This window comes from Actinopolyspora lacussalsi subsp. righensis (assembly GCF_900116555.1).
Taxonomy (GTDB): domain Bacteria; phylum Actinomycetota; class Actinomycetes; order Mycobacteriales; family Pseudonocardiaceae; genus Actinopolyspora; species Actinopolyspora lacussalsi.
In genome coordinates, this window is the sequence record NZ_FPAT01000010.1 from 115,343 (window position 1) to 173,013 (window position 57,671).

The window sequence follows — 57,671 nt, forward strand, 5'->3', positions numbered from 1 at the left end:
CCTACGGGCAGCGCAGGTTGTGGTTCCTGAACGCGTTGGAAGGCGCGGGCTCGCCCTACAAGATCCCGGTAGGGATCCGGCTCAGCGGCTCGCTCGACGTCGAAGCGCTGCGTGGTGCCTTCCGGGACGTGGTCGAGCGGCACGAGGTGCTGCGAACGGTTTATTCCGACGTGGACGGCGAGCCCCACCAGCGCGCGTTGAGTGTTTCGGATGCGGTTCCGGACATCGAACGTGTCACCGCGACCGAGGAGGAACTGCGGCAGGTGATGCTGGACCGCGTCGCGATCGGGTTCGACCTGCGGGTCGATCCACCGATGCGTGTGACGTTGTTCGAACTCGGGCAGCGGGAACAGGTATTGCTGATCGTGCTGCACCACATCGCGGGTGACGGTTGGTCTATGGCGCCGCTGGCCGACGACCTGTCCCGGGCGTACACCGCGAGGCTGACGGGTGAACGAGCCGAGCGCGAACCGCTGGAGGTGCAGTACGCCGACTACAGCATGTGGCAGCGTGAGGTGCTGGGCAGTGAGAACGATCCGAACAGCACGATCGCCCGGCAGGTCGCGTTCTGGAAGTCCGAACTGGCCGATCTTCCCGAGGAACTACCGCTCCCCACGGACCGCCCACGCCCGCTCGCTCCCACCTACCGCGGCGGCACCGAGCTGTTCGAGATTTCGGCTGGGGTGCATGGGGGGTTGTTGGGGTTGGCCGCTGGGGAGCGGGCGAGTTTGTTCATGGTGTTTCAGGCCGCGTTGGCGGGGTTGTTGACGCGGTTGGGTGCTGGGGTGGATGTGCCGGTTGGTTCGCCGGTGGCGGGGCGGACCGATGAGGCGTTGGACGGGTTGGTCGGGTTTTTCGTGAATACGTTGGTGTTGCGGACGGATACGGGTGGGGATCCGAGTTTTCGGGAGTTGTTGGCTCGGGTGCGTCGGTCGGATTTGGCGGCGTATGCGCATCAGGATTTGCCGTTCGAGCGGTTGGTGGAGGAGATCAACCCACCCCGAGCGCTGGGACGCAACCCACTGTTCCAGGTCATGTTGGTGCTGCAGAACAACGCCGAGCCCGAGCTCGATCTCCCCGGCCTGCGGAGCCGCCCCGAGCCCGTCGGGGCCTATGCCTCGCAGTTCGACCTCTCCCTGGACCTCACCGAGCGACACGACGACGCTCCCGCGGGAGTGAGCGCGCGGTTGGACTACAGTGCGGAGCTGTTCGATCCGAGCACCGCACGATCGTTCGTCGAGCGTTTCCGACGGTTCGTCGAAGCCGTCGTGGCCGATCCGGACCGGCCGATCGGGGAAGTCGATCTGTTGGGAGCGGACGAGCGACATCGACTGTTGGTCGAGCGCAACCGCAGCGAACGCGCGACTGATACCTTCGATCTGGTCGCCAGGGTGCGGGAGCACGCGGTGCGTTCCCCCGCGGCGGTCGCACTCGCCGACGACGATTCCGAACTGGACTACCGAACCCTGGTTCGTCGGGCGAGTGCGCTCTCCCGGCGCCTCCTGGAGGCAGGAGCGGGGCGCGGCAGTCTGGTCGCCCTCTGTGCCGAGCGCCGGGTGGGTGTTCCGGTGGCCGTTCTCGGAGTGCTCGGGGCGGGAGCCGCGTTCCTGCCGGTGGATCCGAACGCACCGCGTGCTCGTAACGAGCGGATCCTCGCGCGCAGCGGTGCGAGGGTGGTGCTCGCCGACGAGCACCACCACGAACTCGCCACTCGGCTGGCCGACGTCGCCTCGGCCGAGGTGCTGCCGCTCGACGAGAGCCAGGACGGTCCCGAAGAGCTGCTCGAACCGAGGGGCGGCCCGGACGACCTCGCCTATGTGCTGTACACCTCGGGTTCGACCGGGGCTCCCAAGGGAGCACTGGTACACCGTCGCGGCATGGTCAACCACCTGTTCGCGAAGGTGGAGGACCTGGCCGTGACCGAGTCGGACAGCCTGGTGCAGAACGCGCCGCTGACCTTCGACATCTCGGTGTGGCAGATGCTCGCGCCGCTTCTCGTCGGTGGTCGTACCCGCGTCGTCGGGGACGGGACGGCCCGCGACCCGGAACGGTTGTTCCGGGTGGTCGCCGAGGAGCGGATCACGGTGCTCGAGGTGGTGCCCTCCTTGCTGCGTGCCGCGCTCGACACCTGGGACACCGTGGCGAGCACGTCGGGGTCGGAAAGTCGTGAAGCCGGTGGTTCTGCCCCGAGCGACCTCCGGTGGTTGATGGTCACGGGCGAGGCACTGCCCCCGGACCTGTGCACCCGGTGGTTCGAGTACGAACCCGCCGTACCCCTGGTCAACGCGTACGGACCGACCGAGTGCTCGGACGACGTCACGCACGCGGTGATCACACCCGAGTCCCGCACCGACGACGTGCGGATCCCCATCGGTCGTGTGGTGCGCAACACCAGGCTCTATGTCCTCGACGAAGCGCTGCGTCCGGTTCCGGACGGCATCCCGGGGGAACTCTGCGTCGGCGGTGCGGGAGTCGGCCACGGTTATCTCGGGGATCCGGTGAAAACAGCGCTGGCGTTCGTGCCCGACCCGTTGTCCGGGGAGGCGGGAGCCCGGCTGTACCGCACCGGAGACCGGGTGCGATACCGGGCGGACGGACAGCTGGAGTTCCTCGGCCGCGACGATCAGCAGGTCAAGATCCGCGGGCAGCGAATCGAGCTCGGTGAGGTCGAGGCGGCGTTGCGCGCCGCCGAGGAAGTGCGTGACGCGGTGGTCACGGTTCATCGGGACTCCGGCGGGCAAGCCAGGCTCGCGGGCTACGTCACCGGTACCTCCGACACGACGGCCGTACGCGCCGCCCTGGTGGGGAACCTGACCGAGGCGATGACCCCAGCGGTGCTCGTGCCGTTGGAGACGCTGCCGTTGAGTCCCAACGGCAAGGTTGATCGCAACCGGTTGCCCGAGCCCGAGTTCCCCACCTCCGCATCCGGACGCGAGCCCGCGACACCGCAGGAGGAGGTGCTGTGCCAGCTGTTCGCCGAGGTGCTCGGGGTGGAACGGGTCGATGTCGACGACGACTTCTTCGCGCTGGGCGGGCACTCCCTGCTGGCCACGCGACTGGTGAACCGGATCCGTTCCGTCACCGGCGCGGAAGTGCCGATGCGCGCCCTGTTCGAAACCCCGACCGTGACGGGTGTGGCCGAGCACCTCGGTAACCCCTCGCACGTACGGAGCGCCCCCCGACGGTTCGAACGTCCGGAACGTGTCCCGCTCTCGTTCGCGCAGCGCAGGCTGTGGTTTCTGAACCGTTTCTCGGAAACGGCCGGGGCCTACAACGTCCCGTTGGCGCTACGGCTGACCGGCGAACTCGACGTGGCCGCGCTGCGAGCCGCGATCGGTGACGTCGTGGACAGGCACGAGAGCCTGCGCACCGTCTTTCCGCAGCACGGTGAGGAGCCGCACCAGGTCGTGCTGGCCGACGCCCGGCCGGAGACACCGCTCGAAACGCTCGACAACGCCGAGCTGACCGGACGGTTGGACGAGCTGGTGCGGACCGAGTTCGACCTGACCACCGAGACACCGCTGCGGAGCCGGCTGTTCCGCACCGGTGAACGGGAGCACGTGCTGCTGCTGCTGATGCACCACATCGCCAGTGACGGTGGTTCCGCGGCTCCACTGGCCCGGGATCTGTCGACGGCCTACAGAGCGCGCGGCGTGGGACAGGAGCCGTCGCCTGCGCCGCTGGAGGTGCAGTACGCCGACTTCACCCTGTGGCAGCGCGAGGCCCTCGGGGACGAGCAGGACCCCGACAGTCCGTTGTCCCGCCAGCTTCGGTTCTGGGAACACGCCCTCAGCGGAATCCCCGAGGAACTCGACCTGCCCACCGACCGCGCCCGCCCCGCTGTGCCGAGCCACCGCGGCGCACGCGTGCCGATCGAGATTTCGGCTGGGGTGCATGGGGGGTTGTTGGGGTTGGCCGCTGGGGAGCGGGCGAGTTTGTTCATGGTGTTTCAGGCCGCGTTGGCGGGGTTGTTGACGCGGTTGGGTGCTGGGGTGGATGTGCCGGTTGGTTCGCCGGTGGCGGGGCGGACCGATGAGGCGTTGGACGGGTTGGTCGGGTTTTTCGTGAATACGTTGGTGTTGCGGACGGATACGGGTGGGGATCCGAGTTTTCGGGAGTTGTTGGCTCGGGTGCGTCGGTCGGATTTGGCGGCGTATGCGCATCAGGATTTGCCGTTCGAGCGGTTGGTGGAGGAGATCAACCCACCCCGAGCGCTTTCCCGGCACCCGTTGTTCCAGGTCATGCTCTCCTTCCGCAATCACGACACCGTGGATGCGGAGATGGACGGACTCGACGTGGAAACGCTTCCGCTCGATCCCGGCTCGGCCAAGTTCGACCTGTCGTTGAACCTGGCCGAGCGGCGCGAGTCGGATGGCGCGGCCGCGGGAATCATCGGTGACCTGCAGTACAGCACCGACCTCTACGACCGCGGCACGGTGCTACGCATGGTGGACGGGCTGCTTCACATGCTGGAGTCCTTCGTCACCGATCCCGACCGGCGCATCGGAGCGGTGGAACTGTTGCGCGGCGAGCGGCGTGAGCGGGTACTCGGTGAGTGGAACGACACCTCCACGGCGGGCGCCGACCGAACGCTGCCCGAGATGTTGACCGTCCAGGCGCACAGAACTCCGGACGCGCCCGCCGTCCGTACCGTGCGAGGTGAACTGTCCTACTCGGAACTGACGGAACGCGTGAGTCGGCTCGCACGGCGACTGGCCGCGTTCGGAGTCGGACCGGAACGGTTCGTCGCCGTGGCACTACCACGTTCGGCCGAGATGGTGGTGGCGCTGCTGGCGGTACTCGAAGCGGGCGGTGCCTACCTGCCCGTGGATCCGGACTACCCGGCCGACCGCATCGGTTTCATGCTCGCCGACGCCGCTCCCGAGCTGCTGCTCACCGACGGCGATGTGCTCGCGGAGCTGCGTCGATCCGGCGTCGAGACGGCGGATGAGCGTACGGTCCTGTTCGAGGACACCGCCGAGTTGCCCGAGGCGGAACCGAGCGCACCCGCGTTCGCGAACCCCGCCTACGTCATCTACACCTCGGGGTCCACCGGCCGCCCCAAGGGAGTCGTGGTCGAGCACCGCTCCCTGTCGGATTACCTGGTCTTCGGGGGCAACGACTACGAAGGGGTTCGCGGTGTCGTTCCGCTGCACTCGCCGGTGTCGTTCGACCTGAGTGTGACGGCCATGTTCGTGCCGCTCACCGTCGGTGGAACCGTGCACGTGACCGAACTCGACGACTCCGATCCGCGGACCGTGGAGCTGCTTCGCGACCATCCGCCCAACTTCCTGAAGGGAACCCCGAGCCACCTGCCGCTGCTGAACACCCTTCCCGAGGAGTTCTCCCCGGACGGGGAACTGCTGCTCGGAGGTGAGTTGCTGCTCGGCGAACGTGTCGACGAGTGGCGCGAGCGAAACCCCGGCGTAACGGTGTTCAACATGTACGGTCCCACCGAGACGACGGTCAACTGCACCGAGTACCGGGTGGAACCGGATCAGCCGATTCCCTCCGGGCCGCTGCCGATCGGCGAGCCGTTGGACAACACCCGTGTCTACGTCCTCGACGAGAACCTGCTGCCGGTGGAGATCGGCGTGGCCGGTGAGCTCTACATCGCGGGTACGGGTCTCGCGCGCGGGTATCTCCACCGTCCCGGTGCGACGGCGAGTAGGTTCGTGGCGAATCCGTTCGGACCCCCCGGCGAGCGCATGTACCGCAGCGGCGACATCGTGCGGTGGCGAGCCGACGGGCAGCTGGTTTTCGTGCGACGCGTCGATGATCAGGTCAAACTGCGCGGCTTCCGGGTGGAACCGGGCGAGATCGAGGCGTTGCTGACCGCCCGGCCGGATATCGCCTCGGCTGCCGCGGTCGTGCGTGAGGACCACCCGGGAGATCAACGTCTGGTCGCCTATGTCGTCCCACGCGACGGCGCCGACCTCGACACTTCCGATCTGCGGCGAACGTTGTCCGAGGTGCTGCCCACCTACATGGTCCCCACCGCTTTCGTCGAGCTCGACGAGCTGCCGACGACTCCGAACCGCAAACTCGACCGCGAGGCACTACCCCCACCCGAGTTCGAGGGGACGGTGGAGACGCGGGGACCTCGTAACCAGACCGAACGCGTCCTCCGCGAACTGTTCGCCGAAGTCCTGGACACAACCACGATCGGCGTGCACGACGGTTTCTTCGAACTGGGCGGTCATTCACTACTGACCACCAGGTTGATATCCAGGGTGCGCTCGGCGTTCGGGGTACGTACCGCGATGCGCACGCTGTTCGAGGCCCCCACCGTCGCAGCGTTGGCCGACAGGTTGGGCGAGGACGACGACTCCGACGGTTTCGACGTGCTGCTGCCATTGCGAGCGAGCGGAGAGCGGCCCGCGTTGTTCTGCGTGCATCCGGCCAGTGGTTTCGCCTGGTCGTACGCGGGCCTGATGAAGCACCTCGAACCGGACGTGCCGATCTACGGACTGCAGTCCCGCGGTCTCGACGGTGCGGAGACGCTCCCCGAAACGGTGACAGAGGTGGCACGCGACTACATCGAACGGATCCGCACCGTACAACCTCACGGCCCCTACCGACTCCTCGGCTGGTCCTTCGGCGGACTGATAGCTCAGGAGATGGCGGTCCTGCTGCGGAAGGAGGGCGAGGACGTCGAGCTGCTGGCCATGTTGGACAGCTTCCCGAAAACCCCCGAGGAGTCGGAGGAGGATCACGTCGAGGAGTCCGAACTCTATCTCGCGATGCTCGATCTCGCGGGATACGACCGGGCCGGGCTGAGTGAGCGGGATCTGGACGCCGAGTCCACGGCACGTCTGGTGCGGGAACAGGGCGGTGTCTTCGGCGATCTCACCGAGGACCGGCTCCGCGCGTTGCATCGGGTGTTTCTGAACAACACCAGGTTGGCGCGCCGACACGTGCCGAGCCACTACACCGGTGACGCGCTCCTGTTCGTGGCGACCGGCGACGAAGAACCCGGTCCGGGCAAGATGGCCTGGCACCCACATGTGGATGGCGAGATCACCGAGTGTCCCGTCGAGGCCCGGCACAACGACATGACCCGTGCGGAACCGCTGGCTCGTATCGGTCGCGTACTGGCCGAACGAATGGACACGCAACCATCGGAAGGAAAGGAAGACCAATGAGCACCAACCCCTTCGACAACGAGAACGGAAGCTTTCTGGTGCTGATCAACGAAGAGGGGCAGTACTCGCTCTGGCCGGAATTCATCGAGGTTCCCGCGGGCTGGACGAGCGTTCACAGCGGGGACCGGGACTCCTGCCTGGAGTACATCGAACGGAACTGGACCGACATGCGCCCCCGCAGCCTCGTCGAGGCGATGGCGGAATAAGAACCAGTGAGGGGAAGGTGCGAGCGGCCGAACAGTTTCGCGGCACCGGCTACCGGCCGGTCGGGTTGCCGAAAACTGCAATCCGATTCCTCACGGATTCTGTTCGCCCGCTCGCACGACTACGGTTCCTGTCGAACCGGGTGCTTTGCCCCCTCCGCACGGACGGTCCGACGTCTCGTGCCGGTGGTGATCGGATTACGGAAGTAGGTGCCATGTCCAGCAGAAGGCGAGCGGTAGTGACCGGCGCGTCTCGCGGGATCGGCAGAGCCGTCGCCGAGCGGATGGCCGGTGAGGGATTCGACATCGCGTTTTGCTACCGTTCGGAATCCGAGTCGGCGCGAGACGTGGCAGAATCGTTGAGCCGTTCCGGGGCACGGGTGCATCACGCGGCGTGTGACGTCACCGACGCGGATGCGGTAGGGGCGTTTCTGGGCGAGGCCGAGCAGGAAATCGGCCCGTTCGACACCTTGGTGAACTGTGCCGGAGTGGTTCGTGACAACCCGATGGTACGAATGGGAATCGATGAGTGGAACACCGTGTTGGACACCAATCTGAACGGCACGTTCCACTTCTGCAGATCCATGGTTTTCGGTCTGATGAAACGCAAGGGCGGCGCGATCGTGAATGTTTCCTCGGTCGCGGGCGTGAGCGCCAGTCCGACACAGACGAACTATTCCGCGGCCAAGGCGGGGATCAACGGCATGAGCAGATCCCTGGCAAAGGAAGTGGCCTCGTTCGGTATCCGGGTCAATGTGGTGGCTCCCGGTTTCATCGACACCGACATGACCGCCGAAGTCTCGGAGAAAGCCCGGGCCAGGACGCTCGAAGCGATCCCGCTGGGCCGGGTCGGAGAACCGTACGAGGTGGCCGACCTGGTGTCCTATCTGGTCTCCGATCGGGCGAGCTACATAACCGGACAGGTGTTGCGCGTCGACGGAGGCATCACGTTATGACCGGTTCCGGACTCGCGCGCCCGACGGGTTCCACCGGGGACGAGGGGATGCGCGTTCTGCTGTCCAGCGTTCCCTCTGACGCGCACACCTGGAATCTGGTTTTCCTGCAGCTGGCTCTGGAACAGGCCGGTATCCGGGTGCGGAACCTGGGAGCGTGCGTTCCCACCGCGTCACTGTTGGACGCCGCGTGCGACTGGCAGCCCGACGCGGTCGTGATCAGTACGGTCAACGGACACGGTTACCCCGACGGCAGGCATCTCATCGGCGAATTCCGCGCTCGCCCCCCGCTGAGGTCGATACCGATCGTTATCGGTGGAAAACTCGGCATCGCCGGTGCTTCGGACGGGCATCGCATCCGGGAGATGGTTCGACTCGGGTTCGACGCCGTGTTCCCCGATGACGCGGACTTCACCGAGCTCGAGAGCTTTCTCCGCGGCCTGCCTGCCACAACCGCGAGGGCGATGCGCTCGGAGGGGGGACCGGCGTGCTGACGTATCCGCCCTCCTCCTTCGCGGGATACGTCGACTCCGCTTACCGCTCCGGAAGTCTGATCGTGCAGCCCCGGATGGGGTTCGGCGACCCGGAGACGATGCGACGGGGACTGGTCGAGGTCAGGCGGTCGGGGGTGCGGGCCGTTGGAACGATCACACTGGACAGCTACACCAGAACCGGTGATTACGAGGCGTTGCGCCGTGCGCTGGACGACGGCGTGCCGTTGAACGGTTTCCCGCTCGTCACTTATCCCCACGAGGTGACCGCGAGCGTTCTCGAAGGGGTCTGGGACAGTGAGTTCCCGGTACAGGTGAGGCACGGTTGCCCACTTCCGGGAGACATTTTCGCGGCCATCTCCGATCTGGGGCTGGACGCGAGCGAGGGGGGACCGGTCTCCTACTGTCTGCCGTACAGCAGAGTACCGCTCGAAGAGTCCATCGCGGCGTGGTCCAGAGCCTGTGAACGGTTCGCCGTGACGTCGGAACGCGGTGTGCTGCCACACGTGGAGAGCTTCGGTGGCTGCATGCTGGGGCAGTTGTGCCCGCCGAGCCTGCTGCTGACCCTTACGGTTCTCGAGGGGATGTTCTTCCGTGCGCACGGACTTACCAGCGTTTCGCTGAGCTACGCTCAGCAGACCCATTTCGAACAGGATCTGGAGGCGCTGGCGGCGCTTCGCCGGTTGGGGGAGGAGTTCCTCCCCGACATCGACTGGCACACGGTCGTCTACGCCTACATGGGGGTCTATCCCTTCGAACGCCTCGCTGCCGAGGCGTTGCTCCGCGACGCGGCGGAGCTGGCCGTCCGTGGCGGTGCCGGGAGGTTGCTCGTGAAAACCCCCGCGGAGGCGCACCGGATTCCCACCATCGCCGAGAACGTCCGATCGCTCCGACTCGCCGCCGCGGCGGCCGCGAGGGTGGAGAACGCCGGAGCGGCCGGTGTTCGGCGGGAAACCGGGATCTACGAGGAAGCCAGAGCGCTCATCGAAGCGGTACTCGAACTCGGTGAGGATCCGGGAACGGCGTTGGGACGAGCCTTCGAGCGCGGGCTGCTCGACGTGCCGTACTGCCTGCACCCGGACAATCCGGGCCGCGCTCGCAGCTATGTGGACGAGACCGGTCGCTTGCGGTGGGCCTCGGTCGGTGCGATGCCGATCGGGCCGGTACCGGGTACCCGCGAGATCACCGGCTCGGACCTGCTGGCCTCGCTCTATTACGTTCAGCGAAAATACGACCGACACGCGCTGCGCGAGGTGCGCGTGGAACCCGAGGGAAACGAACCCGGGGGAGACCTGACGATCCGATGAACGAACTGCTCGAACGAGTCATGCCCGAGTACGATTACCGCGAACGTCATCGGAAGTGGGTTCCGGCCGGGAAGGTGGAAACCTTCGAAGCGCTGCTCGGGCTGCGCATGGGCGAACTGCGCGTCACCGGTCTGCTGTTGCGTGCCCGCGGTGGGCCGTCCGCCTGGCGACACGGTGTGGGCGAGGTCGGTGATCTCCTCGTCCTGAACTCGATGGGGCCGCGACGACTGATCGAGGATCCACCGCGGGAGATCCTGCACGCGGACGTGGCTCGTTACACCCGGGCGCGGCCCGTCCGACCCGAGCGAGCTCCGCGGGACGACGCGGAATTCCGCGCCTTCTCCGAACCGGGGTGGACCAAGGTAGTGATGAACTTCGAACTGCGTAGTCAGGATTCCGGAACCCTTGTCTCCACCGAGACCCGCGTTCACGCCACCGACCAGGCCACTCGGCGGAAGTTCGCGCTCTACTGGCTGATGATCCGGGCAGGCAGCGGCTTGATTCGTCGAGACATGCTCGCCGCGCTGTCCCGACGTCTCCGAACCCGGGGAGATCGGACGTGATCCGGTTCCGCTCGCGCCCCACCCGAACACACCCGGCTGTCCCCGGAAGGTGATGATGTCTCCGTCCGCCACCCGCGCACACCCGACCCGTGGGCAACTCCGGAGCGCCTGGGCGGCGTTCTGGTGCGGGTTACTGTTCGCGATCGTCAACCTCTACTGGACGTTGGGGGGCACGTTCGCCCTCGAGACAGTGGGAGGTCAGCTCGCGCGGGCCGTGGTCGAGCGGAACCCGGCTATGATGTTCGTGCTCGCCGTCACCGTGCTGGTCAAACTCGGTGGTGCGCTGTTCGCACTGGCACTGGTCCAGCCGTGGGGGAACGTGTTCCCACGCTGGTTGTTGCTGGTGTGCGGCTGGTCGGGAACGGCCGTGCTCGTGGGGTACGGGGGAGTGCTCGTCGGTGCCGCCGCCGCACTCGAGATCGGTGTCATTCCCGCTCCACCGGAAGTGGACTGGACTGCCCTGCGTGGACATCTCTACGTCTGGGACATGTGGTTCCTGGTCTGGGGAGTGTTGTTGGGGCTGGCGATGGTGGGCTTCACCCGTCGCCGCTGACCGTTCCGACCGTGGCCGTACGAGGAAGTACCGAGGGCCCGGGATCCCGGAATCGGTTTCCGGCCGCGGACCCCCGGTCGCACTACCGTGCGACGGCCGAAGGTGCCCCCATCCGTCCGGTCAGCAGGTGGTCGAGCCCGGCCGCGGCTCCGTCGACTCCGGAACTCCGCTTCATGCGCTCCATGAGCTCCAGCAGCTCCCGGGCGGCCGGCAGGATCCTGTTCCCGGAATCGGTGAGCCGCACCCCTTCCGGGGTTCGCTCGAAGAGCTTCGTCCGCAGCGATTTCTCCAAACACTTGATCTGGTAGCTGATCGCCGGTTGTGAGTATCCGAGCTGTTGTGCCGCACGGTCCATACGCCTGGCGTCGGCGATGGTCACGAAGGCGCGGATCTCTCTTTCGTGCATTGATACAGCTTTCCGTGGGGCGGGGTCGGTACACCGTTCTGGTAACTGGTCGATCGCCTGTTCGCCTACCTGGCTGTAGTAATCATCCTTTTCCGCGCGTTCAGCTGTGTGGTGCTCGCATTCAGTAATTCCGAATCCGTGGATCGGGGCAACCTTCACTCGACATGTGTAGTCGATCGCGACACGGTGTGCATCAGTAACCCGTTACGTAGACTGAAACCGGCGCGAAGCCCCGCGCTCGCCGTCGGAGGCGCGGTCGGGCACCAGAGGTGTTCGCGGGCTCTCCCACGGTCAGGCGTTTCGGCGTGGCCGTTTCGGGCTTCCGCTGTCGTGACGCGGGTTCCGGGACTTCGACGACGGCTTCTTCCCGGTTCGGACGATCCCGAGTATCCACGTGTCGGACATCGGTGCTCATTCGCGCACCGGGACGTTGAACAAGCCCGCTGGAAACCCCGGGGAAGACCTGCTTCGCACCCGGGCGCGCTCGCTCTCCGGCAGCGGTGCGTAAGAGGTTCCGCCGCGAGGCGCGAGCGCCCGCCGCGTCTTCCGGAAGTGGAGGAACGGCGTCACTCCGACAACGGCGTCATTCCGACAACGGCGGAGCGGGCTCGTACCGGAACGGGAACGGGGCCGAGTCGGTCTCGCTCGGCCCCGAAGACGTCACCAACCGCTGGGCAGCGGCCTGCCCTCGGCGAAACCGGCGGCCGACTGGATTCCCACCACGGCCCGGTCGTGGAACTCCGAGAGCGTGCGGGCGCCCGCGTAGGTGCAGGAGGAGCGCAGCCCCGAACTGATCTCGTCGAGCAGGTCCTCCACACCCGGCGCGTTGGGGTCCAGCCGCATCCGCGAACTGGAGATGCCCTCCTCGAACAGCGCCTTGCGCGCCTGGTCGAAGCCACTGTCCGAGCGGGTGCGCGCGGTGACGGCACGCTTGGAGGCCATCCCGAAGGACTCCTTGTAGGCGTTGCCGTGCTCGTCGCGTTGCATGTCGCCGGGTGACTCGTAAGTGCCCGCGAACCAGGAGCCGACCATCACCGAGGCCGCGCCGGCCGCCAGCGCGAGCGCCACGTCCCTGGGGTGCCGGACACCGCCGTCGGCCCAGATCCGCTTGCCCAGCTCGGCCGCCGCTTCGGCGCACTCGGCGACGGCGGAGAACTGCGGCCTACCCACGCCGGTCATCATCCTGGTGGTGCACATCGCACCCGGACCGACACCGACCTTGATCACGTCGGCCCCGGCCTCGGCCAGATCGCGCACCCCCTCGGCGGTGACCACGTTGCCCGCCACCACCGGCACCTCGCCGGAGACGGAGCGGATCGCACGCAGCGCGGCGATCATCTTCTCCTGGTGCCCGTGCGCGGTGTCGGCGATCAGCATGTCCACCCCGGCGTCCAGCAGCGCCGAGGTCTTGCCCGCCACGTCGCCGCTGACTCCCACGGCGGCGGCCACGCGCAGCCTGCCCTCGGAGTCCACCGCCGGGGTGTAGATCTCGGAACGCAGCGCACCCCGCCGCGTCATGATCCCGGCGAGCTCACCCGCGCCGTTCACGGCGAGCGCCACCTCGCTGCCCCGCTGGTGCAGCGACTCGAACACCTCGCGTGGCTTGGTCTCCAGCGGCAGCACCACCGGATCGCGATCGGCGACCTCGCCGAGCCGGGCGAACCGGTCCACTCCGGTGCAGCACCGCTCGTCGACCACCCCCAGCGGACGACCGTCGTCGTCGACGACCACCACCGCGCCGTGCGCCCGCTTCGGCAGCAGGTTCAGCGCGTCGGCGACCGCGTCGCCCTCGTGCAACACCAGCGGGGTGTCCCACACGGTGTGTCGCGACTTCACCCAGGAGACGATCTCGGCCACGGCTTCCGGGGCCACGTCCTGTGGCAACACCACGAGGCCGCCCCGCCGGGCGATCGTCTCGGCCATTCGTCGTCCCGCCACGGCCGTCATGTTGGCGACCACGATCGGCAGCGTCGTACCGGAGCCGTCGTCGGTCGACAGATCCACGTCGAACCGCGACTCCACCCCCGAGCGCACCGGGGCGAGGAAAACGTCGTCGTAGGTCAGGTCCGTGGTGGGCCGTTGTCCGTTCAAGAACCGCACAACCCGTCAGGCTACTCCTCGCCCGGCGGCGTCTCACCCGTACGTGGCCGGTCGGCGGCGGTGTTGTGCCGATCCACCACTCCGGGTCCCCACCGACCCGTGGTGTTCGTGCGAATCCACGAATCCGAAGCCATGTCCGCGTAGCCGAGCCGGCCGGTCAGGGCTCCTCGCCCTCCAGGGTCGGTTCGAACGAGCGGTACCGCGCGTAGTTCCGGAAGAACCTGCTGTAGAGCTCGGAGCCGTCGTCGAAGGTCGCGTCCTCGATCTGCTTGACCTCCACGACGTGCTTGAGCCGCCAGGTCACCAGCTGCTGGTGCTCGTTGTGGTAGCTGATCTCCTGCTGCTTGCCGTACTCGCGCGCCTTCTCGTGGGCTTCCTCCTCCGAGTGAGCCGTCAACAGCACGAACGACTCCTCGTACAGCGGTTGGAAGTCGGGCGAGTCCGAGGTCGACTCCGTCACCAGTACCGCCACGTAGGCCTCCGGCTCGGCCCCCGCGAAAGCGGAGGCCCTGCCTCCCGTGGTGGGCTCGCCGCCGATGTTGATCGAACGGTCCGCGCCTTCCACCAGCTCGTCGGGAAGCTCCACCGGCGGAGGCATCTCGGGAGACTGCTCGGGCTCCGGCTCGCTGCCGCGGTTGCTCATGACCCCACTTTCTCACTAGCGGTGCCGGGGAATCGGACACCCACCCGTTACGGGTTCTCGGCGGCCACGGTCTCCCGGTTGGACCGCTTGCGGCTCAACATGGCCCTGTCCGCCGTTTCGAGGGTGCCGGACAACCCGAACGGTTCCGTCAGGTCGGCCCACCCGATCGTGACCGAAACCGGAGTGCCCGCCACCAGCGCGTCCCAGTCCCCGTCCGCCACCGCGCTCGCTATCCGGGCCCCGATGCGGTGCGCGTCCGAGAGCTCGGTGCGCGGCAGTACCGCGACGAACTCGTCACCGCCGTAACGCGCGACGAAATCCCCCTGCCGGAGGGTCCTGGCCAGGATGGCCGCCACGCGTTGCAGCACCAGATCGCCCGACAGGTGGCCGTAGACCGTGTTGACCTCCTTGAAGCCGTCCAGGTCGATGACTCCCACCGCGGCATCGTTGCCCTCCTCGATCAACCGCGCCACGTAGCGGTCGAAGTGCCTGCGGTTGGGCAGCCCGGTGAGCGGATCGGTGAGCGCCTCCGAGGCGTACTGCTCCACGGTGCGACGCAGCGCCTCGTGGTCGAGTTGCGCCCTGGTCCCGTCCACCAGCCGATCACGCAGCTGTCCGGTGCCGGCGGTGGCCGTCCTGATGGCTTCCCGGTCGGCTTCCCTGGCGGCGCGGTGGTTCCCGCCGGCGGCGTGTGCCAGGGCGCGCAACCGGTGCGGTTCGGCGCTTCCCAGCGTGTAGGGACTGGTCGGGCGGTCGAGGCCGCGCAGTGCCGCCGCGGTGTCACCCTCGGCGATCGATTCGCAGGCCGCGGCGAGCATCCGCAGGTCAGCCACCTCCCAGCCGTGCTCCTCGGCGGTGAACAGCGCGGGATCCACCTCGGCCCGCTCGCCGAGTGCCCGCAGCCGCACCGCCGCGTACCCGTAGTAGTACTGCTCCGCGGGCCAGAGTCGGCGCGGGTCGGTGCGATCGGCCCAGGTCCGCAGCACCCGTCGCAGCATGTCGGCGCAGCTCTCGGTGTCACCCAGGTGATCCGCCGAAACCGCCCAGCGCACCGCCACTTCGGGCAGCGCGTGGTCACCGCTGGGCAACCCGAGAGCCTGCCCGGCGCGGTAACAGCGTTCGGCCAGTGGCGCGGCCTGGGCGTGGAATCCGAGGTAGGAGTAGGTCACCGCCAGGTCGTGGCGGGCGGTGACGGTGTCCTCGGTAGGTCCCCGCTCGGTGTCCAGTTCGCGCTCCGCCTGCACCAGGTGCCGCACGCAGCGTTCCAACGAGTCGGATGCGGCGATGATCCCCGCCAGCGCGTGCAGGTGGCCCCGCAGCGCGGGCGCCCGTCGTTCGGCCAGCAGGCCGAAGGCCCGGTCCAACACCGCGGGGCACTCCTGGACACGGCCCAGGTTGAACAGCCTGCCGAGCTTGAGCACCAGGGCCCGACAGATCACCAGCGGATCGGCCGCCGCAGCGGCTATCCCGTCGGCCAACTCGATCGCGCCCGCGTTGTCGCCGTCACGGGCCAGCGACCGGATGCTGTCGAAGTGCTCGGTGAAGTCCTCGGCAGGACCGACTTCCGTTTCCGGAATCTGCATAATCCCTGTCCCCGCAGCGTTCGACCAGCGGCAAGCCGTACCGGAGTGCCGCAATCGCGTCACGATAGTGCCACGGTCGTGTGAGTACCGTCACGAGCCGGTGCCGTGCGATTTCGGTGTGTCCACCCCGGTGGTGCGTTACCCGCCCGCCCTGACCCCGGTGCGTGAGGTAATCGCCCGATTCCGGGCGCCCGCGGTGAGAGCCCGCGAGCGGAACCATCGGTTGAGGTGGCGGGGAGACCCGTTACGAGAGGATCGGGTTACGAAGTCGCGGCGCGTACCGAGCGGGGACCGGCACGCGCCGCTGATCCGGCCCGGCGAATCCCACGGGGCGTGGCACGGCCGGGCCGGACGGGAGCGGTCGTTCAGCGCTCGGCCCGCGCCATGCTCAGCACGTCCAGGGCCTCGTCGAGCTGCTGCCGGGTGAGCTTGCCCGCCTCGATGTAGCCGCGTTCCAGCACCACCTCGCGGATGGTCTTGCGCTCCTTCAGCGCCTGCTTGGCCACGGCGGCGGCCTCCTCGTACCCGATGTAGCGGTTGAGCGGGGTGACGATGGAGGGCGAGCCCTCGGCGTATTCCCGGGTGCGTTCGGTGTCCGCGGCCACACCGGCGAAGACCTTGTCCGCCAGCAACCTCGACACCGCGGCGAGCAGCCTCGTCGACTCGAGCACGTTGCGCGCGATCACCGGCAGGTTCACGTTCAGCTGGAAGTTGCCCTGCGAGCCCGCGAAGGACACCGTGGCGTCGTTGCCGACCACCTGGGCCACCACCTGCATCGTGGCCTCCGGGATCACCGGGTTGACCTTGCCGGGCATGATCGACGAGCCCGGTTGCAGGTCCGGCAGCTCGAGTTCGGCCAGCCCGGTTCGGGGGCCGGAGCCGAGCCAGCGCAGATCATTGGCGATCTTGTTCAGGCTCACCGCGACGGTGCGCAGGTTGCCCGAGGTCTCCACCACCCCGTCCTGGGTGGCCTGCGCCTCGAAGTGGTTGCGTGCCTCGGTCAGCGGAAGACCGGTCACCCGGGCCAGTTCGGACGAGACAGCGGCGCCGAAGCCCTCGGGAGCGTTCAGGCCCGAGCCAACGGCAGTACCACCGATGGGCAGCTCACCGAGCCGGTCCAGCCCGGCACGCAGCCGCTCCACGCCGTACCGCACCTGCGCGGCCCACGCGCCCGCCTCCTGGCCCAGCGTGATCGGCACCGCGTCCATCAGGTGGGTACGACCCGACTTGACCACCTCGCTCCACTCCGCGGCACGGCCCTCGATCACCGCAGCGAGTCGCTCCAGCGCCGGGATCGCGTCGGTCAGCACCGCCTCGGTGGCGGCGACGTGGATCGTGGTCGGGAAGGTGTCGTTGGAGGACTGCGAGGCGTTGACGTGGTCGTTCGGGTGGACGTCGCGTCCGAGCGAACGGGTGGCCAGGGTGGCTATCACCTCGTTGGCGTTCATGTTCGAACTGGTTCCCGAACCGGTCTGGAACACGTCGATGGGGAAGTGGTCGTCGTGACGGCCCTCGGCCACCTCGTCGGCCGCGGCGGCGATCGCCTCGGCCATGTCCGCCTCCAGCACGCCCAGTTTGCCGTTGACCCGCGCGGTCGCGGCCTTGAGCAGCCCCAGCGCGCGGATCTGGGCCCGTTCCAGTCCCTGCCCGGAAACGGGGAAGTTGTCCACGGCACGCTGCGTCTGCGCCCGGTACAGGGCCTCGGCGGGCACCTGTACCTCACCCATGGTGTCGTGCTCGGTGCGGTATCGCTGTTCACTCATGCGAAAAGTGTGAACCGTGTCGACCGCGCGGGTCAGTATGGGTTCGGCCACTCGGTGATCGACGCGCGCTGATCGCCCAACAGCGCCCGACCTCGGGCTACGCTGGAAACCGGGTGTTGCCGTCACTGTGCGAGGTGGACATGAGTCGCGACACGCTGTCGGGTGAAGAGGTCTCCGCCGAGGTCGACGTGCTGATCATCGGAGCGGGGCCGACGGGACTCTACGCCGCCTACTACGCCGGGTTTCGCGGCCTGTCGGCCGCCCTGGTGGACTCGTTGCCCGAACCCGGCGGTCAGGTGACGGCCATGTACCCCGAGAAACGGATCCTCGACGTGGCGGGCTTTCCCGAGATCAGGGGACGAGACCTGATCAGCGGACTCGTCGAGCAGGCCGACCGCTACGAGCCCACCTACCTGCTGGGCAGGTACGCCACCGACCTCGCCGTCGACTCGCGGGGCCTGCTCGTCGGGCTGGGGGACGGCAGTGTCGTTCGGGCCGGAGCGATGCTGATCACGGCCGGAATCGGCGAGTTCACCCCCAGGCCGCTGCCCGCCGGTGACGGCTGGCTGGAACGGGGAGTCGTGCATTTCATCCCCGAGATCGCCGCGCACGAGGGCCGCGACGTCGTCGTGGTGGGCGGCGGGGACTCCGCGTTCGACTGGGTACTGGCACTGCACCCGGTCGCCAACAGCGTCACCCTGGTACACCGCCGCGCCAGGTTCCGCGCCCAGAACGGGCTCATCCGAGAAGTGGAGCGTCTCGACGTGCCGCTGATCACCGGCGCCGAGGTGGCCGAGATCCGCGGTGACGAGCACCGGGTCCGGGAGATCGAACTCGAACTGTCCGGAGGGGACACCAAGGTGCTGCGTGCCCAGACCGTGGTGGCCGCGCTGGGATTCACCGCCGAACTCGGGCCCATAGCCGAATGGGAACTCGAACTGGACAAACGTTCCATCAAAGTGGACACCACGATGCGGACGAACCGGGATCGGATCTACGCCGCGGGTGATGTGGCTTCCTACCCGGGCAAGGTCAAGCTCATAGCCACCGGGTTCGGTGAGGCCGCCACCGCCGTGAACAACATCGCGGTGGAACTCGATCCCTCGGTGCGGCTTTTCCCGGGACACTCCACCAACACCGGCTGAAGGCGGAACTGTGGCACGGCTCGGGGGCCGTAGCTGGTCGCTTGGCGGAACCTCCGGCGGCGCCTCGCTCCGGGGAGGCCCGACATCGGGTAGCGACCTACACAACGTCGGGCCTTCCTCGCGAGGCACTCGCCGGAGAACCCGCGGCGGTGCCGATTGCGAGGGTGGTCGGGGTTCGGCCTGCGAGGGTGGTCGGGGTTCGGCCTGCGAGGGTGGTCGGGGTTCGGCCTGCGAGGGTGGTCGGGGTTCGGCCTGCGAGGGTGGTCGGGGTTCGGCCTGCGAGGGTGGTCGGGGTTCGGCCTGCGAGGGTGGTCGGGGTTCGGCCTGCGAGGGTGGTCGGGGTTCGGCTCTGCGTCACAGCGGCGCGGCGATTTCGCGAGAAATCGACGCCGCACTGCCTCGTGCACCGCTCACCCGGCCACCCGCGACGACTCCGACACCGGGCCTCCGGAGCTGCCGCGGGTTCCCGGACTCAGCTGAGGATTCCCGGATTCGATCGGGTTCTCAGGGCAGCAGACCGTGGCGCGCCGTGGGCTCGCCGTTCGTGAAGTCGAGCTCCGAGTACTCGTTGAGCTTGCTCAGCTTGTGCGAGCCCTCGATCAGCCGGACCGTGCCCGACTTGGAACGCATCATCAACGACTGGGTGGTGCAGCGCTGCGCCCGGTAGTGCACCCCGCGCAGCAGCGCCCCGTCGGTGATGCCCGTGGCGCAGAAGAACACGTTGTCGCCGCCCACCAGGTCCGAGGTGGTCAGAATCCGTTCGGGGTCGTGCCCGGCGGCGCGCACCTGTTCCCGCTCGGTGTCGTCCTTCGGCCACAACCGGGCCTGCAACTCGCCGTCCATGCACTTCAGCGCGCACGCGGTGATGATGCCCTCGGGGGTGCCGCCGATTCCCATGAGCATGTCCACCCCGCTGTCCGGACGTGCGGCGGCGATCGCTCCCGCCACGTCGCCGTCCGAGATGAACTGGATCCTGGCGCCCGCCGCACGCACCTCGGAGACCAGCTGCTCGTGCCGAGGACGGTCCAGGATGCACACGGTGACATCGGAGACCTCGATCTGCTTGGCCTTGGCCACCCGACGGATGTTCTCGGCCACGGGGGCACCGATGTCGACCACGTCCGCCGCCTCGGGGCCGACGGCCAGCTTCTCCATGTAGAACACGGCGGAGGGGTCGAACATCGCGTTGCGCTCGGCGACCGCCAGTACCGCCAGGGCGTTCGGCATCCCCTTGCTCAACAGGGTGGTTCCGTCGATCGGGTCGACGGCCACGTCGCACTCGGGCCCGTGGTGGTTGCCCACTTCCTCGCCGTTGAACAGCATCGGGGCCTCGTCCTTCTCGCCCTCGCCGATCACGACCACCCCGCGCATCGCCACGGTCCCGATCAGCTTGCGCATGGCCTCGACGGCGGCCCCGTCCCCCGAGTTCTTGTCGCCACGTCCCACCCAGCGGCCCGCGGCCATCGCGGCTGCCTCGGTCACCCGCACCAGGTCCATCGCCAGGTTGCGGTCGGGAGCCTCGGGATGGCGGGTGGTCTCGTGCGAAGCGGTGCTGGAACTGCTCATGGCGCCTCCCGTGGGCGAGTGCGACTCGCCGTCTCGGTAACTGTCCGATGCCTTGGTCGTCGTCGGTCGTCCGGCCCTGCCTCGTCCCGACGGACGAGCCCGGTCGGGCGGAGTGCTCACCGCCCGTGATCCTGCCGATGAGCGGATCTTCGCAGATCCGTGCCCGTGCCGTTCCGGTGAAGTGGCGCAGGCCACGCGCCCGTTCCGTCGCGCGGACGCGTCGGAACGCGCATCCCGGTGGGTGAGAGCATGCGAGGCGTGGCTGAACAGCGCAACCAGAGCTCGGAGGACAATCGATCCAGTGCTCCGGCGGGAGGACCGCCCCGTGGGCCTCGCGCCATGTTGTTCGCGATGCTGCCGCTGATACTCGTGGTGCTGGGGATAGCCGGATTGAGCGGACGCTGCTCGTTCAGCCCGCTGGGGCCATCGCTGGACTCCTCGACGGCCCCCACCATCAACGCCTCCGAGGAACTCGACTCCGCGGCTCGTCGGGTCGACTTCCAGGTGCTGCGTCCCGAGCTGCCCGAGGGCTGGCGTGCGAACTCCGCGGACGTGCGGCAGGTGGCCCCGGACAGCACCGCCGTGCAGGTGGGTTGGCTGACCGGTCGAACCCACTACGTGCGGTTGTCGCAGTCACCGGCCTCGGAGGCCGAACTGGTCTCCTTCGAGACCGAACAGCGGCCCAGGGCGTTGGGAACCGTCGACGTGGCAGATCGCAAGTGGGTGATCTACCGGAGCATCCGTTCGGAACGGGCGTGGGTCAGCGAGCGTGACGACGTGCGACTGCTGATCACCGGCAACGGGGACGAGCGGGAGTTCCGTACGATGGCCAGGGCCGTCTCGCGGGCTTCCGTGGTGGAAGCCGGGCGGTAACGCGGCCGGGCTCACTGGCCGGTTTCCGCTTGTTCCTCGTGCTGTTCCACCGCTGCCAGGGCCTGGTCCACACGCTGCCGCGCACCGGCCAGATGGCGTTCGCAGACCTTGGCCAGCGCCTCCCCACGCTCCCACAGCGCGAGGGAGTCCTCCAGGGAGAGCCCGCCCGCTTCGAGCCGTTTGACCACCTCGGCCAGTTCGTCGCGAGCTCGTTCATAACCCAGTCCGGCGACGTCCGGATGGTCGGATTCGGGATCGATTCCGTGCTCGGAAGCGTTCTCGGGGGCCGTCCCCGCGCTCTCGTCGGGACTTTCCGGTTCGCTGCTGGTCACTGCGTGGCTCTTTCCAAGTTCTGCTGTACCGACATGACCGCCTCGGCGATGGCCTGGTCGTAGCCCACGAAGGCCTCGGCGAACTCCTCGCCGTCACCCTCGCGCACCGCGTCGTTGATGCGTAGTTGTGCCGAGGCGACCCTACGCCGGTACCCCACCCCGCGCTCCGACCACCACCGGTCGCCCACGTACCGTGAGGTCGCTTCCGCGAGCGCGCTGAGCTGCGTCGGCAACGCGCGTCGCTCCGGAGGGTGACAACCGCCGAGCAGCGCCGCCCAGCAGCCCGCCGCCACCGTGTCCGTTTCCTCCGCTCGACTCCGGACCACGCGGGCATCACCCACGGCGGGTGTGCCCGGAGCCGTGGCCGCCGAAGTGGTGACGGCGACGGTGAGGGGGAGGAAGGTGGGCTCTCGCCCGTGATTCAGCACCACGACCTCCATGTGCGCTTTCAACTGCCGGAAACCTCGTCATCGCGGTTCACGCCGCGCGAGAGGTCCCGCGCGGGACCTCTCGCGGCGGGCGCGTGCCGTCGGATTCCGGTGCGGTCGGCTACTCGTCCTCGGTCACGACGGCATGTACGGTGCCGTCCTCCAGACGGATCCGCAGGGGCGTTCCGGGGCGAACCTGCTCCGCCGAACGCAAGATGGACGAATCCGGACCGTCGGCGCGTTGCACGATCGCGTAACCGCGAGCAAGCGTGGCTGCCGGACCCAGCGCCGTCAAGCGTGACCTCGTCGCGGCGAGCTCCTGTCCCTCCCCGGTGATCACCGTCAGCATCGCGCGCCTGCCACGTTGGCGCAGCGCGTCCACCTCTTCGCCCCTGCGCCGCAGCGGACCTTTCGGATCCGCGAGCGACGGCCTGCTGCGCAGCGAATTCAGCAGTCCCTGCTCGCGCTCCACCCAACCGCGCAGTGCCCGTCTGGCGCGGTCGGTGAGCTGTCCGATACGTCTGGTCTCCTCGGCGACGTCGGGTACCACCCGCTTGCCCGCGCCCGTGGGTGTGGAGCTGCGCACATCCGCGACGTGATCCAGCAGCGGGGAGTCCGGTTCGTGCCCTATCGCGCTCACCACGGGGGTGGTGCACGTGGCGACCGCGCGGCACAGCGTCTCGTCCGAGAACGGCAGCAGGTCCTCCACGCTGCCGCCGCCACGCGCCAGCACTATCACCTCGACGTCCGGGTCGCGGTCGAGCTCGGAAAGCGCCTCCAGGATCTGGGGCACCGCGGTGGAACCCTGCACGGCCACGTTGCGCACCGCGAAGTCCACGGCGGGCCAGCGCAACCGGGCGTTGCTGATCACGTCGTGTTCGGCGGCCGAGCCGCGTCCGGTGATCAGCCCCACACGTCCGGGCAGCAGCGGTGGGGAACGTTTCCGGGCGGTCTCGAACAGTCCCTCGGCCGCCAGCAGCTTGCGGAGCCGCTCGATACGTGCCAGCAACTCGCCGACACCGACCGTGCGGATCTCGTCCACCCGCAGGCTCAGGGTTCCCCTGCCCACGTAGAACGAGGGCTTACCGTGCACCACCACCCTGCTGCCGTCGGTCAGCGGTGGGTCCATGCCCTGCAGCAGCGTGTTCGGGCAGGTCAGCGTCAGCGACACGTCGGCGGAGGGGTCGCGCAGGGTCAGGAACGCGGTGGTGGCCTTGGGACGTGCGGAGATCTGGGTGAGTTGGCCCTCCACCCAGATGTTTCCCAACCGGTTGATCCACTCCGCTATCTTGCGGGAGACGGTACGAACCGGCCAGGGGTTTTCGGCGCTGGTGGCGGAACTCAGCGGACTCGCTCCTTCGGACGACGACTCGGGTTGGGCCGGACTTTCCCGGTCGCGGGCGCACGTGCCGGCACGACCGGCCGTGATCGGCTCGACGGTCGTGCTCCCGACCGGGTGCTGGTCGGGGTGCCCGCGATCGGTCAGCTGTCGCGCTCGGCGGCGCGTACGTTGTTCAGCCGGTTGAACAGCATCTGCAGGAAGTCCGGGCGCCGGGAGTGCGCCCGTTCGTGCTCCAGCAGCCGCACCAGGTCCGACTCGGAGAGCCCGCGTAACTTCCCCCGCAGCTGCGGCAGGGTCATCTCCTCGTAGCCGGGCAGCAGATCCGAGACGTCCTCCGGGACCCGCTCGCTCGACCACTCGCGTTCCGGGGGCGGCTGCGCCACGAAGCGGTCGGCCTCGTCACGGCTCGTCCCCGCCCGCCGGGCGGTCCCTTCCCGGCTCGAGGTGGTGAACGACTCGTCCTCGTCGAACGTCGCCCACTCGGGGTGCTGTTCGGTCTGCCGCGCATTGGCGAGCAGGTCGTCTCCCTTGATCGCCAGTTCCGTGATGTGCTGCTGCACCCGCATGCTCAGCTGCAGTGCCTGACTGGTGACGGTGACGGGCAGACCGATCAGGTGGTCGGGCAGCCTGCGGGTCTGTTCGACCACCGTGCCCGCCAGTCCCGCTGCCACCCGAATCGGCAAAGGAAACGATCGCATACCGTCAAGCTTGCCCCACGAGCGTGGCCCTCGTCATCACGTGGCGGAGTGGTGCCGCGCACCGCGCGTTCCGGTGAGCGGCCTCGTCGCGCCGTCGAGCACCGTTCGCGTGGTCACGGGTGTCGCAGCGCGTCCGGGTCACCTCGTCGCCGGAATCGTCGCCTCGTCGGGACGGTGCTGGCTGCTGACCGTTCCGCGTCGCATCCGTACCCTGTGCGGTATGAGCACCTCGCCGCAGGCTTCCGACTCCGGACAGGATACGACAGCCACCGACTCCGCCCCGTCGGGCAAACGCGTTCTGCTGGCCAAACCACGTGGCTACTGCGCGGGAGTCGATCGCGCCGTGGACACGGTGGAACGCGTGCTGGAGAAGTACGGGGCACCCGTCTACGTCCGCAAGGAGATCGTGCACAACCAGCACGTGGTGGGGAACCTGCGTGACCGCGGTGTCGTGTTCGTCGAGGACACCGAGGAGGTCCCGGAGGGATCGCTGCTGGTCTTCTCGGCACACGGCGTTTCCCCCGCGGTTCGCGAGGCCGCGACCCGACGCAACCTGCGCACCATCGACGCCACCTGCCCGCTGGTCACCAAGGTGCACAAGGAGGTGAACCGGTTCGCCCGAGAGGATTACGACATCCTGCTCATCGGGCACGAGGGCCACGAGGAGGTCGAGGGAACCTCGGGTGAGGCCCCGGAGAACGTCCAGCTGGTGGACAAGCCGGAGGACGTCGACCAGGTCGAGGTGCGCGACCCCTCGCGGGTCGTCTGGCTCTCCCAGACCACCCTGAGCGTGGACGAGACGATGGAGCGGGTGAACCAGCTGCAGGACAAGTACCCCGAGATGCAGGCCCCGCCCAGCGACGACATCTGCTACGCCACCTCGAACCGCCAGGTCGCGGTCAAGGCGATGGCCGAGGAGTGCGACCTCGTGCTGGTGGTCGGTTCGCAGAACTCCTCGAACTCCAAGCGCCTGGTGGAGGTCGCGCTGCACGCGGGAGCCACCGACTCCCACCTGATCGACTACGCCAGCGACATCGACGAGTCCTGGCTGGAGGGGGTCGACACCGTCGGTGTCACCAGCGGGGCCTCGGTGCCGGACGTGCTGGTCTTCCAGGTGCTGGACTACCTGCGGGAACGTGGCTGGGGTGAGGTCGAGGAGGTCACCACGGCCAACGAGAAGGTCTCGTTCGCGTTGCCCCGCGAGCTGCGTAAGGACCTGGACGAGAACCCGAACAGTCCGCAGAGCGTGCGCTGAGCGAGCCGGTTCGGCCGGCTGGTTCTCGGCCGGCTGGTTTTCGGGCTGTGGGCTTTCGGACAGCGGGGCGTCGCGTCCGGTTCGGACGGTCCATCGCCGAGCCGTGTTCCGGTCCGGGAGTGGTTCCGCGACCACTCCCGGCGTGATCGCGAGCGCCCGAGCGGTTCCACCGAGCGAGCGACCCGGCCGGAAGACCTCGATCAGCCCTCGTCCCGTCGGGGACGCCGCGGCCTGCCCGGCGGTTCGGTCCGCCCCCGCCGCTGCGTCGAGCCGCCAGAGGAGCCCCCTTCACGCGGGGTGCGTTTCGCGTTGCCCCTGCCCGGGGGTGCCGGACGCCTGTCCTGGTTCGGCGCGGAGCTCTCGGACGGTTCGCCGCCCCGTTGTCCGCGTCCTGACCGCTGGTCGTCCCGTCCGTTCGGTGGGGTCCCGCCGTCCCGTTCGCGTCTGCCGGAACCACGGGGCGCTTCGCCGTCGGCTCGCTCCGGTGGCCGCTCGGAGCGATTCCTCGGTCCGGAACCGCGTCCGGGGGGAGTTCCGCGTCGGTCCGAGGACTCGGGGGATTCCGAGCGCTGCTCGCGTTGTCCGGAGCGTGGTGACTTCCGCCGGGCCGCTCGGTCGTCCGCGTCCTCGGGAGCCGCGGTCGCCGTACCGGCTCTGCCACGGTTCGACGTGCTGTCGCGGCCCTCGCCGGGACCGCCACGGGAGGCCCGTTCGGACCCGCTGCCCCTGGAACCGCGTCCGTCGCCGTCGCTCCGTTCGCCGCGAGCCGACTCGGCCGTCGTGTCCCCGCCGCGCCGCTTCCACGGCTGTAGTACGAATATCCGCAACAGTCCGCCGAGTATCGCCACCGCCGTCGTCGCCGCCATCGCCGGGAAGCTGTTGATCAACGGTGTGGCCAGCGAGAGCATTACCTGGCGAAGGCCGTCACCCGCGTTGAAACCGATCCCCATGGCCCAGACCACGCTCGGGATGACGATCGCCACGACCAGCGGTGGTTGCACCATCGGGCCGAACAGGCTGCCGCGCTGAACCAGCATGACCGCGAGCAGGGCGCCCACGATGCAGCCCGACGTGAAAACGAAACCGGGGCCCGACCAGATCAACGTGTCGATCACGGCACACAAGGCGGCCAGCACCAGCGGCAGCAGAAACGCCGCCCACCACGGGATGCCGCGGGTGGTTCCGAAAGCCGACCGTTGTGCCAACTGTCCGGAACGACTTTCGGGGCTGTGGATGTTGCGCTCGGATGTCGCGGTCACGCTTGTCACCGTAACGGTCCAGTGCGGTCACAACGACACGTCCACGATCCCGGTGGCTCGTTCCTCGGCGGCGAGCGGCTCTCTCACTCGATGGCGGTAGTCCCGTGACCTGTCCGTTATCGCCACCGAATCGGGTGATAGACGCGGGCGGAGCGCGCGGCCCTCGGTCACATCGTGTGATGCTTGACACAACACACGGGTGAGCGGGCGGGGCGAAGCGACCGGTTATCCGCTCGTGTTCCGCAGGGGGTGACGCAATGGACGCCGCACCACCGCTGGTGGAGCTACGGGCGATCACGAAACGGTTCGGTGGTGTGCTGGCCTGTTCGGGCGTGGACCTGACCGTGCGGGCCGGTGAGGTTCACGCGCTGCTCGGCGAGAACGGTGCGGGCAAGTCCACCCTCATGCGGGTGCTGTCCGGCGATGTCACCGGCCATTCCGGCGAGATCCGCATCGCCGGGAAACCCCGCGTTTTCCGCGGGCCGATCGACGCGCAACGTGCCGGGGTCGCCATGATCCAGCAGGAGCTGGATCTGGTGCCCGCGCTGTCGGTCGCCGAGAACCTCCACCTCGGACGCGAGCCCCGCACCGCACGCGGCACTGTGGACCGTTCCCGGATGAACGTGCGGACCCGTGAACCGCTGCGGCGCATCGGGGTGGATCTCGACCCGCGCAGCCCCGTGGGACGACTCCGCATCGGTGAGCAGCAGCTGGTCACCGTCGCCCGCGCGCTGGCCCGGAACGCCGCGGTGCTGATCATGGACGAGCCGACCTCGGCGCTGTCCGGAATCGAGGTGGACAGGCTGTTCGCGGTGATCGCCGAACTGCGCCGCGACGGCACCGGGATCGTCTACATCTCCCACCGGATGGACGAGATCGGCGAGGTCGCCGACCGCGCCACCGTCCTGCGCGACGGCGGGGTGGCCGCCGAGTTCGACGCGCGCAGCGTCACAGCCGAGCAGGCAGCCGACGCCATGATCGGCGACGACTTCGCCACCGCCTTCACAGCGACTCGGCGGAGCCCGGGCGGGGAACTGCTCGCGCTGTCCCGCTTCGCGGTGCGCACCCGCGGGCGCGACGACGGCAGGAGGAATCCCGCGGGTGTGGACCTGTCGGTGCACCGTGGCGAGATCGTGGGGCTGTGCGGATTGCTCGGTTCGGGACGCACCGAACTCCTCGAAGCGCTCTACGGGCTCGGGCCGAGCGCCGAATGGCGCGGTGAGGTGCGGTTGCACGCTTCCCAGTACCGACCGCGCGGCCCCCGGCAGGCGCTGCGTTCCGGAGTCGCGTTCGTGCCCGAGGACCGCGCGGGCAGTGGTCTGGTCACCGAACACTCCGTGACCGCCAACACGGTGTTGTCCGTGCTGGCCCGGCTCGGCAGGCTCGGGCTGGTCGCCAGGAGTCGGGAGAACTCGACCGCGCGACGGAGCGCTCGACGTCTCGGGATCAAGCTCGGCTCCACATCCGATCCCGTGGGCACGCTCTCCGGCGGCAATCAGCAGAAGGTCGTGTTCGGACGAATGCTGCTGACCGAGCCCGCGCTGCTGCTGTTGGACGATCCCACGAGGGGGGTCGACGTGGCGGCCAAGGTCGAGATCTACCGGTTGCTGGACGAGATCGCCGGACAGGGCATCGGGGTGTTGCTCGCCTCCTCGGAGCTCGCCGAACTTCTCGACGTGTGTTCCCGCGTCGTGGTGCTGCGGGACGGCGGATCCGTCGCCGAGTTCGACAGCTCGCGAACCAGCCGGGCCGAGCTACTGGCGGCCGCGATGGGAAATCGGAGTGACGCGGCGGAGCCGGCGGTGGCTTCCACCGGGGGTGGGAGATGAGCTCGCGCGCCACCGACGACGAGCCCACCGACTCCGCGTCCACCTCCACCGGGGGATCCGCTCCGGACACCACCACCCCGGAGACCGCGGCCGGGACCTCGACGAGCGGGGACCGGTCGTCCGGAGCTCGGCCGAGCGAAACTCGACAAGCGGGGCGGAGCGGTTCGGGTGGCGTCGAGGCGCTGCTGCGGTTCCAGAGCCTGTTCGGCCTCCTGCTCGTCTTCCTGGCCTCGGTGGTGTTCTCGCCGCGCGGCGACGACGGCGAGATCATCTTCCTGACCAGCGAGAACCTGTTCAACCTCGTACGGGCGATCTCCGAGATAGGCATCATCGCGATCGGCCTCACCTTCGTCATCCTCGTCGGCGGCATCGACCTGTCGGTGGGATCGCTGCTCGGGCTGGCGGCGGTGGGCTCGGCCGTATTGCTGACCGAGGACGACTTCGGGGTGCTCGCCGCGGTCTCGGTGGTGCTGCTCGCCGGGCTGGTGTTCGGCCTGCTGCAGGGGATGGCGGTGGCGCTGCCTCGGGTGCAGGCGTTCATCGTCACGCTCGCGGGGCTGCAGATCGCCAGGGGACTGGCGCGCCTGTGGTCCGGTGGACAGACCGTGCCGATCACCTACGGTTCCGGTGCGGGGCAGGCACCGCTGTCGTTCTCGTTGCTGGGGGAGCGGACCTTCGACGGCATCGTGCCCGTCCCGGCGCTGATCTTCGCGGTCCTCGCGGTCCTCGCGGTGGCGTTCCTCCGGGGCAGCGCCTTCTCCCGCCACCTCTACGCCATCGGCGGCAACGAGAAGGCGGCCAGGACCTCGGGAGTCCCGGTCAACCGGGTCAAGATCATCGCGTTCGGGATCTGCGGACTGTGCGCGGCCCTGGCGGGCATCGTGCACGCCGGTCAGCTCAACACCGGCAGCCCCAACGCCGGGATCTCCTACGAGTTGGACGGGATCGCCGCCGTGGTAGTGGGTGGGACGAGCCTGGCGGGCGGTCGCGGATCGATGATGGGCACGATAGCCGGCGCGTTGCTGCTGGGAGTGCTCAACAACATCCTCGCGCTCAACACGGTGGACACCGACCTGCAGTTGGTCATCAAGGGTCTCGTGATCGTGGCTGCCGCCGCCGCGCAGCGGCTGTGGCCCTCCCGGTAGTGGAAATCCGGTAGTGGAAAAGGAGCCCGGATGAGTTCTCGGACGCGATCGATGTTCGCGGCTGTCTGCGCGGTCGCGCTGCTCGGTGCCGGATGCGGGACCACGAGCACGAACGCGGGTGCGGCCGGTGGGGGACCGGATCCGGCGGAGGTCTGCGGTGGGCCGGGCGAGGAGTACACCATCGGCGTCAGCCAGGCCAACGTCGCCGAGCCCTACCGGGTGCGGATGAACGCCGACATCAGGCGTGCCGCCGCCGAGGTCGAGCAGTTCGACGAGGTGCAGTTCCTCGACGCCGCGCAGGACAACTCCAGGCAGGTCAGCCAGATCCGGACCCTGATCACCAAGCGGGTGGACCTGCTGATCGTCAGCCCCAACGAGGCGGCCCCGCTTACCGGGGTGGTCGGCAGGGCCTACAACAGCGGCATCCCGGTGATCCTGCTGGACCGCAAGGTCAACGGCGATTCCTACTCCACGTTCATCGGCGCCGACAACGAGAGGATCGGCCGAAAGGCGGGCGAGTACCTCGCCGAGCACCTGCTGCCCGAGGGCGGCGAAATCGTCGAACTGCGCGGCCTGTCCGGCTCCACGCCCGCGGCCGAACGTGGCAGGGGCTTCCGCGCCGGGATCGAGGGGTCGGGAATCGAGATCATCGCCACCGCGGACGGGCAGTGGTTGCGTGCCGAGGCCCGATCGAAGATGGCGGCGATGCTCAAGGCCCACCCCCGCATCGACGCGGTTTACGGGCACAACGATCCCATGGCCGAGGGCGCCCACCTCGCCGCGCGGACGGCAGGACGGGCCGAAGGGACGAAGTTCGTCGGCATCGACGGGCTCCCCACACCCTCCGGTGGGATCAAGGCGGTGCGGCAGGGGCGGTTGTCGGCGACGTTCGTCTACCCCACCGGGGGTGCGGAGGCGATAACCGCCGCGAAGCGGATACTGATCGACTGCGAGTCGGTCCCCCGGAAGCGGACCCTGCCGACACAGCTGGTCACCCGGGAGAACGCCGCCGAGGTGTATCGCCGGTTGAATTCCCGGTGACGAATCCGGAGGTGACGAATCCGGCGGAGAGCATCGGTGATCCGATGTCGCCGAACATCGCGGAAATGTGAAGATCTCTGGTTTTTCGCTGTGTTTCCCGTAGCGTCGATTCCCCCGAACGAACGATGTGGATTTCGGTGCGGAATCGACCGCGATCGTACGACAATTCTCGGGAAGTGGATCGACCCCGGTGCGGCTTTCCGCAGCGTGGTCGCGGATTCCTATCCGGGAGGCGAACACGATGGCCGTGGGAACAAGCGCGGGAATCCGGTCCGGGCCCGCCGCTCGCGGGCGCGCGGCGCGCGTTCTCGTCGTGTTCGTGCTGGTTCTCGGCACCCTCGGGGCCACCACCGGCGACTCCACCTCGGAACGCGTCCGTGCCGAGGAACCCGGCACACCGGCCGGATCGGGTGACGGCCGCACGGTCGGTTGGGAGACCTACCGCTCGCTGGACGAGCTGGGCGGGCTCCGACACGGTGGCAACAGCAAGCAGTTCTCCAGCTTCGCCAGGAGCGGCAGCAACGACGACGGTTTCAACGGAACCCACTCGTGCCTGCGCACCACCGAGCGCGGCTGCGTCATCGCGGAGCACACCGGGTCGGGGGAGATCACCTCGATCTGGTTCACCCGTGATCCCTGGGGCGATGTCACCGCCACCGGCGACATCCACATCCGACTGGACGGCCGGACCGTGCTGGACGCCCCGCTCGCCGACGTCGTGGCGGGTGAACTGGGGCCACCGTTCGTCTGGCCCCTGGTCGGCGACGCGCGCGACACCTCCGGTGGCGCGGTCGTCAAGGTCCCGATGCCCTACCGGGAGTCCATGCGGATCACCGTGGACGAGAACCCGTACTTCTACCACGTCGACTACCGCTCGTTCGCCGACGCGGACGGCGTCACCACCTTCGACCCGCGTGACCCGGCCCTGGACGTGGTCCGGCGGCTGCGTCGGTTCGGGGTGGCCGATCCCAAACCGGACGCGCCCACGATCGCGGAACGGCGCTCCCGGTTCTCGCTGCGCCCCGGCGAGTCCACCACGCTGAAACCGATCCGCGGACCGGCGATGATCGACGAACTTCGGCTCCGCCTCCCCGGTGTCGTGGCGGCGCCGCGCGTGATCGACGACGGGCGCGCGTTCGGCGCGGGCGGATCCAGCTCCTTCGACGCGCGCATCGCACCCGGCAACGACGGGGTCCGGATAACCCGCCGCTACGACGCCAACGTCGGAGGCCAGGTGGCGCGAGTGCTCGTCGGTGACGAACGCGTCGGCACCTGGAACAGCGGCCCGGCGCGGCAGGGGGAGTGGGGACGCGAGCGGGTCACCGTGCCCGCCCCGCTGACCCGGGGCAGGACCGAGCTGCGCGTCACCAACGAGTTCCGGTCCGCCGAGGTGGACATCAACGAGTTCCGCTACGAAGTGCACAGCAGGGTGGACGGTGACTGGATCCGCACCGACGTCCTCGACGTGGGACCGGCCAATCCCGGTGACGAGGCGGCGCACGACTACCGGATCGACAACCAGGTCTTCCAGCGGCGCAAACTGGTGGCCCACCTGCCGCACGAGCGTGCGCGGGTCGAGAAGTCCGACGCGGTGCTGCGCGACGTGCGGCTGCGGATCACCTTCGACGGACGCACCACCGTCGACGCCCCGATCGGGGAGTTCTTCGGCTCCGGGCTCGGCGAGTACGACGTGCGCAGACTTATGAGCTCCATCGACGCCGGGGAGGGTTGGTACACCTCCTGGTGGCCCATGCCGTTCGCGCGACGAGCCGAGATCGAGCTGGTCAACGAGGGGTCGGTGCCGATCCGCCGTGCGGTGCTCGAAGCGACCGCCGCCCCTTCGGCGGGTGCGGGGCCGGGGACCGGTTCGGGCCACTTCCACGCCACGCACCGCCAGGGCCTCACCGAGCCCGGCAAGGACTGGAAGTTCCTGTCCACCTCGGGCAGCGGCACGTTCTACGGCGTGACGCACACCATGCGCGGCAGGATTCCCCCCGGCATGGCGCGCACTCCCCAGGGGCCGCGTTCCTCGGCCTCCCCACGTGCCAACCAGCGCAACTACCTGGAGGGCGACGAGCGGTTCTACGTGGACGGCTCGGCCAGCCCGGCCTGGTACGGCACCGGAACGGAGGACTTCTACGAGTCGGGCTGGTACTTCCGGGGCGGCACCACCTTCGCCATGCCGCTGGCGGGCAATCCCGCTTACGAGTACTCCGGTGACGGGTGCCGTTACGACTGCACCGGGACGTACCGGCTGCTCGTGTCCGACGCGGTGTCGTTCGACAGCGAAATCGTGGCCGGTATCGAACACGGACCGGCCAACAACGAGCCGGCGCGCTACAGCTCCACCGCCTACTGGTACGGCAACCCGGTCTCCACCATGCGGCGCACCGACCGGATCGACCTGGGCGACCGGTTCAGCAGACTGGCGCACGACTACAACGCCCTCGGCGAGTCGCGTCGGGAGCTCACCGCCACCTTCGAGGGCAGGCGCGATCCGGGCCCGTACCGGTACACGACCACCTCGACCACGGGTGAGATCGGGTTCCGGGTGCGGATCGATCCGGACAACTCCGGAGTGCGGCTCCGCAGACTCGCCGACCAGCGCAGCAGCCATCAGCGGGTTCGTGTGCTGGTCAACGGTCGGGACGCCGGTATCTGGTCGCAGCCGTTGGGCAACAGCGCGCACCGGTGGCTGGAGGACGGTTTCGACATCCCGGCCGAGCTCACCCGAGACCGGAACACGCTGCGAGTGCGGCTGCTGCCCGCGGACGACGCGCCGCCCTGGTCGGCGGTGCGCTACACCGCGTTCTCCTACCGGACGGCGGGAGAATAGCGCCCAACCGCTCGTTGGTGGGACTTCGGCACCGCGGCGCCGAGGGAGCGGCGATTTCGCGAGAAATTGACGCTCCCGGGGCCGCACCGCTCCCCGTCTGGGCGATTTCGTGGGAAATTGACGCCGAACACCGACGGGAGATCCGAACAGCCGAGGGTTCGCCGTGGTTTCGCGACGGCTGCGGGAAGTGGGAGCGATGTCCGAAGAGGTACTGCTGGGAATCGACATCGGCACGTCCAGCTCCAAGGGTGTCCTGACCACCACCAGCGGTAAGATCCTGGCCAGGGCCGAGCGCGCACACGCCACGAGCCGCCCGTCACCGGGGCGGGTCGAGCACGACGCCGAGGCGATCTGGTGGCACGACTTCCGGGAGCTGGTGGCCGAGTTGTTGCCCGCCGCCGAGCGGCGCGGGATCGCCGGGCTCGGGGTCAGCGGTATCGGGCCGACACTGCTGCCCGCGGACGAGGAGGGCAACCCGCTGCGGCCCGCGATCCTGTACGGCGTGGACACCAGGGCCACCGCCGAGATCGCGGAACTGAATGCCGAGCTCGGCCCCGAGGAGATACCGCGGCACAGCGGTTCGGCACTGAGCAGCCAGGCGGTCGGCCCCAAGATCCGCTGGCTGGTCAACAACGAACCCGAGACCTACCGTCGCACCGCGAAACTGCTGATGTGCGGCTCCTACCTGGTGCACCGCCTCACCGGTCGCTACGTGCTCGACCACCACTCGGCCAGCCAGTGCGATCCGATCTACGATCTTCACCGGAAACGCTGGGCCCCCGAGTGGTCCGACGCGGTGGCACCCGGGCTCGAACTGCCCGAACTGGCCTGGCCCACCGAAACGGCGGGCAGGGTCCACGCCCGCGCCGCCGCCGAGACCGGACTACCGGAGGGGCTGCCGGTCACGGTGGGCACCGTGGACGCCTGGGCGGAGGCGTGCAGCGTCGGTGTGCGCGATCCCGGCGACGTGATGCTGATGTACGGCACCACCATGTTCTTCGTGCGGGTCGTGGAACGGCTCCGGGCCCATCCGGTGCTGTGGGGCACTCGCGGTGTTCATCCGGACACCTATACCCAGGCCGCCGGGATGGCCACTTCCGGCGCGGTGACCGACTGGCTGCGCGGTCTGTTCGACGGGGAGTTCTCCGAGCTGGTCACCGCCGCTTCCGAGGTTCCCGCCGGAAGCCGCGGGCTGCTGCTGTTGCCCTACTTCGCCGGTGAGCGCACCCCCGTGTTCGACCCGGACGCGCGGGGCATGCTGTTCGGCCTGACCACCGAGCACGGCCGGGCCGAGCTCTACCGCGGTGCCCTGGAGGGAATCGCCTACGGAGTGCGGCACAACCTCGCCGAGATGCGCGGTTCGGACACCGCGACCGAACGACTCGTGGCGGTGGGCGGTGGCACCACGGGCGGGCTGTGGACCCGCATCGTCTCCGACGTGACCGGCTGCACCCAGCTGATCCCGGCGGAGACGGTGGGTGCCTGCTACGGCGACGCGCTGCTGGCCGGGTTGGCCACCGGCACGGCGGTTGCCCCGGACGAGTGGAATCCGGTGGTCGACCGGGTCGAGCCGGACCCGGCCAACACCGAGCGCTACGACGCCTTCTACCGCCACTACCGCACGCTCTACGAGAGCACCGCCGAGACGGCGCACTTCCTCGCCGAACAGCAGCGGATCGCCACCGCGGATCCGGCCTGATCCCGCCACGGGCGGCGCGGCGGGACCGCCGTGCGGTGTTCCCACAGGACCGAAGCGTTGGACAGCCGCCGCGTCCGGTCATTCCGCCGCGCCGTCGCCCGTCCCGTTCCGGGAAGCCACCCTGTCGGTGCGACCCGCCTCGTCCCCGGAACCGGACGACCCTTCCGAACCGGCCAACTCCGCCGAACCCGACGGTCCATCGGAACCGGCCAGTCCTTCCGAGGTCCGACGCACCTCGGCCACCCCGGTGGCGTCGTTCAGCTCGGCCAGCGGCAGCACCGCCCCCCGGAAGTGCTCCAGCGCGTCGAGCTCCCTGCGGCGTGCCGAGACGAACCGCTGCAGGTGAGTGCCGGACAGGTTGACCGCCTCCACCGCCGAGGCCGCGGCCCGCTGCGCCTCCACCGCCTGGGCGCGGATCCGCTCGATGTCGGCGGCGATGGTGCGTTCGGTCGCCGCGAACAGCGCGGCCGAGGCCAGCACCCCGAACCCGGTGGGTCCACACAGGAACACCCGCTTCTCCAGCAGCCACCCCAGCAGCGTCGGGTCGCTGTCCAGCGCCGAGACCACCGCCGCGTCGGAGGGAACGAACATGATCGCGCCGTAGATCGCGTCGGCCCAACGCTGGTAGTCCCTACCCGCTAGCTCCTTGGCGCGGGCGCGGATGTTGCGGGCGTGCACCCGCAGCGCCTCGTCGCGTTCCGCCGGATCGTCGGTTTCCATCGCCTCGGCCCACGCGGCGAAACTGGCCTTGGCATCCACCGGGACGCGCCGGTCCCCGCCCACGTTGAGCACCAGGTCCGGCCGGGCGGCACCACCACCCGCCAGGTCGGTCTGCTGGGTGAAGTGAACCCCTTCCCGGAGTCCCAGTGCCCGGGTGGTTCGTACCAGGGCCTGTTCACCCAACTCGCCGCGTCCGGTGCTGGAGGCGAAGGTCACCTCGTAGCGCCGCAGCGCCGCCTCGTGCCGCGAGGCGCGCTCCCGCTCCGCCTCCAGCATCCGCAGCGCCTCCTCCGCCCGCCGTGCGGAATCCTCGGCCCTGCGGGCGGAATCGCCGTACAACCGCCAGATCACCAGCAGCGCGGCCGCGAACAGCAGCACCATCACCACCAGCAGACCCCCGAGCATCGCTGACCCCACGAGCACTCCTCTCGTCCGTCGGTCGTCGAACGGATCATCGCCGACGAGGGGGAGCCGCGTCCCGTCCCCGTCCGCGACACGCCCCCACTCGCGGCACACCGCTGTCTCCCGTGACACAGCACTGCCGCCCGCCGCGCATCGCCGCCGCCCGCGCCACACCACTGCCGACGGGGTGATCGAACCGCCGCGGTGTGTCGATAGCGTGCGGCCATGCGCCTGCTGCACACCTCGGACTGGCACATCGGTCGCACGTTCCACGGCCACGACCTGCTCGACGACCAGCGGCGGGTGCTCTCCGAGCTGGCCGAGATCGTCCGTGCCGAGAACGTGGACGTGGTGGTGATCTCCGGGGACCTCTACGACCGCTCGGTGCCTTCCGGCGAGGCGGTGCAGACCTGCGTCGACGTGCTCGAACAGCTCCGCCGGACCGGCGCGCGGCTGGTCGTCACGTCGGGCAACCACGACTCCCCGCAGCGGGTCGGCGCGTTCGCCGGATTCGCGGCAGCCGGCGGGCTGCACCTGCACACCCGCGTAGCCACCCTGCACGAGCCCACCGTGCTCTCCGACGAGCACGGGCCGGTGGCCTTCTACGGCATCCCCTACCTCGAACCCGACCCGGCTCGGCAGGTGCTGCGCACCAGCACGGCACCCGGCGCGGCAGAGGACGTCGAGCGCGGTCACCCCGCTGTGCTGGGTGAGGCGATGAACCGGGTTCGGGGCGAACTGGACAGCCGCGATCCCGGCACCAGGTCCGTGGTGCTGGCACACGCCTTCGTCACCGGTGGCGGCAGCAGTGACTCCGAACGCAACATCGCCGTCGGCGGGGTGGATCAGGTGCCAGCCGACGTGTTCGCCGGGGTCGACTACGTGGCGCTCGGGCATCTGCACGGTTGCCAGCGGATCACCGAGCGGGTGCGGTACTCGGGCAGCCCGATGGCCTACTCGTTCTCCGAGACGCGGCAGCGCAAATCGGTGTGGCTGGTCGAGCTGGACTCCGAGGGACTGTCCGAAACACGCCGGATCGAGCTGCCCGTTCCCCGCGAACTGGCCACGGTGTCCGGAACTCTCGAACAGCTGCTGCACGACCCCGAGTACGAATCCGCCACGGACTGCTACGTTTCGGCCACGGTCACCGACGAGGCCCGGCCGGTCGACGGGATGCGCAGGCTGCAGCAGCGGTTCCCCCACGCCGTGCACATGGAGTGGGAACCGGCGGGCGGCAGGGCCCGTGCCTCGCTGCGCTACTCGGAGGCGGTGCGTGACCGCGACGAGCCGCGGCTGCTGCGGGACTTCGTCGCCAATTGCCGGGGAGCGGAACCGTCCGACTCGGAGGGTGAGTTGTTGGATCGGGCACTGTCCGAAGTGAACACAGCGGAGGTGCGGCGGTGAGACTGCACCACCTGGAGCTGTCGGCCTTCGGTCCGTTCCGGGACCGGCAGCGGATCGACTTCGACGAGCTCGGCGCCGACGGGCTGTTCCTGCTGCACGGTGACACCGGGGCGGGAAAGACCACCGTGCTCGATGCCGTCACCTTCGCGCTGTACGGCCAGGTGCCCGGTGTCCGGCACCAGGCCAAGGCGCTGCGCTGCGACACGGCGCCGCCGGAGACACCCACCCGGGTCTCGCTGGAACTGACCGTGCAGGGCTGTCGGATGCGCGTGGAGCGCAACCCGGAGTACCAACGGCCCAAGAAAAGGGGCGAGGGCACCACCACGGAGAACGCGAAGGCCACGCTGACCTGGCTCGACGAACCTCCCGAGGGTGAGCCTACCGAGGGGGTCACCCGCCCCAACGACGTCGGTCCGACCGTGGAACGACTGCTGGGGATGGACGTCGGGCAGTTCTGCCAGGTCGTGCTGCTGCCGCAGGGCGACTTCGCGCGGTTCCTGCGCGCCGACGCCAAGGAGCGGGCCGACCTGCTGGAGGAACTCTTCGACACCCGGCAGTTCTCCCGCGTCGAGGACTGGTTCGCCGAGCGACGCAACCAGCGCAGGACCGAGCTGCGCACCGCTAGGGAACACAGCGAGAAGCTGCTGGCCCGGTTCTCCCAGGTCGCTGGCGGCGAGCCCGGTGAGGACGAGGACCGTGCCGAATGGTTGGACGAGACCGAACGGAGCTTCGCCCGCCGGTACGAGCACGCCCGTGCCGAGGACGAGCGGCTCCGGCAGCGGCGCGAGCGGGCCGATGAGAAGCTGGTTCAGCAGCGCGAGCTCGCGGACAAGGTGCGACGCGTCCGCGAAGCCCGCGCGGAGCTCGACGAACTCGCGGCCCTGGCGGAGGAATACCGAACCGCCGGTGCCGAGCTGGACGCGGCCCGCCGCGCCGTGCCCGTGGCCAACGCCGCCCGGGAACTGGACAGCAGCACCACTCGACTGCGCGAGGCCGAGCACGAGCTGCACCGGGCCCTGGCCGATTGCCCCGACCACGAATCCGTGGGAGCCGCGCCCGCTGGTAACGGGGCAGCGGGCAACGGAACCGCCGGAAAGGCGAGCGCCGACACCGAGGAACCGCACGCCCGGTCGCTCCGCTACCACCAGGAAGCGGCCGTGCTGGCCGATCGGGAGCAGGAGGCCGAGCAGCAGCGCCACGACCGAGCGCGGATCACCGAACTCGACGAGAACATCGCCGCCGACCTCGGCACCGACGCGGAACTCGCACAGCAGCAGCACCAGCTGCCGGAGGCGCTCGAACAGGCCCGAGCGGCGGCCCACGAAGCCGAACAGGCCCCCGAGCGGCTGGAAACGGTCACCGCCAGGTGTGAGGAACTGAACGCTGCGCTGGAGGCCGCCCGGCGACTCCCCGAGGCCCAGTCGCGACGCGACACGGCACGCGAACGGGCACGGCACGCCGTCGACGAGCACCAGAGCGCGCGCGAACAGCTGCAGGACATCCGGGAACGCAGACTCGCGGGCATGGCGGCCGAACTGGCCACCCGACTCGAAACCGACGCGGCCTGCCCGGTCTGCGGCTCGCGACAACACCCGCACCCGGCCGAGCCGGGCGAGTCGTCCGTCGGCCCCGATGACGAACGGCGGGCACGCGAGACCGAGACCGAGTGCCAGCAGCGCAGGGACAACGCGCGGGGCGAGCTGGAGGAAGCCGAACGGGAACACACCCGGCTCCGCGAACAGCTCGGCGAACGCACCGAACCGCGACTGCGCGAGGAGTTCGAGCGGGCCACCGCCGAACGCGACGACCTGCGCGAACTGGCGGACCAGCGGCAGCACCGAGCCGAACGGCTGGCCGAGCTCAACAACCACACCGAGCGGTTGGCGGCCAGGCGCACCGAACTCGACAAACGGATCAGCGCCGCGCGTTCCGGCCGGGAATCACTCGTCGAGACCGTCGACGAGCGGGAGCAACGGCTGCGCGAGGCACGCGGCGAGTTCGACACGGTCACCGCACGACGGCGACACCTGCTCGAACTCGCCGAACGCCTCGAACGCGCGGTGCGGGCACGCTCCGAACACGACCGGGCGGCGACCCGCGAGAACGAGCAGCGCGAGGCGCTGGCGCGGATCGCCACCGAGAACGGCTTCGACAGCTCCGAGGCGGCGCTGGCGGCACGGCGGGAACAGCCGCGCATCGACGAACTCGCGGACTGGATCACCGAGGTGGACCGCCGCGACGCAGCGGCCAGGGCCACCCTCGGCGAGCTGCCGGACGTCTCCGCCGACACCGAGGTCGACACCGAAGGCGCCGCGGTCGCGGCCGAACAGGCACGGCGGCTGGTCGACGACGCGGCCGGAGTGCTCGGTGACCTCGACCACCGCAGCGCGCAACTCGCCGAGCTCGGCGAGGAACTGCGACAGTCCTGGAAGGAACTGGCGCCCCTGGAGGAGGAGTTCGCCGAACTCAACGCCCTGACCGACGTGGTCAACGGTCGAGGACAGAACGCCCGAAAGATGACACTGCGCTCCTACGTGCTCGCCGCACGGCTGGAGGAGGTCGCCGTGGCCGCCACCGCCAGGTTGCGGCACATGAGCGACGGGCGTTACGCGTTCGTGCACTCCGACGAGCAGGGCGCGCACGGCAAACGGGGCGGGCTGGACCTGCGCGTGATCGACGACTACTCGGGACGCACCCGCTCCACCAAGACGCTGTCCGGCGGTGAGTCGTTCCTCGCCTCGCTGTCGCTGGCTCTGGGACTGGCCGACGTGGTCAGCTCCGAATCCGGTGGCGCGATGCTCGACACGTTGTTCATCGACGAGGGCTTCGGCACCCTGGACGGGGATACACTCGACCTCGTGATGGACGCGCTGGACGAGCTGCGCGCCGGGGGCAGGACGGTCGGCCTGGTGTCGCACGTCGACGAACTGCGGCAGCGTATTCCGGTACGTCTGCGGGTGCGCAAGTCGCGCGGCGGTTCGTCACTGGCGATCGAGTCGTAACCCCCACCGTGTTCATCACCGGCCCCGCCGTGGTCGGGCCGGTGATGAGTTCGGTGTGCCGGTGCGTGAACTCAACCGAGCAGCGTCGATACCGCGGTCCGGCGCGACCGGGCCGGGAAAGGTCGGTTCATGTCCGAGCTGTCCAGCATGCTGGAGACCCACGATCCGGATGCTCGCCGCGAGTACATCGTGAACACCCTGGTGGACACCTTCTCCGAACTGATGGAGAACAAGCCCGCCGCCTTCCGCACCAAGTTCCGCAAGATGGCCGCCTCGCCGTTCGCCTTCTACCGCGGCACGGCCTGCCTGTTCTACTCCGACGTCGCCCGGCTCAAGGACCCGTGGGCCGACGAACGCACCAGCAGGGTCTGGATCCAGGGCGACCTGCACGCCGAGAACTTCGGCACCTACATGGACGGCGAAGGCGTGCTGATCTTCGACGTCAACGACTTCGACGAGGCGTACCTCGGACATTTCACCTGGGACCTGCAGCGGTTCGCCGCCAGCCTCGCGCTGCTCGGGTGGAGCAAGGCGCTGCCGGACGAGGACATCGGCGAGTTCATCCGCCGCGCCACCCGCTCCTACATCGACCAGGTGCGGCAGTTCGTGGCCGGTGACGACGACGCCGCCTTCTCGCTGAACCTCGGCACCACCGACGGGCCGATCCGCGAGGTACTGCAGCAGGCCCGGCTGCGCAGCAGGGGCGGGCTGCTCGACCGCGAGACCGAGACCGAGGGCTACGACCGCAAGTTCCGTAACGGGGTGGGCGTACGCAGGCTCGGCGACGACGAGTACCAGCGCGTCATCGAGGCGTTCCAGCGCTACCTGAGCACGATTCCGCAGGACAAGAAGATGCGCGACATCGCCTACCAGGTCAAGGACGTGGTGGGGCGCAGCGGTTTCGGCATCGGCAGCGCGGGGCTGCCCGCCTACAGCGTGCTAATCGAGGGCGAGAACGAGGCGCTGGAGAACGACCTGATCCTGTCGGTGAAGCAGGGCAACGCGGCCGCGCCCGCGACGGTGGTGCCCGATGAGCGGATCCGGAACTACTTCCTGCACCACGGGCAGCGCACCGCGATGTCGCAGCGGGCACTGCAGGCGCACGCCGACGCGCTGCTGGGCTACACCGAGATCGACGGCACCGGCTACGTGGTCTCCGAGGTCTCGCCCTACGTGTCCGATCTGGACTGGGGCGAACTCACCGAACCGGATGACATCCGGCCGGTGGTGGACTACCTGGGACGCGCCATCGCCAAGATCCACTGCGTCGCGGACTCGGACTCGGACCAGACGCTGGTTCCGTTCCAGACCGAGGACGCCATCTCGAAGGTGCTCGAAGGCAGGGAGGAGGAGTTCGCGGACTGGCTCTGCGACTTCGCGATGAGCTACGCCGACGTGGTGCGCGACGACTACCGGCTGTTCGTGGAGGCGTTCCGCAACGGTGAGATCGGAGGAGTCACCTCCACTCGCACCTGATCTTGATCGTGCTCCACTCGGGTCGCGTAGTCGCTCGCTTGGCGGAACCTCCGGCGGCGCCTCGCTGCGGGTGCCCCGACATCGGGTAGCGACCTACACAACGTCGGGGCCGTCCTCGCGAGGCACTCGCCGGAGAACCCGCGGCGGTGCCGATTGCGAAAGTGGTCGCAAGTGGCCGGGGCCGGTCGTGTACGGGGTCGGCTAGCCGGCACGTGAGGCGGCGCCTTGCTGCGTTGGGCCGCTCTTGAGTAGCGACCTACGCGGCGAGCGGCCCGGCCTTGCAATGCATCCGCCTCACGCACCGGGGACGATCCCGCTGCCGCGCTCATGGTCATTTCCCACGAAATCGTCGGAACGGTGCGGGGGTGTGGCGCCAGGTGCGTCAATTTCCCACGAAACCGCCGGGCGATGGGACGGCGCGGTGCAGAACTCCCACCACATCCGCAGGCCGCACTCCGACCACCCTCGCAGCAGGAGCGGCCGCGGGTTCTCGCGTGCGGCTCTCGCGAGGAAGGCCCGACGTGGCGTAGGTGGCTACTCGATGTCGGGCCTACCGGAGCGAGAGCCGTGCGAGAGGTTCCGCCACAGCACCAGCTACGGAGACCGAGCGGGCACACCATCAACCACCTTCGTGGTCGAGGAGCTGTCGCTTCAGTTCGAGGCCCCAGCGGAATCCGCCCAGCGAGCCGTCGCCGCGCAGCACCCGGTGGCACGGTACGAACAGTGCCGCCGCGTTGTGCGAACAAGCGGCAGCGGCGGCCCGCACCGCTTCGGGGCGCCCGACCAGCGCCGCGTAGTCGCGGTAGCTGACGGACTTGCCGCCAGGGATCTCCCGCAGCACCCGCCAGGCCCGTTCCCGGAACGGGCCGGACCGTTGGGAGACCGGGATGTCGGCCGCCGCGTCCAGCTCGCCCTCGTGATACCGGCGCACGGCGCGGCTCACCTCCCCGAGGTCGGTGGCCTTGCGGATCTCGTGCGGCCGCAGTGATTCCGCTATGAGCGGCAGCAGCTGGTCGACGGCGCCGGTCCAACCGGCGGCGAGCACCGTGCCCTCGCCGTCGACCACCGTGGTGAACGGGCCGAAACGGGTGTCCATCATGGACCATTTGGCTGTCATGTCGGCTCCCTCGTCGTGGATTCGGTGTGGTGTTCGTGGTTCGTCGCGTGTCGGGCGCTCCGGGCGGCCCGCCACAGGTGCACCGCCGCGTAGGAGCGCCACGGGCTCCACTGCCGCGCGCGGTCGAGCAGCGCGGCGCCGTCGGGCAGGCCCAGCAGCGCGGCGCCGCGTTCCAACGCGTGATCGGGGAGCGGGAAGCTGTCCGGCTCGCCCAGCACGCGCGTGCTCACGTGATCGGCGGCGCGTTCCCCGAGCCCCGCCGCACGCAGCTCCTCGCGCAGTTCCACGCCCTCGCGTCCCTCGTCGATCCGCAGCGCACCGCTGGTCAGCGCGGTGGCGAGTCCGCGAATCGCCGACGCGCCGCCGCCGGATCCGGGCAGCACGCGCTCCGCTCCCTCGGCGAGCGCCTCGGCGGTCGGGAACAGCACGACCTCGCTCGTCCCGTCGAGGGCCGGAACTCGCTCGCCGAGCTCGGCGATCAGCTTGGAGAGCTCGGCGCGCCCGTCGCCGGTCGGTCCGGCTCCGTCGACCCCCGATTCGTCGACCCCCGTTTCGGCGAGCAGGGCACGCACCGCGGTTTCCGCGCCGTCCGCGCTGCCGGGCAGCCGCACTCCCGGGATCTTCGCCACCGTTCCGGCCAGCGCGGGATCCGAGCCGAGCACCTCGTCGACGGCCACCGGATCGCAGTCCAGGTCGAACAGCCTGCGCAGCCGTGCCACCGCGCTGCCGAGGTCACGGAGTTCGGTCAACCGCAGGGTGACCGCCAGGTGGTCCGTTCGCGGGGTGAGCTCCGCGACCCCGTGACCATGCGGCAGGCGCAGGGCCCGGCCGTAACCGCTTCCGGTCGTCCACTCCACGCCATCGACGGCAGGACCGAGCCGGAACCCCAGCGTGCCCGGGGCGTCGAACGGCAGCCGCATCGGCAACCGCAGCCGCAACGTGCCCGCCGGGAGCCCCTCGGGGGAGCGGCGCCGGGTCGTCCGCACGCGCAGTTCCGTCGGGTTGGTGGCGAACACCTCCCGAACGGTTTCGTTGAACTGGCGCAGGCTCGTGAAGCCGGCGGCGTAGGCGATGTCGGTGAAGTTCAACTCGGTGGTCGCGATCAGCAGCCGCGCGGTGTGCGCCCGGTGGGCGCGTGCCAGCGCGAGCGGGCCCGCTCCCAGTTCCTCGGTGAGTACCCGGGTCAGCTGCCGGGTGGAGTAGCCGAGCCGCGCGGCGAGCCCCGACACGCCCTCCCGCTCGACGAGCCCGTCGGTGACCAGCCGCATCGCGCGCCCCGCGAGGTCGGCCCGCAGGTTCCACTCCGGCGAGCCCGGCACGGCGTCCGGCAGGCAGCGGCGGCACGCGCGGTAACCGGCCTGCTGCGCGGCCGCCGCCGTGGCGAAGAACTCGACGTTGCCGGACTTCGGGGTGCGCGCGGGACAGGAGGGCCTGCAGTAGATACCGGTGCTGCGCACGCCGGTCACGAAGCATCCGTCGAACCGGATGTCCCGGGACGCCACGGCGCGGTAGGCCTGTTGCGGTGTGACCAGCATGAGTCGAGACTGCCACTGCTCGGCGCGCCCCACTAGCGGAAATCGGACACGGTGGTTCGGGTGTTCCGGGCCTCCCGAGAGGTTCAGGCGTGGGATTCGGCCCTGGCGAGCGCCGGAGGTGGCGCGGTCGGCTGCGCGATCGGAGTCCGGCACCTATCTTCGGGGCATGACTAGGGGACGTGACATCGCTCGCTGGTTCGCCGCCGCACTGGCGGCGCTGGCGCTACTGACGGCGGGTTCCTGCGAGGAGGGCGAGCAGGGCCCCGGTGGCGGGGACCAACAGGAGCAGCAGGACCAGGAGGACGGCGAGCAGGAGGACGGGGAACAGCAGGAGCAGGAGGAGGACGGCGGCGGTTACTGACACTCCGCCGGGTGATCGCCAACAGTCCCGATGCGCCGAGGGGTTTGCCCCGCGCATCCGGCACGGCGGGCGGTCGACTCGCCCACCTGACCGTGATCCGAATCGGGCTCCTAGACTTGGACAGCTGTGACCCTCACTCTCGGAATCGTCGGCCTGCCCAACGTGGGCAAGTCCACGCTGTTCAACGCGCTGACCCGCAACGAAGCGGTCGCGGCCAACTACCCGTTCGCGACCATCGAGCCCAACGTCGGTGTGGTTCCGCTGCCGGACCAGCGGCTGGACAGGCTCGCCGAGATGTTCGACTCGGCGCGCACCGTGCCCGCGACGGTCTCGTTCGTCGACATCGCCGGGATCGTGCAGGGTGCCTCCGAGGGGCAGGGGCTGGGCAACCAGTTCCTCGCCAACATCCGCGAGGCGGACGCGATCTGCCAGGTGATCCGGGTGTTCGACGACTCGAACGTGGTTCACGTCGATGGGCAGGTGAACCCGTCCAGCGACATCGAGACCATCAACACCGAGCTCATCCTCGCGGACCTGCAGACCATCGAGAAGGCGCTGCCTCGCCTGGAGAAGGAAGCGCGCACCAAGAAGGAGCGCAGGCCCGCCGTGGAGGCCGTGCAGGCCGCCAAGGAGGTGCTGGAGGAGGGCAAGACCCTGTTCTCGGCGGGGCGCGGCACCGAGGTTCCCGAGCTCGCCGAGCTGAATCTGCTGACCACCAAGCCGTTCCTCTACGTCTTCAACTGTGACGAGGGCGTGCTCTCCGACGAGGCCAAGCTCAAGGAGCTTCGCGAGCTCGTGGCGCCCGGCGACGCGGTGTTCCTGGACGCCAAGGTCGAGTCGGAGCTGCTGGAGCTGGACGAGGAGTCCGCCCGCGAGCTGCTCTCCTCGGTGGGGCAGGAGGAGCCGGGACTGAACGCGCTGGCCAGGGCCGGGTTCCACACGCTGGGGCTGCAGACCTACCTCACGGCCGGGCCCAAGGAGGCCCGCGCCTGGACGATCCGCAAGGGCGCCACCGCGCCGGAGGCCGCCGGTGCCATCCACACCGACTTCCAGCGCGGCTTCATCAAGGCCGAGATCATCTCCTACGAGGACCTGGTCGAGGCCGGTTCGATGAACGCCGCCCGCTCCGCAGGCAACGTCCGCCTGGAGGGCAAGGAGTACGTGATGCACGACGGCGACGTGGTGGAGTTCCGTAGCGGACTAGCCTCTGGTGGCAAGAAGTAATTATGGGTGCCGCGATCTTCCTTCGCCGTTCCTGACCGGTCCGTCGAATCCGGCTCATGTATAGCACGGGGACGCCGACGAGTCGGGCATAGACCAAGGCATCGGGAGTGTGGCGAGTCGCCCATCAACAGCAACTCCGCACCTTGAGCTTGGATGGCGACCGAGTCATGTCAGCAAACGTTGTTAGACGTTCGTGACAGCAGAGCGGAGAGAGGGTCGCATCATGGCACTGGCCAAGTCGCTAGCTGGTTGGGCCCGGACGTGGCGCAGCCCGATCTTGCTGGGGGCCTCGCTCATAATGAGCGTGGCACTGCTCTCTATCGCCCGCGATGCCGGTGGTTCCCAGTGGCTCGCGTTGCACCTTCCGGCAGTACCCGGAAGCGATGGGATCTTGTGGCAGGTGCAGACGACGTTCCTGTCGGTCGGATTCGCCGGACTCGCCATCGCCGCGCAACTGTTTGCCGAGGCTCCACTCGCGATCGGAGCTTCTCGAGGGCGAGTGCTCAAGTACATCGGAGCCGGCCGGTTCGCCGGCGTTGGTCTTGTCGCCAACACTGTCATTGGTATCGAGACGATCTGGTTGTCGAGCGAACTCGGGGTGCTTGGCATTGCGCTATTCTGGTTCGTACCAACGGTAGTTCTACTGGTGGTGTCGGCGGTCAGACTGATGGTGCTCTATAGGAACCCATCGCTGCTTGACGAAGTGGTCCGAACCTCGCTGGTTGAGTCCTCGGCCAGTCGTCTCCAAAGGGTATCGCGTAGGTACTCCGAAGCGACGAAGCAGTTGGATGGCCTCGTCACATCGAGCTGGTCTTCCTCGGACCTTAGGTTTGAGACCGTCACACTTCGTGTTCCTGTACCCCAGGGTGGTGTTGTCGTCAAGGCAATCAAGCCGAATGCCGTGAAGCAAGCACTAAACGCACTCGCGCCGCGCGCGACTGAGAGTCGCTCTGCCGTGGCAGGTAGTGCCGATGTCTACACCCCGCCACAGATCACCCTGGACGTAGAGCCTGGCGATCGCACCCGCCTCGGCGAAACAGCCTTCCGGGTTATGACTCCCGAAGCCTTGGACGAGCCGGAGCAAGGTCGGATCATCCGACTGCTGCAGTCGAGCATCGAGTTCGAAGCTTTAGGGGCGGTCACACCCGATGAGGAGACGGACCGCGAGATCGCGAATCTGAAGGATGCTGTCGGAACCAGCATACGATCCGGCGCTTTCGCCACAGCGGAGCGGGCTGTCGAATTGCTCGGACACGTCGTACGAGGTGTATGGATGATCCAACTAGACGGCGTTGACTCGTCGCGTCGCGGTTCGTTCACCCGTAGAGACTGGCTGTTTCGCAGCATCGGGGAAGTCGAGCAGGACGCCGTCCTGTCGCCGCACGCCGCAGGCATGTTCGTTGGTCAAGCTATGACGAGGGCATTGGAAGCTCCAAGCGCAGGATCGCCCGAATACGTTGACGAATGCCTCCGCAGCTTCACCCGGATCTGGTTCGATGTACTTCAGCAAGGCGGTACAGAGTTCGATCAGCTCTGTGGCCGGATCGTCGTCTGCGTGCAGAACCTTGCACAGTTCGCCGCCCCGGATCAGCATGAGGACCTCTCCAGACGCGCGACTTGGGTGATGGTCGAGTTGGTCAAACTTGCTCTCGACGCGCACAAGCCTGAGGCTGCCGTCCGCGCTGCCGAGGAGCTTCGTGGGCTGTTTGAGTATTCCGACAGGCACGGAACTCAGAGAACACACGTCAGAGCTGGCCAACTCGTTCTTGCAGGGTGGCTCGATTATCTCGCAGACAAGGGCGACGATCGAGACCCGGCCGATGGTCGCCTCCGAGAGCTGGTGACACCCCTCGGTACATGGGCTGAGATTCTCACCGCCCGAGACCTGGCCGAGCGAGGCGAGACTCCGTTCAGCCGCTGGGACTGGTGGGAGATGAAGTTCAGCGGCTCCTCCCATGCTCAGTTGCTAGAGCTCTCGCATTACATCGACAGGTCCCAACTGGCGGCACTCGCCGTGTCGTATGGACCGCTTCCCCCAGTCAGTGACCAGGAGACCGCGTCCAATTACAACCGGCTCCTCCGAGTGCTCGACGAGCGAGACTGCGACCTAACCAGTGTGGAGTCCAGGCTTAGGGAGAGGTTCGTCGAGGAGATTGCTAAGTGGAAGGCTGCCGAGGATGCGTGCTTGCAGATCGAACCCCTATCTGGCAAACGGGTGGATGCCCTGCGCACCTCGTTGGCGGAGGCGCTTGACGGCGGCCAGCGACTTGCCGAAAGGATTCCTTGTGCAAGTGATGTCCCAGAAGACGCCGACACATCTCGTCCTATCCTCGGAATGAACTTACGGATCTCCCGGCACTATCTCGTCGACAAGATTTTCAATCAAACCTATGCCGATCCGGCGCGACTCGGCCCGATGATCGCACGTGGGTTCACGGACGGCGAGGAACGCAAGATCGTAGGGCTGCTGCGCTCCCTTCAAGGCGAACCGCGTGAACCGTCGGTGAATGCGATCCGTGAGCAGATCGACGCGCTTGGGGACCAGGCTGAGCACTACATCCTCCTGACGCCGTACGGTGGGCTGACGGATTTGAACGCGTGGTACTCGTCCGAGTTCTCCGAGGCCCTCACTCGAGTGACCCACATTGAGACCTCTGCCTTGGATGAGGGGGCGATCTTCTACGACTCCCGGACAACTTTGATATCGTGCCGGAAGTCCGAAGAGAAGGAGGGGCTTGCGCCGGTCGGCAGGACTTCAATTGCCTTCGGTGTTTTTGAGGAAGCGGAAGACGGCGACGAGCCGCAGATCCGACTGGAAGCTGGCGAGTATTTCGTAATTTGGCCTGGGGATTTCCCTCGCGTGTTCCATTTTGGTGCTGCTTCGGTGGCCGAAGATAACATTGACACTGGAGACGGATCTGTTGACCCCTCAACTGAGCGGTCGTGAAACGACTTGGCCGATGCAGTTTCTCGTTGAAGCGCAGTGTGCCGGTAGGTAGGCCCAAGGGCAGGTCTCCGCGGAAATGGATGCCACTTCGGCGCCCGGTTTCGGACACGACTACAAGGCTGCCTGAGAAGAGGGCGTGTAGTCAGCGGCCAGCTTCCAGGGATCGGCGACACGTCAGCCGCTGGTCGAAGGCCAGCCCAACATAACCCGTAGTTGCGCTGAGCCACCATCCCGTACTCCGCCCGGAGAAGTTCACCGTCGTCATTGGCCGACCTGCGGTACGCAAGGTTGAAAGGCCAAAGCCTGATCCGCAGGCCGTCAGGGGCTCTGTGCGAGCACTCGGAGTACTTCCTCCCAGCTTCCGTTCGCGGTTAGTTGACGGTAGTGCTTGCTCAGTATTGCTGCTCAACGCATGCGTTCGGCGAGCTGGTCGAAGAAGTCTGCAAGCACCTTGTTTGCTCTGTCCTTAATCAACTCGGCCCCTCCGAACCGATAGACCTCGTATCCGGCGAGCCGGAGCCATCGGTCCTCGGCGACCGTCTCGCTGTAAAGCGCAGGGCTCGCTTTGTCGCCGTCGGCGTAGTGCTGCTTCCCGTCAACCTCGATGACGACGCGGTGCCTACTAGAGAACAGGATGAGGAAGTCCATCCGCTGCCGTGCCAGCGGACTACCGCTCTGGCCGGCGGTCCGCCGGGCAAGCTGGGTCGCAGGGTCGAAATGCAGATAGACCTGCGGGATCAGTGCGGGGATTTCGAAGCCGTCCTTGTAGCGGGCCGCGTAGGTATCGAAGACGAGCTGCTCGACCGGGTTGTCACCGAGAGAAGCCCGAAGGCGGTTGTGCAGGTCTGCCGACCTCTCGTGCCGACGCAGCGTCGGTGAATCTCTGGCGCGCTTTCCACCACTCGATCAGGTTGCTGTACGTCAAGCCGTCAGCGGGGATCGGTTGGTCGTACACCAGGCAGTACTCGCCGTTGCGGACGATCTCGATGTCGTTGTTGACGGCATAACGCAGAACGAGTTCGGGTTTGGGGCCGGTGGTGGCGAAGATCAGGTTCTTCGCCGGCGTGCCGACGCCCCCGCCGCGGTCATACTCGGCAAGCAGGGCAGTGAGGGTGTCGAGAAGTCCGCCGGTGACATCAAGCTCGGTGACCATGCGCCGCGCAAGGGCCACGAGCCGGGGGAGCTCCCAGCTTGCGGTGTATCCCTTGATGACATCGCGCTTGTACTCCTCGTCGGCCGGACGCCCAACCATTCTCGTGGACTTCCAGTCGAACAAGCGCACCGTTGCAGTAGTCCGTTCCCCACGGGGCCACTATCAGCCCACACGGGCGTGTCTGTTCGATCCACGCCCGTGGAATCGTGTGGATGGACGCGGTGGCAATCACGCGATCATAGGGAGATTCCGGAGGATAGCCCTCGGTTCCCTCCGCTCTCACTACCAACGGAGTGTATCCAGCATCGTTCAAGGTGTGGCGCGCGAAAGCAGCCAGGTGTGGATCGACTTCTACCGAGACGACTCGTTCAGCTTGACCGACACGAACACTCAGCAGAGCCGCGTTCCAGCCGGTTCCCGTACCGATCTCCAGTACCCGGTGTCCCTGGTGTACATCGAGTGCGTCGAGCATATTCGCCACAAGCGATGGCTGGCTGCATGAACTGGACGGTTGTAGCCCCACACCGCCTGATGTGGTTCTGCCATCGTCCACCTGCGTGATGATCGGCTCATCCGCGTTGACCAGCTCACGCCATCGAGCTTCCTCGGTTTCGCGGGACACGGCGGCGAATTCACCCGTAACGGGGTCATCGACCCACACCACAGGCGGGATGAACGGCTCACGCGGCACGGAAAGCCGTTCATGCCATTCAGTTATGATCAGAGCCGCCTTCATTTCTCGTCGTCCTCGTGTTTGTTGCCGTCGTCCTTGCTGTCCCAGTTCTCCCATTTATCCGGCTGCGGATTGCCCTGCCCATCCCGGTCCGCGTCCCGCTTTCCCATTTCAATTCTCCTGTCTTGGAATCGGTCCCTTTCAGGCTGCCGGAAGCGGGACTGTCACGGAACGCACTGAGCCCGACGGAGTTATGCGGGATCGTGACTAAGCCTTGCCGTGATCGCATCGGTACTCGAACCTGTGTCCATGAAACTTCGGAAGGTGTCCGGCTGTGAGAACGGCACGTGCCCGGCCGTGTACGTCTCGGACCGGCAAACAGCGGTAGTGCAGGGCGCCCACGTGCTCACGGCGGACGGGCTGACGTTGGGGGAGGGGGAAACGGCCGTGGAGCTTCCTCCTGACATCGTTCTCGGTGCAGTGACCGCGCTTGCCGAGTCCGGCAGCGCGGAGACGGTCCAACGGCTCAGGGAGGCTCTGAAGTGCTCCTAGACGGTGAACAGTTCGGCCAGTACCTCACCGACTACAAGCGGACGGCGTGGCGGTTCGAGACGCAACCGGCCTATGCCATGCCGAACGAGCAAGACAACCTCAACCGGTGGCGCGCTGGGGAGCCGAAGCCGGAGGGGCATAACGCCACCTGGCACGAAACCGTGCGGAAGGCGGTCAACGCCGAGAAGACCATCGGTCGTGTCCGTACCGTCCGGCAGCCGCTTACGGAGTACCAGCGGTTCCAACTGGATTGGGCCATTCCCGGCAACATCGAAGCCGGGGAAGACATCCGCATCCTTGACCTGACGGACCTTGAGCTTTCCCTTCCGTCACAAGACTTTTGGGTCTTCGATGATGAGACGGTGGTTGATCTCAACTTCCGTCCAGATGGGACGCTGATCAACGTGGACAAGTTGGAAGACCCGGACCTGGACCAATACCTGAAGTGGCGAGACACCGCACTCGCGCACGCGGTGTCACTGACCGACTGGAATGCTCGAACCTGACACCAAAGAGCAGGGGCGCAAGCACCTTGCCGAGACGCTACGAGACTTGCGGAAGGCGGCCGGACTCTCCGGGGAGAGGTTAGCCGCCCGAGCGGCTATGTCTCAGTCCAAGATCAGCCGGATTGAGTCCGGGAAGGTGCTCCCCACCGTTGTTGACGTGGAGCGTGTCGTAAACGCGCTCGAAGCCCCCTCCGAAGTGGCGAGCGAACTCCTTTCCCTCGCTCGCGCGGCGAACGTCGACTACGCGTCCTGGCGCTCGTACGCCCGGGTCGGTCTCTGGCGCAAGCAAGCCGAGATCAAGGCGCTTGCCGAAACATCCTCGACGGTCCGGCAGTTCCTACCTGCCATCCCCTCCGGCCTCATCCAAGCGCCCGAATACGCCCGTGCCGTACTGACACCGGCGATCGAGGGAAACTCCTCCCGGAACGTAGAACGAGCCGTGCGGGTGCGGCTGGACAGTCAGGAAGTGCTCAAGGATGAGTCCCGGCGGTTCCACTTCCTGCTGACCGAGCAAGCGATCCGGTGGCAGCGTGCGGAACCGGACATCATGGTGACTCAGTTACGGTACATGGCCGGACTGACCGACCGGCCGAACATAGAGCTTGCCATCATCCCGCATGGCGTCACTGTCAGCGCGGCCCCGCTGAACATTTTCGTCGTCTACGACGATCGTCTGGTGATGGTCGAACTGTTCTCCGGGGAGGTCGCGCTCCGCGACCCTCAGGACGTCTCCTACCACCTGAACGTGTTCGAGTACTTCCGAAAGCGAGCGGTGACAGGAGAAGCCGCCCGGCAGTTTCTCGAAGCGGCGGCCGACGATTTTATGCGACCACACGACTAAAACTCGCTTCGCTGACCCGCACCGTTCTAACGTCGAACGTTATTCATGCCGGAGATGAATTATCGGCACGGAAAGAGCAACGGTCTTTCGTGTGCGATGGTTCCTGGGAATAAAAAATCATGCACAGGAAAGACCGTTGCGCTACCACCGTACCACAGGGTTGTCGACCGAGGCGATTAACTACCTGGCCCGAGAAGTCGCGGGACTAGTGATATGGAGTTCGGGAAATACATTCTCGGCATTTCAGGGCGTGGCTATGACATTAGAATACTATCGCACCAACCTCTCCCAGGGTATGTTGGCGGCGTTTCATGGAACATCGCAGCCGACGCTGTCGCGGATCATTGCCACGCTCGAGGAGGGCTTGGCCCACATCGTGACTGAGTTCTGCATCGACCTCGATGACCTCAAGTACGATGCTACCCTGCTCGACGGGTTTCTCATCCCCACCGGTAACCGATCTGACCAGGACAAGCTCTACTCCGGTAAACGCCGCCAATCCGGAGTCGGTGCCCAAGTGGTCGCAACCTTGTACGGACGACTGTTGACCGTTTCCGAAATCTTTCGTGGCTCTACCCATGATGTCACGGCCTTCCGCAACAGCAGCCTCGCTTCGCTGCTCAACCAGAGCAACGCCATCGCCGACGGTGGTTATCGTGGAACCAATATGGTCATTCCGATCCGGAAACCAAACGGGTATGAACTCGACGCCGATCGTGCTGCCTTCAACGCAGCCTTGACAGGATGGCGCGCTCCCGCCGAACGAGTCATCGCGCATCTCAAGAACTGGAACATTCTGGCCACCGGATATCACAGGCGCCTCTGCCACTTGCAACGCGTCGTCCACATCATCACCAGACTGAAACGCTTCCGTGCCTGCTACGCGGCCTCATGAATAACGTTCTGGATGTCTGGGAAGAGGGCGCGACCGAACCAATAACTATTCGAGGAGTAGCGGACCAATGATCCTGAATTCTTCCGTTGTCAACAAGGAATTCAAGAGAGCGGAACAAGGACAGCAAGCCGAAGCTCTCATCGAGGAACTTCTTGCTACAGATCACAGCTCATGGGAGTCGCATCTCAGCTTCACGGATGAATCCATCGATCCGGACGAGGTAAGCGAAGACTGGTATCCGGACCACGACGTCACTCTTGCGGTCGACCCAACTTCAGGCTACGGAGCGATGCGCTGGACAGGAATGATCGATAACGTCTTGGTTCCGTTCGTCACGTACAACCCGAACACCGAACCGAATATTGATCTCTTGCGTGACGGCGGTACTCCGCACTTCTTTCCTCATTCGGCGGTTCTGCCCGTGGATGACGTCAGGATGGCTTTGCTGGAGTTCGCGCGTACGGGACAGCGTCCGGAGTGCGTGAGCTGGCAGGAGTTCGACAGGTTGTGATACGGGATTCTATCGGGGTTTCCCGTTGTTGCTCGGCACCGTGCTGACTTGGTGCTGACTCCGTGAGGTTGAGAGACCTCCCAGAGATCGGGGCTGTTTCCGGTCGCAGACCGCAGCCCCCGACAGCCTCACTCAGCCCCGGAGCCAGGCCGCCGTCCTCTTTTCTTGCGAGCCGGAGGCGATCCCCGGGGCTCGGGTCCCGCGTGGACCCGTAAGGCTGCGATCCCCCCTCGATCTCGGGGGAGCCGTGTATTCGACACACCTCTCCCGGGATCGAGGGGGAGGTGAAGACTCTCGGTATACCGGAATTGTGACTTCGGAGCTTCACCCCGCGCGGGGTGTTACACCCGCGCCGAGCCGGGGGTTACGCGCATTGCCGGGATGATGGCCGGGCTACACGAGCGTGAGCGCCAGGGCTTACCAAGGACACGGCCGGGTTCGCCTAGATCGTGCGTTGCCTGACGCGCGGACTTCACCCGCTCTGACCGGGAGCCGCACGGCTGTGAACCGTGGCCAGGACTTGTAACCCTACCCACACGCTGCCTGGACCGCGTGTGGAGGGAAGTCTATTCCGTGCTAGACTCAGCACTGCTATATGTATTCTTGGCGGATGAAATATAGCATGAGTCCCCTGGTCACGATCAGGGGACTCTTCTTTGTTCGTGATCGAGGGTGCACGCATGAGAAGCACCCCCGGAACGACTCCGAGGGTGCGAAACTGTTCGGCTGGATCAGTCGAACCGGGAGTCAATCGAGTTCGCGAATCCGCTGTGTGGCAGTGTCGCTTTCCCATCCGGCGAGAGCACGGTGGTCCGCCGCCCATTCGGCGCGGGTCCAGGCTTCCGGCATGTTCGGCAGGGCTTCGCGTGCCGCCTGGCGGGCCTGCTCGAAGTCCCCGAGGGCGTGGAGCACGAACCTCTTGTGTCTATTGAGGATGGAAGGAACGTACCAGTACGAGGAATCAGGCAGCTTTTTCGGAGCGGGGAGACGTGCCACGTGGTGGTCGGTTTCCAGCGCCGCGTGGGTACGTCGAGAGGGCGGCTTAGCTCCGTATCCGGTCGATTCTGCAGCTCCACGGGGAGTTCTGTGAAATAATCATTTTGGATGGTCGGTTGTGCTGACGGTGCCTGTCGGGGGATAGGCATCGGCGTTGATGGGGCCGAGTACCGGGTCGAACACCGTGATCCGTTCGGCGCGTTTCTCGGAATCGGCTTTCTGCCGACGGTTTTGCCACAGGTCGAGCTGTGAGTTCTTCGTGCGCGTCTTTCCGTGGTATTCGCACCTTCCGCCGCCGGTGGCGACCGTGCATCGGGTGCCCCTTTTTGTGGTCCCGCCGCACTGCACCGCCGGGTCGTGGATGTGGCACAGCCCGGAGGGACGCGCTCCATTGGGGCAGGGCTTACCGGCCTTCGTGGTCGTTCGACAGCGCATGATCGGATCATGCCACTTTCCAGGATCAACCGGATGCACAAGGTAGCTGTTCGTGGTGTCACCGAGGCCTCAGACGCGGATGTTCCAGGAGAGCACACCGCCCGCTGCGTCCACTCGAACCGTGTGTGTGCCGTCCCGAGTCACGGTGAGTTCGTACTGCCCCGGCCCTGGCCTTCCGGTATCTGACCACCAGGTGTAGGCCGCCTCTACCTCGTCCCACAGTCGGCGCGGGCCGAGCTGATGGACGATCCACGGATGCTCGTCACGTACGAGGGTCAGCCGTGCCCACGACTTCGAATGGACATCGTGTAGTTCGACGTGGCGGTGCTTCTCGTCGATGTCCACCACTGTCGGGTAGCAGTGCGGTACCCGAAGTCCGATCGTGAACGCGGCATGCTCGAAATCGAGCATCTCGAACAGCTCGCGGCCACTTCGTGCGGTGGCTGACCGCTCAGCGCCGAGCAGTTCCCCGTCCGTGGGATCCAGGAAATTCCGACGTTGACCCCGTACCCGCATGAAAGCGAGCCGCATGCCGAAGTGACCGGATGCCGAGCCGTCCTCTTGCACTCGAAGCCGCGTCAGCGCGTCCTCACCGTAGTCGGTGCCCCACGGTGCCACGATCAAGCCACCGGCCTGCGTTTGGTCGAGCCATGCGGGAGGAATCGACCGGACGGATGCCGTGGCGACCACCCTGTCGTAAGGCGCTTCGGCCGGGTAGCCCTCGACACCGTCCGCGGTAACCAGCAGTGGAAAGTAGCCTTCGGTTGCCAGAGCGCCACGAGCTCCTTCGGTCACTCGTGGATCGACATCGACCGAGACCACCCGCCCGGATCGGCCGGCTCGGTCGATCAGCAGAGCGGCGTTCCAGCCGGTTCCGGTACCGATCTCCAGCACCCGGTGGCCCGTCCGTACGTCCAGCGCGTCCAGCATGTCCGCGACCACGGACGGTTTGCTGCAGGAGCTGGTCGGCAGGAACCCAACACTTCCCACGGACTCGGTCCCGTCGTCGACCTGCGTCGTCACCGGTTCGTCCGCCGCGACCATCCCATGCCAGCGTTCAGGCTCTCGTTCCTTGAAGACCGGGTGGAATCCACCAGTGATCGGATCGTCGTCCCAGATCACGGATGGTATGAACCCAGCACGGGGGACGGTGAGCCTGTCGCGCCAATCGGTCACTTCGCCTACTTCTCGTCGTCGCTCTCGTGTTTGTTCCCGTCGCCCTTCTCGCCCCAGTTCTCCCACTTGTCCGGTTGGGGTTGTCCTTGTCCGTCCCGATCCGTGTCGCGTTTGCCCATCGCAGGTTGTCTCCTTTCGTTCAACTGCTGCGAGGATCAGGCTGCCCAACATCATCGATGGCACGGAAGACCACGTGCGTAATCCGGTTATGCGACATCGTGAATACGGCCTTGTCCGGATCGGTATCGTGATCGATGCTTCCGGACATGGAACTACGTAAGGTCTCCGGCTGTGACGACGACGAATGTCCGGCCGTTTACCTCTCGGACCGTGGAACAGCGGTTGTGCGGGGCGATCAAGTGCCGATTCACGACGGGCCCACGTTGAGCTCGGGGGAAGCCGCTGTCGAGCTACCGGTCGAAACCGTTCTGCACGCTGTGGCGGCGTTGTCCGGATCGGCGGCGCTGAGACCGGATGAGGACTCGGGGAGGTACTGAAGTGCTCCTGGACGCCGAGGAGTTCGGCAGGAGATTCGTCGAGTGTGAGCGTTCCGCCTGGCGCTTCGAATGCCAGTCCACCTACAACAT

Annotated in this window: 45 protein-coding genes and 1 pseudogene (2 of these 46 running past the window's edge); 27 read left to right on the forward strand and 19 right to left on the reverse strand. The window is 67.6% G+C overall.

Annotation, left to right across the window (positions count from 1 at the left end; translation table 11 throughout):
- From BM394_RS17265 to BM394_RS17295, 7 genes are all read left to right on the forward strand, one after another.
- Positions 1-7,145: the 3' end of a non-ribosomal peptide synthetase gene (locus tag BM394_RS17265; protein WP_175530147.1), read on the forward strand. It extends 7,732 nt beyond the left edge of the window; 7,145 of the gene's 14,877 nt are visible here — the last part of the coding sequence; its start codon lies beyond the left edge, outside the window; its stop codon occupies positions 7,143-7,145.
- Positions 7,142-7,351: an MbtH family protein gene (locus BM394_RS17270; protein WP_092979683.1), complete on the forward strand. Its 210-nt coding sequence runs from the start codon at positions 7,142-7,144 to the stop codon at positions 7,349-7,351. Before BM394_RS17265 ends, BM394_RS17270 begins: the two co-directional genes overlap by 4 nt.
- Before the next feature lie 212 nt (positions 7,352-7,563).
- Positions 7,564-8,304: a 3-oxoacyl-[acyl-carrier-protein] reductase gene (gene fabG / locus BM394_RS17275; RefSeq protein WP_092979685.1), complete on the forward strand. Its 741-nt coding sequence runs from the start codon at positions 7,564-7,566 to the stop codon at positions 8,302-8,304.
- Positions 8,301-8,795 (forward strand): cobalamin B12-binding domain-containing protein, encoded by a 495-nt coding sequence (locus BM394_RS17280; protein WP_092979687.1) that lies wholly within the window; start codon positions 8,301-8,303, stop codon positions 8,793-8,795. The genes fabG and BM394_RS17280 overlap by 4 nt, the downstream gene beginning before the upstream one ends.
- Entirely contained in the window at positions 8,789-10,099 is a 1,311-nt protein-coding gene (locus BM394_RS17285; RefSeq protein WP_092979690.1) for a methylaspartate mutase, read from the forward strand. The genes BM394_RS17280 and BM394_RS17285 overlap by 7 nt, the downstream gene beginning before the upstream one ends.
- Positions 10,096-10,662, forward strand: a complete 567-nt coding sequence (locus BM394_RS17290) for a hypothetical protein (protein ID WP_092979692.1) — start codon at positions 10,096-10,098, stop codon at positions 10,660-10,662. The genes BM394_RS17285 and BM394_RS17290 overlap by 4 nt, the downstream gene beginning before the upstream one ends.
- Positions 10,663-10,717: 55 nt before the next feature.
- Positions 10,718-11,215, forward strand: coding sequence for a DUF3995 domain-containing protein (locus BM394_RS17295; protein WP_092979832.1), 498 nt, complete (start codon positions 10,718-10,720; stop codon positions 11,213-11,215).
- Positions 11,216-11,297: 82 nt separating this feature from the next.
- Here BM394_RS17295 and BM394_RS17300 read toward each other — a convergent pair whose 3' ends face one another.
- The 5 genes from BM394_RS17300 to BM394_RS17320 form a co-directional block, all read right to left on the reverse strand.
- Positions 11,298-11,621: a LysR family transcriptional regulator gene (locus tag BM394_RS17300; protein WP_092979694.1), complete on the reverse strand. Its 324-nt coding sequence runs from the start codon at positions 11,619-11,621 to the stop codon at positions 11,298-11,300.
- Between the two features lie 660 nt (positions 11,622-12,281).
- Positions 12,282-13,721 carry a GuaB1 family IMP dehydrogenase-related protein gene (locus BM394_RS17305; protein WP_092979696.1) on the reverse strand — a complete coding sequence of 480 codons (1,440 nt, stop codon included), beginning with the start codon at positions 13,719-13,721 and terminating at the stop codon, positions 12,282-12,284.
- 157 nt (positions 13,722-13,878) lie between these two features.
- A complete protein-coding gene (locus BM394_RS17310; protein WP_092979698.1) occupies positions 13,879-14,364 on the reverse strand; it encodes a DUF4288 domain-containing protein in 486 nt (161 codons plus the stop codon).
- Between the two features lie 47 nt (positions 14,365-14,411).
- Positions 14,412-15,947 (reverse strand): GGDEF domain-containing protein, encoded by a 1,536-nt coding sequence (locus BM394_RS17315; RefSeq protein ID WP_092979700.1) that lies wholly within the window; start codon positions 15,945-15,947, stop codon positions 14,412-14,414.
- Between the two features lie 365 nt (positions 15,948-16,312).
- Complete coding sequence (locus BM394_RS17320; protein ID WP_092979834.1) at positions 16,313-17,710, reverse strand: class II fumarate hydratase; 1,398 nt, start codon at positions 17,708-17,710, stop codon at positions 16,313-16,315.
- A 140-nt stretch (positions 17,711-17,850) separates the two neighbouring features.
- Between BM394_RS17320 and BM394_RS17325 the strand changes: the two genes are divergently transcribed.
- On the forward strand, positions 17,851-18,855 hold the full coding sequence (locus BM394_RS17325; protein ID WP_092979836.1) for an NAD(P)/FAD-dependent oxidoreductase: 1,005 nt from the start codon (positions 17,851-17,853) through the stop codon (positions 18,853-18,855).
- Between the two features lie 504 nt (positions 18,856-19,359).
- On the opposite strand, the gene glpX is transcribed toward BM394_RS17325, so the two are convergent.
- The gene (gene glpX / locus BM394_RS17335) at positions 19,360-20,421 is read right to left on the reverse strand and encodes a class II fructose-bisphosphatase (RefSeq protein WP_092979705.1); all 1,062 of its coding nucleotides are present in this window, start codon (positions 20,419-20,421) and stop codon (positions 19,360-19,362) included.
- Between the two features lie 249 nt (positions 20,422-20,670).
- On the opposite strand from glpX, the gene BM394_RS17340 reads away from it, so the two are divergent.
- Positions 20,671-21,294 (forward strand): DUF4245 domain-containing protein, encoded by a 624-nt coding sequence (locus BM394_RS17340; RefSeq protein WP_092979838.1) that lies wholly within the window; start codon positions 20,671-20,673, stop codon positions 21,292-21,294.
- Between the two features lie 11 nt (positions 21,295-21,305).
- Here the strand turns inward: BM394_RS17340 and BM394_RS17345 are convergent, their stop codons facing one another.
- The 4 genes from BM394_RS17345 to BM394_RS17360 all read right to left on the reverse strand — a co-directional run bounded on the left by BM394_RS17345 (position 21,306) and on the right by BM394_RS17360 (position 24,094).
- Positions 21,306-21,554, reverse strand: coding sequence for an exodeoxyribonuclease VII small subunit (locus tag BM394_RS17345; protein WP_092979840.1), 249 nt, complete (start codon positions 21,552-21,554; stop codon positions 21,306-21,308).
- 68 nt (positions 21,555-21,622) lie between these two features.
- Positions 21,623-22,066: a hypothetical protein gene (locus BM394_RS17350; RefSeq protein ID WP_425427669.1), complete on the reverse strand. Its 444-nt coding sequence runs from the start codon at positions 22,064-22,066 to the stop codon at positions 21,623-21,625.
- 109 nt (positions 22,067-22,175) lie between these two features.
- A complete protein-coding gene (gene xseA / locus BM394_RS17355; protein ID WP_092979844.1) occupies positions 22,176-23,399 on the reverse strand; it encodes an exodeoxyribonuclease VII large subunit in 1,224 nt (407 codons plus the stop codon).
- A gap of 137 nt (positions 23,400-23,536) precedes the next feature.
- Positions 23,537-24,094 (reverse strand): lipid droplet-associated protein, encoded by a 558-nt coding sequence (locus BM394_RS17360; RefSeq protein WP_092979707.1) that lies wholly within the window; start codon positions 24,092-24,094, stop codon positions 23,537-23,539.
- Between the two features lie 220 nt (positions 24,095-24,314).
- Between BM394_RS17360 and BM394_RS17365 the strand changes: the two genes are divergently transcribed.
- The gene (locus tag BM394_RS17365) at positions 24,315-25,349 is read left to right on the forward strand and encodes a 4-hydroxy-3-methylbut-2-enyl diphosphate reductase (protein WP_092922375.1); all 1,035 of its coding nucleotides are present in this window, start codon (positions 24,315-24,317) and stop codon (positions 25,347-25,349) included.
- Positions 25,350-25,549: 200 nt separating this feature from the next.
- Here the strand turns inward: BM394_RS17365 and BM394_RS17370 are convergent, their stop codons facing one another.
- Positions 25,550-26,608 carry a DUF6542 domain-containing protein gene (locus tag BM394_RS17370; protein WP_092979709.1) on the reverse strand — a complete coding sequence of 353 codons (1,059 nt, stop codon included), beginning with the start codon at positions 26,606-26,608 and terminating at the stop codon, positions 25,550-25,552.
- A gap of 257 nt (positions 26,609-26,865) precedes the next feature.
- Here BM394_RS17370 and BM394_RS17375 point away from each other — a divergent pair, with 257 nt between their 5' ends.
- From BM394_RS17375 to BM394_RS17395, 5 genes are all read left to right on the forward strand, one after another.
- The gene (locus BM394_RS17375; RefSeq protein ID WP_092979711.1) at positions 26,866-28,437 is read left to right on the forward strand and encodes a sugar ABC transporter ATP-binding protein; all 1,572 of its coding nucleotides are present in this window, start codon (positions 26,866-26,868) and stop codon (positions 28,435-28,437) included.
- Positions 28,434-29,582 carry an ABC transporter permease gene (locus BM394_RS17380; protein ID WP_092979714.1) on the forward strand — a complete coding sequence of 383 codons (1,149 nt, stop codon included), beginning with the start codon at positions 28,434-28,436 and terminating at the stop codon, positions 29,580-29,582. Before BM394_RS17375 ends, BM394_RS17380 begins: the two co-directional genes overlap by 4 nt.
- Before the next feature lie 30 nt (positions 29,583-29,612).
- Positions 29,613-30,623, forward strand: a complete 1,011-nt coding sequence (locus BM394_RS17385; RefSeq protein ID WP_092979717.1) for a substrate-binding domain-containing protein — start codon at positions 29,613-29,615, stop codon at positions 30,621-30,623.
- Positions 30,624-30,864: 241 nt separating this feature from the next.
- Positions 30,865-33,459, forward strand: a complete 2,595-nt coding sequence (locus BM394_RS17390) for a glycoside hydrolase family 172 protein (protein WP_092979846.1) — start codon at positions 30,865-30,867, stop codon at positions 33,457-33,459.
- 196 nt (positions 33,460-33,655) lie between these two features.
- Positions 33,656-35,158, forward strand: a complete 1,503-nt coding sequence (locus BM394_RS17395) for an FGGY-family carbohydrate kinase (RefSeq protein ID WP_092979848.1) — start codon at positions 33,656-33,658, stop codon at positions 35,156-35,158.
- 78 nt (positions 35,159-35,236) lie between these two features.
- Here the strand turns inward: BM394_RS17395 and BM394_RS17400 are convergent, their stop codons facing one another.
- Complete coding sequence (locus BM394_RS17400; protein WP_092979851.1) at positions 35,237-36,295, reverse strand: DNA recombination protein RmuC; 1,059 nt, start codon at positions 36,293-36,295, stop codon at positions 35,237-35,239.
- A 210-nt stretch (positions 36,296-36,505) separates the two neighbouring features.
- Here BM394_RS17400 and BM394_RS17405 point away from each other — a divergent pair, with 210 nt between their 5' ends.
- From BM394_RS17405 to BM394_RS17415, 3 genes are all read left to right on the forward strand, one after another.
- Positions 36,506-37,684, forward strand: a complete 1,179-nt coding sequence (locus BM394_RS17405; RefSeq protein ID WP_092979719.1) for an exonuclease SbcCD subunit D — start codon at positions 36,506-36,508, stop codon at positions 37,682-37,684.
- Complete coding sequence (locus BM394_RS17410) at positions 37,681-40,686, forward strand: AAA family ATPase (RefSeq protein ID WP_092979722.1); 3,006 nt, start codon at positions 37,681-37,683, stop codon at positions 40,684-40,686. The genes BM394_RS17405 and BM394_RS17410 overlap by 4 nt, the downstream gene beginning before the upstream one ends.
- Positions 40,687-40,815: 129 nt before the next feature.
- Positions 40,816-42,162, forward strand: coding sequence for a DUF2252 domain-containing protein (locus BM394_RS17415; RefSeq protein ID WP_092979724.1), 1,347 nt, complete (start codon positions 40,816-40,818; stop codon positions 42,160-42,162).
- A gap of 619 nt (positions 42,163-42,781) precedes the next feature.
- Here BM394_RS17415 and BM394_RS17420 read toward each other — a convergent pair.
- Both BM394_RS17420 and BM394_RS17425 read right to left on the reverse strand, forming a co-directional pair.
- Positions 42,782-43,279 carry a methylated-DNA--[protein]-cysteine S-methyltransferase gene (locus BM394_RS17420; protein WP_092979726.1) on the reverse strand — a complete coding sequence of 166 codons (498 nt, stop codon included), beginning with the start codon at positions 43,277-43,279 and terminating at the stop codon, positions 42,782-42,784.
- Positions 43,276-44,814, reverse strand: coding sequence for a DNA-3-methyladenine glycosylase 2 family protein (locus tag BM394_RS17425; protein ID WP_092979728.1), 1,539 nt, complete (start codon positions 44,812-44,814; stop codon positions 43,276-43,278). The genes BM394_RS17420 and BM394_RS17425 overlap by 4 nt, the downstream gene beginning before the upstream one ends.
- Positions 44,815-44,980: 166 nt before the next feature.
- On the opposite strand from BM394_RS17425, the gene BM394_RS17430 reads away from it, so the two are divergent.
- From BM394_RS17430 to BM394_RS17440, 3 genes are all read left to right on the forward strand, one after another.
- Positions 44,981-45,175, forward strand: a complete 195-nt coding sequence (locus BM394_RS17430) for a hypothetical protein (protein ID WP_092979730.1) — start codon at positions 44,981-44,983, stop codon at positions 45,173-45,175.
- 126 nt (positions 45,176-45,301) lie between these two features.
- Positions 45,302-46,399 carry a redox-regulated ATPase YchF gene (gene ychF, locus BM394_RS17435; RefSeq protein WP_092979732.1) on the forward strand — a complete coding sequence of 366 codons (1,098 nt, stop codon included), beginning with the start codon at positions 45,302-45,304 and terminating at the stop codon, positions 46,397-46,399.
- A gap of 223 nt (positions 46,400-46,622) precedes the next feature.
- Positions 46,623-49,346 (forward strand): hypothetical protein, encoded by a 2,724-nt coding sequence (locus BM394_RS17440; protein ID WP_092979734.1) that lies wholly within the window; start codon positions 46,623-46,625, stop codon positions 49,344-49,346.
- Positions 49,347-49,751: 405 nt separating this feature from the next.
- Here the strand turns inward: BM394_RS17440 and BM394_RS17445 are convergent, their stop codons facing one another.
- From BM394_RS17445 to BM394_RS23765, 3 genes and pseudogenes are all read right to left on the reverse strand, one after another.
- Positions 49,752-49,994: a DUF559 domain-containing protein gene (locus BM394_RS17445; protein ID WP_092979736.1), complete on the reverse strand. Its 243-nt coding sequence runs from the start codon at positions 49,992-49,994 to the stop codon at positions 49,752-49,754.
- A gap of 163 nt (positions 49,995-50,157) precedes the next feature.
- Positions 50,158-50,628 (reverse strand): hypothetical protein, encoded by a 471-nt coding sequence (locus BM394_RS17450; protein ID WP_245780263.1) that lies wholly within the window; start codon positions 50,626-50,628, stop codon positions 50,158-50,160.
- Between the two features lie 28 nt (positions 50,629-50,656).
- Positions 50,657-51,235, reverse strand: a pseudogene (locus tag BM394_RS23765) (methyltransferase domain-containing protein); the annotation flags it as partial.
- Positions 51,236-51,481: 246 nt separating this feature from the next.
- On the opposite strand from BM394_RS23765, the gene BM394_RS17460 reads away from it, so the two are divergent.
- The 5 genes from BM394_RS17460 (at position 51,482) to BM394_RS17480 (ending at position 54,477) form a co-directional block, all read left to right on the forward strand.
- Positions 51,482-51,724 (forward strand): hypothetical protein, encoded by a 243-nt coding sequence (locus BM394_RS17460; RefSeq protein WP_245780265.1) that lies wholly within the window; start codon positions 51,482-51,484, stop codon positions 51,722-51,724.
- Complete coding sequence (locus BM394_RS17465) at positions 51,715-52,230, forward strand: DUF6879 family protein (RefSeq protein ID WP_092979746.1); 516 nt, start codon at positions 51,715-51,717, stop codon at positions 52,228-52,230. The genes BM394_RS17460 and BM394_RS17465 overlap by 10 nt, the downstream gene beginning before the upstream one ends.
- A complete protein-coding gene (locus tag BM394_RS17470; protein ID WP_092979748.1) occupies positions 52,217-53,071 on the forward strand; it encodes a helix-turn-helix domain-containing protein in 855 nt (284 codons plus the stop codon). Before BM394_RS17465 ends, BM394_RS17470 begins: the two co-directional genes overlap by 14 nt.
- Before the next feature lie 91 nt (positions 53,072-53,162).
- Complete coding sequence (locus tag BM394_RS17475; protein WP_217643566.1) at positions 53,163-53,966, forward strand: transposase family protein; 804 nt, start codon at positions 53,163-53,165, stop codon at positions 53,964-53,966.
- Positions 53,967-54,033: 67 nt separating this feature from the next.
- A complete protein-coding gene (locus tag BM394_RS17480; protein ID WP_092979752.1) occupies positions 54,034-54,477 on the forward strand; it encodes an Imm1 family immunity protein in 444 nt (147 codons plus the stop codon).
- Positions 54,478-55,224: 747 nt separating this feature from the next.
- Here BM394_RS17480 and BM394_RS22880 read toward each other — a convergent pair.
- Together BM394_RS22880 and BM394_RS17490 are read right to left on the reverse strand one after the other, a co-directional pair.
- The gene (locus BM394_RS22880) at positions 55,225-55,389 is read right to left on the reverse strand and encodes a hypothetical protein (protein WP_175530150.1); all 165 of its coding nucleotides are present in this window, start codon (positions 55,387-55,389) and stop codon (positions 55,225-55,227) included.
- Positions 55,390-55,977: 588 nt separating this feature from the next.
- Positions 55,978-57,084, reverse strand: coding sequence for a methyltransferase domain-containing protein (locus BM394_RS17490; protein WP_092979754.1), 1,107 nt, complete (start codon positions 57,082-57,084; stop codon positions 55,978-55,980).
- A gap of 498 nt (positions 57,085-57,582) precedes the next feature.
- Here BM394_RS17490 and BM394_RS17500 point away from each other — a divergent pair, with 498 nt between their 5' ends.
- Positions 57,583-57,671 carry the 5' end (the start) of a DUF6879 family protein gene (locus tag BM394_RS17500; protein ID WP_092979756.1) on the forward strand. It continues 433 nt past the right edge of the window, so 89 of the gene's 522 nt are visible here — the first part of the coding sequence; its start codon is at positions 57,583-57,585; its stop codon lies off the right edge, out of view.

What these genes read in the sequence shown, in the direction of transcription:
- BM394_RS17270 (WP_092979683.1), top strand. Translation starts at nt 7,142, where the DNA reads ATGAGCACCAACCCCTTCGACAACGAGAACGGAAGCTTTCTGGTGCTG.
- fabG (WP_092979685.1), top strand. Translation starts at nt 7,564, where the DNA reads ATGTCCAGCAGAAGGCGAGCGGTAGTGACCGGCGCGTCTCGCGGGATC.
- BM394_RS17280 (WP_092979687.1), top strand. Translation starts at nt 8,301, where the DNA reads ATGACCGGTTCCGGACTCGCGCGCCCGACGGGTTCCACCGGGGACGAG.
- BM394_RS17290 (WP_092979692.1), top strand. Translation starts at nt 10,096, where the DNA reads ATGAACGAACTGCTCGAACGAGTCATGCCCGAGTACGATTACCGCGAA.
- BM394_RS17295 (WP_092979832.1), top strand. Translation starts at nt 10,718, where the DNA reads ATGTCTCCGTCCGCCACCCGCGCACACCCGACCCGTGGGCAACTCCGG.
- BM394_RS17300 (WP_092979694.1), bottom strand. Translation starts at nt 11,621, where the DNA reads ATGCACGAAAGAGAGATCCGCGCCTTCGTGACCATCGCCGACGCCAGG.
- BM394_RS17310 (WP_092979698.1), bottom strand. Translation starts at nt 14,364, where the DNA reads ATGAGCAACCGCGGCAGCGAGCCGGAGCCCGAGCAGTCTCCCGAGATG.
- BM394_RS17315 (WP_092979700.1), bottom strand. Translation starts at nt 15,947, where the DNA reads ATGCAGATTCCGGAAACGGAAGTCGGTCCTGCCGAGGACTTCACCGAG.
- BM394_RS17320 (WP_092979834.1), bottom strand. Translation starts at nt 17,710, where the DNA reads ATGAGTGAACAGCGATACCGCACCGAGCACGACACCATGGGTGAGGTA.
- BM394_RS17325 (WP_092979836.1), top strand. Translation starts at nt 17,851, where the DNA reads ATGAGTCGCGACACGCTGTCGGGTGAAGAGGTCTCCGCCGAGGTCGAC.
- glpX (WP_092979705.1), bottom strand. Translation starts at nt 20,421, where the DNA reads ATGAGCAGTTCCAGCACCGCTTCGCACGAGACCACCCGCCATCCCGAG.
- BM394_RS17340 (WP_092979838.1), top strand. Translation starts at nt 20,671, where the DNA reads ATGCGAGGCGTGGCTGAACAGCGCAACCAGAGCTCGGAGGACAATCGA.
- BM394_RS17350 (WP_425427669.1), bottom strand. Translation starts at nt 22,066, where the DNA reads ATGGAGGTCGTGGTGCTGAATCACGGGCGAGAGCCCACCTTCCTCCCC.
- BM394_RS17360 (WP_092979707.1), bottom strand. Translation starts at nt 24,094, where the DNA reads ATGCGATCGTTTCCTTTGCCGATTCGGGTGGCAGCGGGACTGGCGGGC.
- BM394_RS17365 (WP_092922375.1), top strand. Translation starts at nt 24,315, where the DNA reads ATGAGCACCTCGCCGCAGGCTTCCGACTCCGGACAGGATACGACAGCC.
- BM394_RS17375 (WP_092979711.1), top strand. Translation starts at nt 26,866, where the DNA reads ATGGACGCCGCACCACCGCTGGTGGAGCTACGGGCGATCACGAAACGG.
- BM394_RS17380 (WP_092979714.1), top strand. Translation starts at nt 28,434, where the DNA reads ATGAGCTCGCGCGCCACCGACGACGAGCCCACCGACTCCGCGTCCACC.
- BM394_RS17385 (WP_092979717.1), top strand. Translation starts at nt 29,613, where the DNA reads ATGAGTTCTCGGACGCGATCGATGTTCGCGGCTGTCTGCGCGGTCGCG.
- BM394_RS17390 (WP_092979846.1), top strand. Translation starts at nt 30,865, where the DNA reads ATGGCCGTGGGAACAAGCGCGGGAATCCGGTCCGGGCCCGCCGCTCGC.
- BM394_RS17395 (WP_092979848.1), top strand. Translation starts at nt 33,656, where the DNA reads ATGTCCGAAGAGGTACTGCTGGGAATCGACATCGGCACGTCCAGCTCC.
- BM394_RS17405 (WP_092979719.1), top strand. Translation starts at nt 36,506, where the DNA reads ATGCGCCTGCTGCACACCTCGGACTGGCACATCGGTCGCACGTTCCAC.
- BM394_RS17415 (WP_092979724.1), top strand. Translation starts at nt 40,816, where the DNA reads ATGTCCGAGCTGTCCAGCATGCTGGAGACCCACGATCCGGATGCTCGC.
- BM394_RS17420 (WP_092979726.1), bottom strand. Translation starts at nt 43,279, where the DNA reads ATGACAGCCAAATGGTCCATGATGGACACCCGTTTCGGCCCGTTCACC.
- BM394_RS17425 (WP_092979728.1), bottom strand. Translation starts at nt 44,814, where the DNA reads ATGCTGGTCACACCGCAACAGGCCTACCGCGCCGTGGCGTCCCGGGAC.
- BM394_RS17430 (WP_092979730.1), top strand. Translation starts at nt 44,981, where the DNA reads ATGACTAGGGGACGTGACATCGCTCGCTGGTTCGCCGCCGCACTGGCG.
- BM394_RS17440 (WP_092979734.1), top strand. Translation starts at nt 46,623, where the DNA reads ATGGCACTGGCCAAGTCGCTAGCTGGTTGGGCCCGGACGTGGCGCAGC.
- BM394_RS17445 (WP_092979736.1), bottom strand. Translation starts at nt 49,994, where the DNA reads ATGGACTTCCTCATCCTGTTCTCTAGTAGGCACCGCGTCGTCATCGAG.
- BM394_RS17460 (WP_245780265.1), top strand. Translation starts at nt 51,482, where the DNA reads ATGAAACTTCGGAAGGTGTCCGGCTGTGAGAACGGCACGTGCCCGGCC.
- BM394_RS17470 (WP_092979748.1), top strand. Translation starts at nt 52,217, where the DNA reads ATGCTCGAACCTGACACCAAAGAGCAGGGGCGCAAGCACCTTGCCGAG.
- BM394_RS17480 (WP_092979752.1), top strand. Translation starts at nt 54,034, where the DNA reads ATGATCCTGAATTCTTCCGTTGTCAACAAGGAATTCAAGAGAGCGGAA.